The sequence below is a fragment of the Streptococcus sp. 544 genome (assembly GCF_013277385.1).
In the GTDB taxonomy this organism is placed as follows: Bacteria; Bacillota; Bacilli; order Lactobacillales; family Streptococcaceae; genus Streptococcus; species Streptococcus mitis_BA.
Map to the genome: position 1 here is coordinate 57,672 of NZ_VMMU01000001.1, position 56,523 is coordinate 114,194.

A 56,523-nucleotide genomic window follows, 5' to 3' on the forward strand; every position below is an offset into this window, starting at 1 on the left:
TTCTTTGGCCTCCAATAGTGCTTCTTTTTTAAGAGACTTGCTTTCACGTTTGGCTTCATTAACAAGTAAATCTGCTTCACGCTCAGCTTGTCCACGTAAATTAGTTGCTTCTTGTTCAGCATTTAAAAGCATCAACTCCGCAGCTTCCTGAGATGATTTCATCTTGGCTGAGATGCTGACATATCCAATGACTAAACCAATGATGACGGCAAAAACAGCAATCGCAAGCGACATGATTTCCATGTTTTTACCTCATTTTATTGTTATTCCGAATGACATACATTCTTTTACATTCTACCATAAAAAAGTGATTTTCACAAACCTAAAATAGAATATGTTTTGGGGAATTTGGAATGGAATTTGGAATGCATTTACAAAAATAAAATTGTTGTTTAGAAATAGTTGTTTAGTAGAGATTTGAGAAAAAGCCTACTTTTCAGTAGACTTAGTAATGATCTTTAAAGGACAAGAAAGCCACGCTATCTCCATCCATCATATAAATCAAGCGATTTTCTGCATCAATACGCCGTGACCAGGCTCCTTGGTACTCATATTTGAGCGGCTCTGGTTTTCCTATTCCTGTAAATGGATCACGTTGAATATCCTTGATTAGTTTATTGATTCTTTTTAGTGTTTTCTTATCCTGAGTTTGCCAGTAGCAATAATCTGCCCACGCATCTTCTGTAAACTTGAGCAGCATTCCTCACTCCTCAATAACATGGACTTGAGTGCTTCCAGCACGAACTTGAGCCATTCCTCGCAAAACCTTATCAGAAAGTTCCTTATTTTGAGCGATTCTCAGTGTTTCCTGAATACTGTCCCATTCGCTCTTTGAAAGAACTACAATGTCCTCATCTGGATTTTTATTAACCACCGTCAAAGGCTCAAATTCATCGTTTACCTTCTTCATGTAGTCTTTTAAATGATTTCGGAACGTTGAGTAAAGAACTGCTTCCATAATCATACCTCGTTTTACCTCTTTTCCACTATTATACACAAAAAGAAAGAAATTGTCAGGAACTTGTACAAGATTTTCTTTTTCTATCTATTTATTCGTAAAAAATCTCAAAAAGTCCACCTTTCAGTAGACTTAGTTTGTTTCTATTCTAATCGGCACTCTTCCAAAATTCTGCTCTGATATACTTGGATTTCCCAGTTGGTAAATCTGGTCTGCCTTTTGGGTCATAGTATCCCAAGGCTCTTTGCCAATTCGACTGACTAGATTGACCTGACCTTTCAAAGACTTGAGATGTTTCCTGCCTTTTTCAGTAAATCCAAGGACATGAATGGATTCTGGTAAGTCACTTTCTTTAGCCTGCACCAAGATATAGGTCAAGAGCCGTCTGACACGCGCCTTGGTGTAACGTTTGGTGGCAACCGCCTCGACCAATTCGTCAACAGACTGAGCTTTTTTGATAGCTTCCTTGATGCGCACAGCCATTTCTTGATTGACCTGATAGATGGTGGTTAGGTCTGGATTTGACAAGATTTGATAGCGGAGCAGAGGAAAATAGTCTTCCCAGCTCACCTTACTAGCCTGCTCAAATAGGACAATAGAAGGCATAAAGCGTTCTAAAAAATCTTGGTCCTTCTGGTGCTGACGCAGGGCTGTCGCCGAGGCAAAGTCCACATATTTATCCACAGAATGGTAACCAGCCCCCTGACGCTGAATCGGATGCATCTTGATATTTCGTCCTGCAACTGCCTTGGCATAAGCAAGAGCAAGAACATGATTGGGCGTATTGCCAGAAAAATCAAGACCAGCAAATTCCTTCCACATGGCTTGGGTTTTCTGGGGATAAGAGAGAGAATCAGACAGATTTTCCACAAATTTCTCCATCTCAGCACCTTTCTCTGTGTATAAGTCAGCGATTTTCTGGTAATCTAGAACTTCCTCCGTCCCAAAGGCTAAGTTATCAATCCCTAACTGAGCTAAGATATCCACAGCTCCTTGACCAAAGAAATCTGCTGCCTGAACACTGACTAAAAAGGGCAATTCCACTACCAGATCCGCTCCATTTTCCAGTGCCATCTGGGCCCGTGTCCACTTGTCAACGATAGCAGGCTCTCCACGTTGCATGAAATTTCCAGACATGGCTACGATTTTCAGTCCCTCAGCCTGATCCAGCAGGTATTTATGCCCATTATGAAAAGGATTAAACTCCGCGATAATACCTGTGATGGTCATAGTGATCTCCTACTTCTGCGCGACAAAAAACCAACGGGTACTTGTCTCTGTCGGCTCCTTGTCCTCAAAGTCTGCATAGAGTTTGAAAGACTTAAATCCAGCCTGTTCCAGCAAAATATCATAGGTCAAGACTTCATAGGTCCGCTCCTCATGCACCTCATCGTGACGACTAAAGGAGCCGTCAGCCTCCTTGACAAAGAAAGTCAGCTCATGCACGATGGAGTGAGGCGCCGCGTCCTCATAGGTGTCCCAAAGCATAGCGAAATCTTCCGCATTTTCATGGTAGGAATAGCCTGGAAAAACCTCATCCGTCTGGTAAGTCGAATGCACATCAAAGATGAAAACTCCGTCTTCGTTGAGGGCATTATACACTTCCTTAAAGACGTCCCCTACTTCCACCTCATCCTGCATGTAGCAGATTGAGTCTGAGTAACACGTGACAAAGTCGTATTGACCTGCCTTAGACAAATCCAGCATATTGCCTTCCATAAAATCAATCTTTTGTTTGGCTGAAGAAGCTCTCTTCTCAGCAATCTTCAACATATCCGCACTCAAATCAAGCCCAGTCACATCAAAACCAGCTTGAGAAAAGCGAACAGACTGGATACCTGTTCCACAAGCCAATTCCAAGAGTTTCTTTCTCTCCTTAGTTTTTGGCAAATGACGCAGCGAAAAATCAGTCCATTTGTCGTATAAACTGTCATCCATGACCGCATCATAGACCGCCGCAAAAGTTTCATAAGTTGCCATAATCATGATACCAAGAGCCTACATGGCAAACACCACTCGCCCTCACCTTTCTATCCAATTTTCTAAAATAAGCAAAGAAACCCAGTTGACTACAACTAAGTTCATCTTCTAAGCAAGAGCTTCTGAAATATCTACTGAATTTGCCTCATGCCATAGTTTTTCTAGGTTATAGTGGGCACGCATTTCTTCTGAGAAGATATGCACAACGACAGCACCGAGGTCTAGCAAGACCCATCCCCCAGCTGCATCGCCTTCGATATGGCTGCCTTTAAAACCAGCTTCCGCTACTTTTTCACGGATATTGTCAGCGATAGCATCCAACTGACGGCTATTCATTGAACTAGTAATAACAAAGTAATCCGTCACGCTAGTCAAATCTTGTACATCAAGTGCGAGGATATCCTCCGCACGTTTCTCATCAGCCGCTTTCACGACTAGTTCTAGTAATTCTTTTTCGTTCATTTAGTCCTCTTTCAAATAGTACACAAAGGCGTTATAGGTTTCAAGAGTTTGGGGATAGATGGGGAATCCCTGATGAGCTAGATGCTCTACGGTACGAGATGTTTCATAGGCCACTGCCTTATCAAGCGATAGACTTGCAATCTCACGCGCCACATTTACTCCAGGAAAGGCTCGATTGTGCTCGATATAGTCTGCGACGTAGATGACCTTATCAAGATCTGTCATCTGACCAGCCCCAACTGTATGGATTTCAATGGCTCGCAGGATTTCAGAATCATGCAAATCCAAGTCTTCTTGAATCTTGTAAATTCCGACCATACCATGCCAGACATTATTGCCCCAGTTTTTGAGGTCAGGGTCTAGCTGATAACGGTCAATCAAATCCAGAAATTCCTGATCTGACAACTTCTTAGCATAGTCATGAAGAAGGCCTGCTAGACCTGCTTTCTCGGTATCGACTCCAAATCGCTGAGCTAATTCCATAGCGGCACGCTCCACACCTAGACAATGGGTTAGACGTTTCTCAGGTAGAAGCTCTGCCATTTTTTCCAACAAAGCCTCACGAGAGCAGTTGATATGGTCTTGATAGGCCATCAGTAAAGCCCCTCCTTCTCGATATAGTCTAGCACTGGCTGAGGTAGGAGAAAGTTGGGTTTCCGTCCTTGGGCAAGGAAGTCACGCACCATGCTGGATGAGATATCCATGAGAGGTACATCCACCCAGATAACTGGATAGGAAGTCCCTGCCTTGTAGCGTGGGCGCTGAACTCCCACAAACTGAACCATATCTACCAGTTCATCAATTCGGTACCACTTGGGCAGATAGTCCACCATGTCGGCACCGATGATAAAATAATAATCTGTATCTGGATTCTTCTCAGTTAGAAGCTTCATGGTGTCGTAGGTGTAAGAAATGCCCTTGCGCTCCAACTCAATGGTTTCAATGGCTAGTCCTTCAATCCCCTCAATCGCCAACTCAAGCATCTTGAGACGATGGTGTTCAGGGATGGTTTCCTTTTTATCTACATGAGGAGGTTGGTATTCAGGCATGAGCAGAACCTGGTCCAATCCCAACTGCTGGCGTACTTGATCCGCAACAATAAGATGGGCATTGTGAACAGGGTTAAAATTCCCCCCTAAAATCCCAACTTGTTTGCGTTTTTTCTCCTTGATTTCTGGCTCCAACTCTATCTTAGTAAAGGGAGTCAATAATTCGATTGCCATAGGCTAGTCTCCTTTATTTCTCTGTAAAAAACAGTTGTTTGGAGTATGGGGGTCAAATTTCTTTGACTTTTTTAGAAATCTTGCGATTCTCTTTCTTGCTGGATTGTTTAAACAAAATCAAGATGCGTCCGATTTTTTGGACTGTATCCACACCGATTTCTTCTTCCAAAATTTCAGCTACTTCGTGGATATTTTCATCGGTGTTTTGCAAAAGAGTAACCTTGATCAATTCACGGGCATCAAGAGCCTGACGGACGCTGGTTTTGATTTGGTCGTTGAGTCCATTTTTCCCGATTTGGATGATGGGTTTGAGGGTGTGTGCCTGACTGTTGAGGAAGGCACGTTGTTTTGATGTTAATGACATAATTTTCTTCCTTGTTTTTTGATAGTTATTTTAGGTGGTGAGGGACGGTCGGAACTAATTTTCCAAAGATCTCATCTTTGAAAAATGGATTTCCTGACCTCACAATTGAGCCTTGGTCTCAATTATGCCCCTTGCCAATCTACAGATTGGCAAAACACCACGGCAATAACTATCTTTTTATGAGCTCACTTTGTTCGCTCAGTGATTTTGTTTTAAATTATTGCTTTTCGTGTGACGACGGCAACGCCTTCTGGTGCCCAGACGGCGACTTTGGCGGTGCCTGTTACGCGGATCCAGCCTAGGCCTGAGATGACTAGGTCTGTCTTTTCCTTGATATTAAAGACATGTTGGACCAATTTTGGAAAATCTTCTTTTTCCTTGCTATTTGGTGGTGTCAAAAGGCTTCCGACGTGCTTATCGTAAAAGGCACTAGCACCTTCTAACTTGGTACGATGGAGTTTTAATTCATTGTCAAAGAAGGCTGTGAAACCTTGCTTTTCTCCCGCAATGAAATCAAATCGTCCGAGACCACCTAGAAATAGGGTTTGTTCAGGATTGAGCTGATAGGTTTTAGGTTTGATTTCCTTTTTAGGGCTGACATACTTGAGGTTTTTAGCCGTCAAGTAGTGGGCCATCTGGTGACGGTGGATGATTCCCGGCGTATCGTAGATATAAGATCCGTCGTCAAGAGGAATCTCAATCTTGTCCAAGGTTGTCCCTGGGAAGCGTGAAGTCGTGATGACATTCTGGTTACCCGTGATTTCTTGGATGATGGCATTGATTAGAGTTGATTTTCCAACGTTTGTCACACCGACCACATAGACATCGCGGCCCTTACGGTAGTGTTCAATCTTGTCAATGACTTCCTTAATGGCATGTTTGTTTTGGGCTGAAGTTAGGACGACATCGACTGGACGAAGACCTTCTTCGTGGGCACGTTCCATGAGCCACTGGCTAATCTTGCCTGGTTTAACAGACTTGGGCAAGATATCTTTTTTATTTCCCACCAAGAGGACATCATTGCCCGATACAAAGCGTGGCAAGCCTGGGATGACAGAGCCATTAAAATCAAAGATATCAATGACATTGACCACTAAGGCATCGCTGTCTCCCACCTCGTGCAAGAGCTTGAGGAAATCATCGTCTGTCAACTGGACATCCGTGATTTCATTGTAATGACGGAGACGGAAACAGCGTTGGCAATAGACTTCGCCAATCTCCAAACCTTTTTCAAGTGCCGACTGGGGGGTAAAACCAAGACCAGACTTGTCTGTCGTCTGAATGGTTGCTCCACAACCAATACAGAGAATTTCTTCCATAGTTAAATTCCTTTTTTATATGTAATCGGTCCGTACTTTTCAGTGATTTTTCGCATGACACGACGCTCACGAGCTCGGTTAATCTGCGTTTTAATCGAGTCATGTTGGACCAAGGGTTTGACTAAAATCGAGCGAATGCCAGCACGGTGAGCTGCTCGTATATCTGTCATGAGCTGGTCGCCAACCATGACCACTTCACTTTTCTCATAGTGGAATTCCTTCATGGCACGGTCAATTCCAAATGTGAAGGGCTTCAGAGCCCAATAAACGTAATCAATCCCAAACTTCTCAACTGCACGTTGGACCCGTTTTTTGGTGTTATTTGATACCACAATGATGCGAATACCCACGTCCCGAAGGTCATGTAGCCATTGTTTCATCTCTGGCGTACCATCAGGATTGTTCCAAGCAATGAGAGTATTGTCCAAATCGACCAAAACAGCCTTGATTCCCTGCGCCTGCAGGCTTGGGACTGTCAGATCATAAACTGCTTCCACAGCAAAATCTGGCATGTAATTTTCAATCGCCATTCTGGCTCCTTCTCTTTTATTTTCTAGTAATTTTCTTCATCCATTGAGATAAGGCTGCCCATAAAATCAAGCTAGCCATTAAGATATAAATCCAAGCATTTGGCTCTTCTGTAAATGGTAGAGGAACATTCATTCCGAAGAAACCTGTAATAACCGCAAGTACTGCTAGTAAGACGGAGATAATAGTCAAAATTGACAAACTATCATTCAAGTTATTGTTTAGGATGTTGTTGTAAGAAGCTGAGAGTTGTTGCAAGACTTGAGAAATCAAGTCTGTCATAGACACCAACTGATGGGCTTCAATCATGGCATCATCAAACTGCTCTCGTTCGACATCATTAAATCTCCGATAAAGAGCATGGCCCTGGATATGTTCCAAGAGGAGTCGATTTTGTTTTGCTGCTGCTGTCAAGTAAACCATACCAGTCTCCAAGTCAGAGAGGGCGAAGAGATTTTTCTTTGTTGTAGTTTGACGTAGCAAGGCACTAATTTCGTCCTTACTTTTATCCATCTCTTCAATGACAGGATAATAAGCGTTACTGATAATCTCTAAACCAGAAAAGAGAAACTTGTAAATAGAAAGCGACTCATGGCTATCCAGATAAGCTGACATCTGATCAATGACATAAGCATTCTTATGGTTGCTGATGGTAATCATTCGTTGTTTTTCAACGATAAAGGTCATCGGAATCGCTTCATAATATTCTTTGTCTTTTTCTAAATCAAGAACATTATAAATAAAGGTTACCGTCTCCGTTTCACGGTTATAATCCATATGAGCTCGTTCATTTCTATCCAGAGCATACTCAATGGTTTCCTTGTCCAATCCATAGATGTCAGAAAGATCTTCCATATTTTTAATCTTATCCACATCAAGGTCTATCCAGGTACAACCATTGCCCAACTGCTTTTCTAAAACCATCTTTTCTCCTTTATTAAAATTAAACTCTTTCTATTGTACCACAAATTACTTAAAATAACAGGTCTAGTCTGTGCGTGAGAAATTGCTAACAACTGTGATATTTCGGTTAGGAACAAAGTGAAGAGCTTGCTCCTCGCTACGAAGCTGGGTCGTACGAATTCCCACGCTGACGACCTTGCCCGATACAGTAATAGGACCATTTGTCAGAACGACCTCATCTCCCACATCCAGTTGACGTTCAAAAAGGATGAAAAAGCCATTGATGACATCAGACAGAAAACCTTGGGCTCCCATCCCAATGGCCACCCCAGCAATCCCAGCTCCAGCCAACAAACTAGATACAGGTAAGCCTAAAATCGATAAAATACAGTAGAGTAAAAAGAAATATAGCGTATAATTAAACACATTTTCTAGTAAACGCGCAATAGTCTTTTGGCGCCCGACATCATGATGAGACATTTTTAGAGAAGGTTTGACAATTCTCTGCACCATAGTATGAAGCATTTTTTTAGCAATATAAAATACAATCAAAAGCAGTAAAAGAGAAATGATCTTGGTGAGAATATTCTCGATAATAGTTGTCACATCTAGCTTTTCAATATAAGCTTGAATAAATTTTTGCATATAAAACTCCTTTATTTCATTATACCATACTTTTATCGGTCTCATTCTCCATAAATATTCAAAAAATAGACAGAAAATTCTTGATTTTGCCTATCATTTATACTATAATCATAATCACTACATAAAAAGGAGATTATTATGAAAAGAATCATTCATGCTTGGAATAAGGCAAGCCTTGTCAAGCGTATCTTGATTGGTATGCTTTGTGGGGGAATCCTAGGACTGACCCTTCCTAATCTCTCAGGAATTGGGCTACTCGGGGATTTATTCGTCGGAGGTCTAAAAGCTGTTGCTCCTATCCTAGTCTTTGCCCTCGTTGCCAATGCCCTTTCCCAACATCAAAAGGGGCAAGATAGCAATATGAAAACTGTTATTTTCTTGTATATCCTAGGGACTTTCGCTGCTGCTCTTGTAGCTGTACTAGCAAGTTTCATCGTCCCTATTGAAATTACCCTAAATAGTGCCAATACTGAAATTGCACCACCAGATGGGATTGGGCAGGTCCTCAGCAACCTCTTGCTCAAACTGGTTGACAATCCAGTCAATGCCCTCATTACTGCCAACTACATCGGTATCCTATCTTGGGCAGTTGTTTTCGGAATTGCCATGAGAGAAGCCAGCAAAAATAGTAAAGAATTGCTAAAAACTATCGCTGACGTGACTTCTAAAATTGTCGAATGGATCATCAACCTGGCTCCATTTGGAATCCTTGGTCTTGTCTTCAAAACTATTTCCGATAAGGGAATCGGAAGCCTTGCCAACTACGGTATTTTATTGGTTCTATTAGTAACGACTATGCTTTTTGTTGCCCTTGTGGTCAACCCTTTGATTGCCTTCTTCTTTATGAGACGCAATCCTTACCCTCTAGTTTGGAACTGCCTCCGTGTCAGCGGTGTGACAGCCTTCTTCACTCGTAGTTCTGCGGCTAACATTCCTGTCAACATGAAACTCTGCCATGACCTCGGGCTAAACCCAGATACCTATTCTGTTTCTATCCCACTTGGTTCTACTATCAACATGGCAGGGGCAGCGATTACCATTAACGTTTTGACCCTTGCTGCAGTAAATACTCTGGGAATCCCTGTTGACTTTGCCACAGCCTTTGTCCTCAGTGTAGTAGCAGCTATCTCAGCCTGTGGTGCTTCTGGTATTGCGGGAGGTTCCCTCCTTCTTATCCCAGTTGCTTGTAGCCTTTTCGGTATTTCTAACGATATTGCCATGCAAGTTGTTGGGGTTGGATTTGTGATTGGGGTCATCCAAGACTCATGTGAAACAGCCCTTAACTCTTCTACAGATGTTCTCTTTACCGCCGTTGCCGAATACGCAGCAGCCCGTAAAAAATAACTCATAAAGGCAAGCCTGCTCAGGTTTTGTCTTTTGCTCTTTTATTCTAACTTATACTCTTCGAAAATCAAATTCAAACCACGTCAGCTTCGCCTTGCCGTACTCAAGTACTGCCTACGGCTAGCTTCCTAGTTTGCTCTTTGATTTTCATTGAGTATTATCAGGAAATTCTTATGTCTATTAGCCAACGTACGACCAAGCTCATCTTAGCTACCTGCCTTGCCTGCCTGCTTGCTTATTTTCTCAATCTTTCCTCAGCAGTTTCGGCCGGAATTATCGCTCTCTTGAGCCTATCTGATACGCGTAGAAGTACTTTAAAACTGGCTCGCAATCGACTCTTTTCCATGCTCCTAGCTCTGGCTATCGGTGTTCTAGCTTTTCACCTGAGCGGATTTCATATCTGGAGCCTCGGCCTCTATCTAGCCCTCTATGTTCCCCTGACCTATAAGATGGGCTGGGAAATTGGCATCACACCAAGTAGCGTGTTGGTTAGCCATCTCTTGGTGCAAAAATCAACCTCTCCAGACCTTCTAGTCAATGAATTCCTTCTCTTTGCTATCGGTACAGGATTTGCCTTACTGGTCAATCTCTACATGCCTTCACGAGAAGAGGAAATCCAGCACTACCACACGCTGGTGGAAGAAAAGTTAAAAGATATCCTCCAGCGTTTCAAATATTATTTATCCAGAGGGGATGGACGCAACCGAGCACAGTTGGTAGAGGAATTAGACACACTTTTAGAAGAAGCCCTCAGACTGGTCTATTTGGATCACTCTGACCACCTCTTTCACCAAACCGACTACCATATCCACTACTTTGAGATGAGACAGCGACAAAGTCGTATCCTGCGAAATATGGCCCACCAAATCAACACCTGTCACCTAGCTGCCAGTGAAAGCCTGATTTTGGCCCAACTCTTTTCAAAAATTGCTAGTCAACTAAGCCAGACCAATCCTGCTTCTGATTTGCTAGATGAAATTGAACGCTATCTGGAAGTCTTCCGGAACCGCAGTCTGCCCAAGACAAGAGACGAATTTGAAACCCGTGCCACCCTTCTTCAACTCCTACGTGAAGCCAAAACCTTCATCCAAGTAAAAGTTGATTTTTACCAAAAATATGGACAGTAAAAAAGAAAACCACTAAAAAACAGAACTTGCTAGCTCTTTTGAAAAGTAGTATAATTATTGCATGCACAATCATCTTGTGATGCAGAGACTGTCCGTAAATGGACTTTCTTCTATTTACAACTCTAAAAAGAAAGGAGATACTATGACCTATTTGGAAAAATGGTTTGACTTCAATCGGCGTCAGAAAGAAATTGAAAGTCTCTTGGAAGAGACCATTGCCCAGAAGAGCGAGCAAAGTCTGACCTTGAAAGAGTTTTACCTGCTCTACTATCTGGACTTGGCTGAAGAAAAATCTCTACGCCAGATTGACCTGCCAGATAAGCTTCATCTGAGCCCGAGCGCTGTTTCTCGGATGGTGGCTCGTTTGGAAGCTAAAAATTGCGGTCTGCTCAGTCGCATGTGTTGCCATCAAGATAGACGCTCTAGTTTTATCTGCCTGACAAGTGATGGGCAAAAGACACTGACCTCGCTACAAAAGGCTGTCGAAGCAAGCTTGGAAACTGGTTTGGATTTCTTGATTTGAGATGATTTTAGAAAAAAGTTGCGTGCGCAATCATTTTTCTTGACATTCTCTTCTACAAGGAGTAAAATAAAGTCATCATTAAACAAAGGAGTTTTAAACATGATTGAAATCACCTATTTAGATGCCAGCAAGAACGAAAGAACTGTGACTTTCGAGTCTTATGAAGACTTTGATCGTTCGCAGCAAGCTTGCCTTATCGGCGTCGCAGACTACTACCCTGTCCAAAAATTGACTTATAAGGGTCATGATTTGGACTACCATGGGACTTATGGAGACATCTTCTTCTATCTCAAGAAACAAGATTTAAGCCAATATAACTAAAAAAGGAGAAATACAATGGCAAAAGCAATTACAGATGCAACATTCGAACAAGAAACAAAAGACGGTTTGGTCTTGGTAGACTTCTGGGCAACTTGGTGTGGTCCATGTCGTATGCAAGGTCCAATCTTGGATAAATTGTCTGAAGAACTTTCAGAAGATGTCTTGAAAATCGTTAAAATGGACGTTGATGAAAATCCAAACACAGCTCGTGCTTTTGGAATCATGTCTATCCCAACTCTTCTCTTCAAAAAAGACGGCCAAGTTGTCAAACAAGTTGCTGGTGTTCACACAGCAGAACAAATCAAGGCCATCGTTGCTGAATTGAGCTAATCAAACTAGAGACCAAGTACTTTCTTTGGTCTCTTTTTTCTTGCTCTTTGCCATTTTTCAAAAAATATGCTAGACTGTAAGTAGAATATTACGATGTTTGGGACATGCCATCGCTAAAAAAAACCTTGACTTGGTATTTTTTAGCTCCCTCAAGGGAGCTTTTTGCGTGCTCTGAACATTTCCCATTTTGGAAGGAGTACTATGAAACGTCAATCTGCCTTGGTCGTCTTTAGTGGCGGTCAAGATTCTACAACCTGCCTCTTTTGGGCTAAAGAACACTATGAAACAGTCGAAGCTGTCACCTTTGCCTATGGCCAACGCCACCATCTTGAAATTCAAGTTGCCCAAGAAATCGCTAAGGAACAGGGGATTCGCCATCACATCCTAGATATGTCTCTGCTGGGACAAATCACTGAAAATGCCCTGACCTCTGATATGGAGATTGAGCAAAAAGAAGGAGAGATTCCCAATACCTTCGTTGATGGTCGCAACCACCTCTTTCTATCCTTTGCGGCTGTTCTTGCTAAGCAACGGGGCATTAAAGACATCGTGACAGGTGTCTGCGAGACAGACTTCTCAGGCTACCCCGATTGTCGAGATGTCTTTGTCAAATCCCTTAATGTTACCCTCAACCTTGCTATGGATTACGACTTTGTTATCCAAACACCTCTCATGTGGCTGGACAAGACTGAAACTTGGGAATTGGCTGACCAACTCGGTGCCTTTGACTATGTTCGTGAAAAGACCTTAACCTGCTACAACGGAATTATAGGGAGTGGCTGTGGAGATTGCCCAGCCTGCCACCTACGTCAACATGGTCTAGATGTTTATCTCTCACAGAAAGGAAAGGACTAATGTTTTTTGCACCCAAAGAAATCAAACAGGAAACTGGGGAGTCTCTGGTCTACAATCCTCACAGAACCTTGGTATCAAAAGAGTTTACCTTCGATGCTGCCCACCACCTCTTTCACTATGAGGGAAAATGTAAGTCCCTGCACGGCCACACCTATCATTTGCAGATTGCTGTCAGTGGATTTTTAGATGAACGTGGCATGACCTACGATTTCGGAGACATCAAAGCGATCTACAAGAACTACTTAGAGCCCCACCTGGACCATCGCTATCTCAATGAAACTCTTCCCTATATGAACACGACTGCTGAAAATATGGTTTACTGGATTTTCCAAACCATGAGTCAAGAGTTGCCAGACGAGCGCGGTCTCCGTTTGGAATACGTTCGCCTCTATGAGACTCCGACTGCCTTTGCAGAGTTTAGACGGGAGTGGTTAGATGACTAGGGAACGTGTCCTCAAACTACCAGTTCTGGAAATTTTTGGCCCAACCTTTCAAGGTGAAGGCCGTGCTATCGGGCAGAAAACCATGTTTGTCCGCACTGCTGGTTGCGACTACCACTGCGACTGGTGCGATTCTGCCTTTACTTGGGATGGCTCTGAAAAGCCAACTCGTATGACAGCTGACGAGGTCATTGCTGAGTTGGATAAATTGGGGAGCTACGACTATGTCACCCTGTCTGGGGGAAATCCTGCTATCCTAGCAGCCAATATGGCCGAATTGGTCACTAAGCTCAAGGAACGCGGTGTCACCCTTGCTGTCGAGACTCAAGGTTCCCGCTGGCAAAATTGGTTGAAAGACATCGACCAGGTCACCCTCAGTCCCAAACCTCCTTCATCCAAGATGGAAGTCAACTTTGAGACCTTGGACTTTATCGTTTCCCAACTGGATCCAGACAAGGTCACCTTTAAAATCCCTGTCTTTGATGATGCAGATTTAGCCTTTGCTAAAGGAATACAAGAACGCTACCAACCAGATGTCCTCTTCTTATCGGCTGGAAATCCTGAGCCCAAGGCCACAGGCAATATTATCCAAGATCAACTGAACCGTCTCAAAGAACTCTGGGAACGCGTCGCTACTGACGATAGCTGGGGCAATGTCCGCGTCCTTCCTCAACTCCATACCCTCCTCTACGATAACCAACGTGGTGTTTAAGATTAGAAAGAAAAAATCATGTCACAACAAGAAGAAATGAAAAACCTAAGCCTCCTCGGCAACAAAGAAACCAACTATATCTTTGACTATCAACCAGATGTCCTCGAATCTTTTGACAATCGTCATGTGGAAAATGACTATTTTATCAAATTTAACTGTCCTGAATTTACCTCGCTTTGCCCTATTACCGCTCAGCCAGACTTTGCGACTATCTATATTTCCTACATCCCTGACAAGCTCTGTGTTGAGTCAAAATCCCTCAAACTCTACCTCTTTAGTTACCGAAACCACGGAGATTTCCACGAAAACTGTATCAACACCATCGGGAAAGACTTGGTCAACTTGCTAGACCCTCGCTATTTAGAAGTCTGGGGAAAATTCACTCCGCGCGGTGGCATTTCAATCGACCCCTACTACAACTACGGTAAACCTGGAACTAAGTTTGAAGGCTTGGCAGAACAACGCCTCTTCCAACACGACCTTTATCCAGAGAAAATTGACAACCGCTAAACTCATACGAAAAAGCCCTGTTCCTCAAGATGAGGAGCAAGGCTTTTTGAGTTTCAATTATTCTTCTGTTCCAAGGAAGTTTTTCGCAACAAGGGCTGCAAGAACTCCACCAGCGATTGGTGCAAGGATGAAAATCCAAACTTGTTGAAGGGCTGCGCCGCCTACCAAGACAGCTGGTGCCAAGCTACGAGCTGGGTTTACTGAAAGTCCAGTAATCTTCAATCCGACAAGAATCATCGCCATCAATGACAAACCGATTACCAAACCAGCAATCGCGCCATTGCCCTTACTTTCTGAAGTCACAGTCATGATAACCAAGACAAACAAGAAAGTTGCGATGATTTCAAACAAGAAACCACCAAAGACAGTGACACCGTTTGCCAAGGCATTTTCACCAAGGCTAGCAGTTGACATACCTGAATTACCCAAGAGGAAGAAGACTGCGCCAGAAGCGATGAAAGCTCCAACAACCTGACCAAGGATGTAGTTTACAAGTTCTGAAGATGACAAACGTTTGTTAACAAACATAGCAATCGAAACAGCCGGGTTCAAGTGAGCACCTGAAACAGTTCCGATTGAGTAGGCTGCCACCACGATTGCCAAACCAAAGGCAAAGGCGATTCCAAGGTGACCAAGGCCATCAAGACCATTTCCAAAAACAACAGCCCCTGTCCCAACGAACACAAGCATGAACGTACCGATTAACTCAGCGACAAATTTTTTCATTCTCTTTCTCCTTTTTTCAAAAACTAGATACTAGTCTATCAAAAGAGGGAAAAGGTTTCAAGAAAATTGATTGGAAATTTTCAGGATAGAATTCTATAAAAACGGTAGCATTTATTTGAAACATTTTTTCTAAAGTTATATAATGTCAATATAGTTCTAATTAGTTATTCAGTCCCTAATTTGAACTAATTTTTACAACTTTGCTGTTCTTTTATGAACGTTTAAATGGTATCGTGGATACCAAGGAGGAATCATATGTCTAAAGTTGCTATTGTCACAGGTGCAGGTCAAGGAATCGGTTTTGCAATCGCAAAACGATTGGTTCAAGATGGCTTTAAGGTAGGAGTCTTAGACTACAATCCCGAAACAGCTGAAAAAGCTGTTGCCGAATTATCAGCTGAAAATGCCTTTGCTGTCGTGGCCGATGTTTCGAAACAGGCAGAAGTTGCACAAGCATTTCAAAAGGTTGTTGACCATTTTGGTGATTTGAATGTTGTCGTAAATAACGCTGGTGTTGCTCCCACTACTCCTCTTGATACAATTACTGAGGAACAATTTACACGCACTTTCGGTATCAACGTTGGTGGTGTCATTTGGGGTTCACAAGCTGCACAAGCACAATTTAAAGCACTTGGCCACGGAGGTAAAATTATCAACGCAACCTCTCAAGCTGGTGTAGTCGGTAATCCAAATCTAACTGTTTATGGTGGAACCAAATTTGCTGTTCGCGGAATTACGCAAACATTAGCACGTGATTTAGCAGACTCAGGCATCACTGTTAACGCCTACGCACCAGGTATTGTGAAAACACCAATGATGTACGACATCGCTCATGAAGTTGGTAAAAATGCAGGAAAAGATGACGAATGGGGTATGCAGACATTTGCAAAAGATATTACTCTAAAACGTCTATCTGAACCAGAAGATGTGGCTGCTGCCGTCAGCTTCCTTGCAGGACCAGATTCAAACTACATTACAGGACAAACCATTATCGTTGATGGTGGTATGCAATTCCATTAAGATACACAAAAAGAGGTTGGAAAATGATTCAACCTCTTTTGTTAGTTTTCATTATTAGTTAGGAGGATACAATAGAAACTCTTTCAATAAGTACTATTAGCTTATCTCTAGTATTGAAAAGACTGGATAGCTTCTTTCAAGTCATCTTGTAAACTATTTCTCTGGTCAAGTTGGACATAGACTTCCAACAGACAGGATCTGAAGTTGGAAAATTTATAAAAATCTTTCCTTTCTTCTATCGGAAAATCAACAGTTTTTATCCAAGAAGTCACTTGCTCTTGCTCCAACTTCCCTTGTAAAATCGGTTCATAAAGCACTCTGGCTAAACGCCAATCTTCATCATCTGTAAAACGAATGGTAATTCTTTTAAATAAATGATCAAGTATGTCAAATACTTCATGAATTCTGTTTTTAGGAAAGTCTGGATGACAAACCACCTCTGTCAGTAAATCGGCTCCATGTGCAAAAGCATGAACCCAACCATATTGACTTGAAAAACCCCTTGTATCCTTTTCTTTTGAAAGATAACACAAACCTTGATTTAAAAGGACATTACGAATTCCTGCATTTAATTCCTGATAAAAAATCGATTGCTGGTTGGCATCCGCAGACAAGAGATTTACATAAATAAGCGCCCTAAAAGAACGTTCAAGGGTTGACAAGCCTACCTTATCAATCTCTTTATCTAACCCTCCATCAGATGAAATCCCTTCAGCAATGAAATAAAATTGTTCCTGTGTAAATAGCTCTTCCTGAATCCCCCTAGCAAAGCTTGTAAAAACAAGGTCATCGCGAATTTCTGGAGAAGAATCTCCCAAATGGTCAAGCAACCATTGGATTTCTTCCTCATGATAACTTGGTTTTTCTTCTGCTATTTTTCTGAGTAACTCTTGATACATGGTCAATACCTCTACATTTCTAGCAACTTGATATAATCTAGACCCCATTTCTCGACAGCATCTAAAACAACTCTGAATTCCTGCCCCATTTCGGTTAAGCTGTACTCAACTCGTGGTGGAACTTCGGCATAGACCTTTCGTTGAACAATCTTATCCTTTTCTAATTGACGGAGATGACGGGTCAAAATAGTTTGAGTAATCCCAGGCAATAATCTCTGCAATTCTTTAAATCGTTTGGTACCCGTACTCAACTGATAAATGATTACCAGTGCCCATTTCCCCGTTAAAACCCTCTGCGTTGTCGCAAATGGACAAATACCATACTCACTCACTTTATTTGTCATAAAATATCTTCTTTCTATTTTTTTAAAAAAATTTATCTTTTAGTATCAATAATAGTACTACTTTTGATACTAGCTATCGAAAAAGTGTCTACTTGTATTTTTGTTTGTAACTGTTACAATTATATCATAAAAAAGAAATGGAGAATAGATATGTCAACAAACTTAGAAATTTTCAATGCTTATAACCAAGCTTTAATTGCTGGTGACTTTCCTGGTGTCTTTGAAACGATGGCAGACGATATTATCTGGCATCAACCTGGTAACCATAGTGTATCTGGTTCAGTTGTTGGCAAGGACAAACTAGGAACTCACCTGGCTACATTTGCTGAGAAAACCAATGGAACCTTTAAGGTGATAACAAATTGGGTTTCTGACAATAAGGATTTAATCGCAGCTAATGTTACTTTTCTTGGAACACGTGCTGATGGTACTGAACTCAATATGAACGGGATTGAACTCTTCCGCATTGAAGACGGAAAAATCAAAGAAGTTTGGCTCTTCTCTTCAGATCAAGCTGAAGAAGATAGCTTTTGGGGATAATTTAAGAGGCCAGGACAAAAAATTTTGATTTTAGGAATTCTTTATTCTAAATTTTTAAATCGATAGATTAGAAAAAAAGCGAACAAGACAGAATTCTGAGTTTCAGATAACTCGTTTTGTTCGCTTTTTATATTTAAGGTTAGACTTTTGTCCCAGACTCTTTTAATTTACTCTCCCAACTGGGCACTGTAAGCGATGATCTGGTCAACTGTGTCTGACAAGAATTGAATTGTATCACGGAGTGGTTTATCTGTTGAAATATCAGCACCGATAATCATAGCTGACTCAAGTGGTGTCTTGCTACCACCTGATTTGAGAAGTTTGAGCCAGTCTTCAGCTCCAGTTTCTGAATGTTTCAAATGGAGGTAACCAGCAGTCGAGATGACTAGTCCTGCTGAGTAAGTGTAACTATACAAGCCCATGTAGTAGTGAGCTTGGCGCATCCAAGTCAAAGCTGCATCATCGTCAATTTCAATGGCATCTCCCCAGAAATCCGTCAAGACTTCCTTCATAATACTGTTGAGTTTACTTGCTCCAAAGGTTTCTCCTTCTTCAATCAATGTATACACCTTACGCTGGAAGGCTGCTTCCAAAAGGTGAGTGATAAAGTTATGGAAGTAGGTGTCTGTCAAGCGGTGAGCAAGAGCAAAGCGTTTTTGACGAGGGTCGTCAGACTGGTGCTCCAAGTAGTCACTGAGAAGCAATTCATTGAAGGTTGACGGCGCTTCAACATAGTAGGTCGACATATGGGCGTTGAAGTAGCTTTGGTGATTATCTGAAAAGATGAATTGACCAGAATGCCCAATTTCATGAATCAAGGTATAGACATCGCTCAAACGGCCTGTCCAGCTCATGAGGACATAAGGATGCACGCGATATGGGTCTGCCGCATAGCCACCAGAATCCTTACCACTATTGGCAGCAAAGTCCACCCAGCGCTCTTCTTGATAGCGAGCAACTTCCTGACAATATTCTTGTCCCAAAGGTTCTACCGACTTCATGACCAAATCATAGGCGTCGTCAATGGTCACTTGAGGATTGAGGGCACTATCCAAATCCAATTTCCAGTCTGCAAAGGTCATCTTTTCAAGACCATTTACCTTGGCAACATGCTTGAGGTATCTCTGAGCAACGGGCGCAAAATCCTTCATGATGAGGTCAATCTGACGATCAAACATAGCACGGTTCACTTCTTGCTCAACCAGGAGATAATCAAAGACTGAGTCGTAACCCTTCATATCTGCTAGTAGTTTTTCAGACTTGACTTGGGCTAGATAGGCTGCAGCGGCCGTATTTTGGTGCTTACGAAGTCCCTCTGAGAAGGAACGGAAGGATTTCTCACGAACCTCAGCATCCTCATGGTTTTGGTAGAAGTTTTCATAGGTAACAAAGCTGTTTTTGTAGGTCTTGCCATGGGCTTCAAAGTCAGCCATTTCAAAATCCCCAGCTCGCATCTTAGTGTAAATGTCCTGCGGACTGTAGAAAACTTCTCCTAAATTGGTCAATGCCTTCTCCACATCAGCCCCTAAGTAGTGGGCTTTTTTGATTTTTGCCTGACGAATGGCCGCCGTCAAATGAGGTAATTCACCCAAACGATCCAAGACTTCCTCATCAGCTTCCACCAAGGCATCGTCAAAGAAGGTCAAGGCTACACTGGCATCTGTTTCAAATTCCATCCCAGCTTGGGCGATATTGGCAAATTCTTCATTGCTATAGTCTGTCGTCTGAGGCATAAAACCATAGTTTCCAATATGGCTCATCTGAATGTAGATTTGTTCCAATTCCGCAAAGGCCTTTTCAAAATCCTCAAAAGTATGAAGATTGCCCTTGTAATCACGACTAAATTGGTTGATGTCTTCACGAGCCTTCTCGATCGCACGTAAGAAATCCTCACGATCTTGGTATAGGGCTGTTAAATCCCAAAGTTCCTTCTCTGGAAATTCTGAACGGTGTTTTTGTTCCATTTTCTTCCTCTTATTTCTCTAATTCTAATAAAACACTAAGGGCTGATAAAGCGTAAAGTGGTGCTGTTTCTGCTCGCAAAATACGAGGTCCAAGTCCTGCTAAGACTGATCCCTTAGCTTCGAAACTCTCAATTTCTGCAGGTGACAGGCCACCTTCTGGACCAAAGATAAAGAGCAGTTTGGCTCCTTTTTCAAGACCAGAGACCGCTTGTAAGAGCGCAGCGGCTTCACCTTCTTTTGCCGACTCTTCATAAGCCACTACGATGCGGTCAAATTGGTCTAGTTGGGCTAGAAAATCTGATTTTTTCTCGAAAAGTGTGACACTCGGTACTAGATTACGCTTGCTTTGTTCTGCTGCTCCAAGAGCAATTTTTTCTAGTTTTTCAACCTTTTTACCCAATTTTTTGCCATCCCATTTGGCGACCGACCAGTCAGCAGGAAAGGCCCAGATTTGACTGGCACCTAGTTCGGTTACTTTCTGAGTAATAAATTCCAGCTTGTCTCCCTTGGGAAAACCAGAGGCGATGGTCACTTGGATTGGCAGTTCCACATTGTCATCTAACTCTTCAACCAACTCAAACTGACGGGCTTCCACATCCAGCACACGCGCCAAGCGCTTAATTCCATCATCAAAGACCAAAGTCACCTCATCATCTTCTTTCAAGCGCATAACCTGAAACATATGTTTGCTGGTTTCCTTGTCCTCGATGGTGACAGGAGAGATAGCACTGCCTTTGACAAAATACTGTTGCATGCTAGCCTCCAATCACACCGGAAATATCCTTGGTTTTCTTAAAGACACAGGCATTCCATTCCCCTTGAACCATGTGAGTTTCAAGGAAAAATCCAGCTGACTCAGCCGACTCGCGCACCATGTCCCACTTGTCCTTGATAATCCCACTCATGATGAGGTAGCCTTCATCCTTGATCAAACGATAAGCATCATCCGTCAGATGAATGAGGATATCCGCCAAGATATTAGCTACAATCACATCTGCCTCAATCTCAACTCCCTTAAGCAAATCTCCTGCTGCTACATGGATATTTTCCATGCCAGAGTTTAGCTCAATATTTTCCTGAGCAACCCGAACTGCCACATCATCTAGGTCGTAGGCAAAAATTTCTTTGGCACCCAGAAGCGAGCTAGCAATAGAAAGAACTCCTGAACCAGTCCCCACATCTAGCACCGTTTCGCCACCACGAAGAACCTGCTCCAAGGCAAAGAGACTCATCTTAGTAGTTGGATGCGTCCCAGTTCCAAAAGCCATGCCAGGATCCAGCTTGATAATCTTTTCCCCAGCAGTCGCCTCGTAGTCCGTCCACGACGGCACGATGGTCAAGTCATGAGTAATTCGAGCTGGTTCATAGTATTTCTTCCAGTTGTCTGCCCAGTCTTCCTCAGCCAAGGCAGTCGTTCCCATCTTGACCTCACCCAAATCCATAAAATCTGTCAATTCTGCTAAGCGAGCCTGTAAGTCCGCCTCAACCACTGCCACATCAACCGTATCAGGATAGTAGGCGGTCACCACAATTTCTTCTTGCTGCTCGACCTCTGGGAAAATCTCGCCGAAGCGGTCAACATTTCCCACATAGTCCATGCTGTCTTCAATCGCAACGCCTTGCGCTCCCAGCTCGATCAAGATATTTGAAACCAATTCCTCTCCCTCACGCTTGACTGTAACTTTTAACTCTTGCCATGTTTCCATATTTAAGATACCAAGCCCGTAGAACACAAAGCCAAAATAGGAAATTCTCTGAAGACGCTTGTGTCTAAGAGAAGTTTATCTTTTTAGCACAGTGTTTAGGGCGGGTTCAGTTTAGAAATGTAACTGAACTATCCTTTCTATTTCTCTATGCATTTTTTCATGTAAACCATATCCATACCTTCTTTTTCAGGTTCAATATGGGTTTGATGGTAGCCGTTCTTCTCATAGAAAGCAACCATACCTTCATCCTGTAATACCGTACACAAATCCCACTGTTTAATCATTGGAAATTCCTTTTCCAGCAATTTCAATCCTTCAGAACCATAACCTTTTCCTTGATACTGGGGCAAAATCGCTGCCGTTCCCAGCCAAGCCTCCGTCAACTCTTCATTGGTCTGAACTCGTAAAAATCCGATATTTTCTCCCTTTTCTTTCAAAAAGTAGTAATAGCTATTGGGACGCTCAACCAATTTCCACTTGATTCGTTCACTGTCCTCCAGATAAGGATCATACTCATCTTGATATTTTTCATAGACAGCCTTAAAGCTAGCTCTTTGAATCGCAATGATGGTCTCCAAATCCTCTGCTCCTGCTCGTTCAAGTCTTATCATAAACTTTCCTCCAAATAATCCCTCAATCTACCCTGCAACTGAGGTACAACTTGACTGGAAGTAAGAAATTCCTCGACATTCATTAACTGATAGCCCTGTCCTTCATCTCCAAATACAATCTGGTCAAACTGTTCTTGCGTTAACTTGCCGACTAGAAATACAGATTGTTTATCCGCAAAAAGCATACTTGGATAAACCCTACTCCAAAGCAGACAATCCTCAGTCAGATAAACACCAAGTTCTTCATAAACTTCACGCGCCACGCACTCAAAAGGACTTTCATCCTCCTCTCGTCCCCCACCGGGCAGTTCCCACATATTGGGCCAGGGAATGCTTGCCTTATCATCGCGTAAGATAGTCAGAAGCTTATCCCCACAAAACAAAGCAATCTTACAGCCTGTGAAATCAGAAATTTCTATTTCCATATTAGACTCCTTCGGTTAATTCCTTTTCCAGATCGGCTAACCAGTTTTGATAATAGATTTTCTCATCCCGTAACATCCGGCTGCTATTCATTTTCTGTCCAGCAATCTTCATAGCCTTGTGAGTTTGAACCACATCTTTCTTTACCTTAAATTGATACCAAGCTTGAATGACCTGCATATCTGCTGTTTTTAGAGATAAAAAGGATTTGACCCCTCGAATACTTGCATATTCTTCCGCTTTCTTATTATCTCCTTCCATCAGAGCAACTTGAAGAAGGTATAATTGAGAAATAGTTTTAGACATTGGATTATCTGTTTTCTCTAGCACAGACTGAAACTGTTGCTTTGCAAGCTCTATATTATCATCCAATATGAATACCAATCCCTGAAGAGTCCGAACACTTTCTGCAAAACTCCCTCTCACATCCTCATCAACAGACATGATAAAGTCTTTTAAATCATATTCTTGAGGAGCTAGCAAGGTCTGGGCAGAATGCCTCAACATCAGGTAGGCGTATTTCGTATTTTCAGGGTGTTGTAGTAATTCCCAAATTTTTGCGCCATCGGTGATGCCGACTGGCAAAATGTTATTTAGGAAGAAAGACAAATTAAGAAAAATCCAAGTCCCTGCAAAATACCAGCTTCTTGTCAAAAATCCAAACACTATCGCCAATAATATCAAGCTGATATGAACCATCAAGCCTCCTGAAAGCATCAGGATGATTCTTTGATCACTTTCATCCTCTTTTAAACCAATGTATTGAGCACCAACATTTTTCAGAATGGCTGTTCTACTAAGATGAAACCTGCCTGACTTTTTGGTCAAAATAAAATGTCCTAATCCAAAAGCCACCAGCCGATAGCCTGTCAAGTAACCACAAAAAGCATGACCCAGCTCATGAAGAATAAAGATTAAATACATGCTTAGAAGAGCGAAGGCATAACCAAAAGTAAAGGCTAAAACTGCGGAATACCCCAACTCTGCAAATGCGATTGTTCCACAAGCACAAGCCAGCATAATAAAGACAACAGCTAGCACATAAACCAAATAAATCCCAATTTTCTTCATAAAATCTCCAACCAACTCCTAGTATCTCGGATAAGGATAAAACTCTCCCTCTTCCAATCCAACTTTTCCTTCTTCAAAGACTTCTTGATTCCATTCCATGACGAATTCTTCTGCTTCTGGGTCTTCCAAAAAGTCCATGAGGGCATCTAGTCCAACCTCGGCAGTATCTTTAAGGAATAGCGCAAAATAAGCTAAAAATTCGCGAGAAAATCCTTTTTTAGGTAGGTAAGGGATGACAGTCAAATAGTCTTCCTCATTGACTGTTGATTTGGCAGGATTGTAAAAAAGCACTGCTTCTTCAAAGAGAATGTCATCTGATGAAACCTCTCCATCTTCATCCACCATCTCCACACCTGCAGCATTTTGCGCTTCCAATAGAAAACTCACTTCAACCGCGTGGTTACGCTTGTCCCAACTAATCTCAAAGTCAAAAGGAAAGTTCTTCTCCAACTCTTCCTCTAAAACATCTAAAAATCCGTATGTTGCCATTTTGTCCTCTTTCTATGCGACTCTTAAATCGCCCCGATTGCTCGGAAATATGCTAAAATAGATACTACCATATTACCACAAAATTATTTTATGTCCTAATTATACCATATTACCTCATTTAAACCCTTGGTATCAGTGATTTTCTTAAACGGTTGATTTCCTTATTTTTTCTAAAAACTCAACACAAAAAAGCCCTCGAAAGGGCTAAGAAATCTATAAAATCAATGGACAAGTAACTAGCACAATTAGATGTGCTTTTTTATTGACCATTCCCACGATACCACACTTAATCTTATGCTTGTATTTTCTTATCTGCAATAGCGTCTGTCAAAGTCTGAGAAAAGTTAAGTCCCATTTCTCGTCCCAACTTATCTGCCCATCTTGGTATGGTCAAGGTCTTTTTAATTGGTTCCTGACTTCCTAGGTATTCTGATACATCAACAGACACCATAGAAATAAAAGATTTATCAAGGTTATAGGTTGACACGAAATCTTCATCATCTTTAAATGGATCGTTATCAATTAAAGACAAGCTATTGATATCTGACGGCTGGGGCAAATCTCCATCACTCTCTATCAAATCTGCAACAGTTATGCCTAACCACTCCGAACCCATAGCCAAAGCCTCAGAAATCCCCTCTCCTTGTGTAGCTGAGTATTCAAAATCCGGGAAATGGACAAAATAAGTCGCTTTTGCTCCGTCTGTATCGTCATAATAAAATAAAGCTGGATACGTAACTAACATCTCACTACCTCCATATCAAAAAGCAGGGGCTGAATTTTACAACCCAGCTTGCTTTCTTATCCCTCTTTCAGTGTACTTATTTAGCTCACCATGAGGGATTGTGATAGGTCTTTCCCCTTGCTTCTCCATTTTAATATGGGAGCCTTTACCACCTTTGGTTTTTATCCAACCATGGGCCGTAAGGAGTTTGACCATCTCTTTTTGTGTCATAGGCATAGCGCTTTTACCTCCTGACAACACTATTATAGCACGTGCTACACGTATTGTAAAGAAGGGATACGTATTATTCTCTTATACATAAAAGCCCCTAGATGTGGTTCTAAGGGAAGCCAATTTATTCATACCTATTTTTCTAATGAGTAGTAAATACTGCTTCTTTATCAAGCAATTCATCATCTGTATAGTCAATTGTTAAAGTATCTCGATTTAAGACAGACTGAGGCGGAGTTGAATGAATCATAGGAACACTGCGTACCCTATACTTTTTATCTCCAATTTTTACAAACTGATTAACTCTCAAGTCTTTCAAATCAGGATTTTCAACAATTATTACAAGGAGACGATTTACTACTTTAAAAACATCAATTATTCTATTTTTCATATTTTTTCGACCCATTATGATTAAAATGAACTTCTTGGTAAGCAAAATCAAGTTTAGGTTTAATGTTTTCGTACAAATCTAAAATCTCTTTTGGAGTATCTTCACGGAAGAAAAATTGTCTTTTTCCTGAGATAACTTGATCACTAAGAATCCAATGACGAATTTGTTTTGTAAAAATCAAAATTTCCTGACTTGGTAATTCCATTCTTTCCATTGCTTATCACCTCTCTTTTCATTATAGTTCATGCAATAACATTTAGCAATATTATTTCTCAAGTCAGCAATTCCACTTCTTTAGACTCAACTATCATATTTTGAGTTTTAAGGAAAATCAAATCTCTCATGCTGATACCTCTCCTCATTAAATTAAATAGTCAAAAAGATTCTATCTCACATCCTGAATATTACAAAAACATTGAAATATCACAACTAATAGGCTAGAATGGACATAGTAAGATACATTTGGTGAGTTATACTGCTCAAAAAATATGACACTAAAATCCACGTTAGAAAGGACTGCTATGCCAGACAATCTCGCGCTTCGCATGCGCCCTAAAACCATCGACCAGGTCATCGGTCAGGAACATCTGGTCGGACAAGGAAAAATCATCCGCCGCATGGTGGAAGCCAACCGCCTGTCCTCCATGATTCTATATGGACCTCCGGGAATCGGCAAGACCAGTATTGCCTCAGCCATCGCTGGGACTACTAAGTATGCCTTTCGAACTTTCAATGCGACAGTTGATAGTAAAAAGCGACTGCAAGAAATTGCGGAAGAGGCTAAATTCTCTGGTGGTCTCGTCCTATTACTAGACGAGATTCATCGACTGGATAAGACCAAACAAGACTTCCTCCTGCCACTCTTGGAAAGTGGACTAGTCATCATGATTGGCGCTACGACTGAAAATCCTTTCTTTTCTGTCACTCCTGCCATTCGTAGTCGTGTTCAAATTTTTGAGTTGGAACCTCTGTCTAACCAAGACGTCAAAGAGGCCCTACAGATAGCTCTAAATAACCCTGAACGTGGTTTTGATTTTCCAGTAGAACTAGATGAGGATGCGCTGGACTTCATTGCCACCTCTACAAACGGAGACCTGCGCTCTGCCTTTAACTCACTGGATTTGGCAGTTCTCTCTACCCCTGAGAATGACAAGGGCATCCGCCATATCACTCTAGACATCATGGAAAATAGCCTGCAACGGAGCTATATTACCATGGACAAGGATGGAGATGGTCACTATGACGTTCTATCTGCCCTGCAAAAGTCTATCCGTGGCTCAGATGTTGATGCCAGTCTTCACTATGCTGCCCGCTTGATTGAGGCTGGTGATTTGCCAAGTCTCGCTCGTCGCTTGACCGTTATCGCCTATGAAGATATCGGTTTGGCCAACCCTGAAGCCCAGATTCATACCGTGACTGCTCTGGATGCTGCACAAAGGATTGGTTTCCCAGAAGCCCGCATTCTCATTGCCAATGTCGTCATTGATTTGGCCCTTTCTCCAAAATCCAACTCAGCCTATCTAGCTATGGATAAGGCACTTGCCGACCTCAAAACATCAGGTCATTTGCCCATTCCGCGACACCTGCGTGATGGGCACTACAGTGGAAGCAAGGAACTGGGGAATGCCCAAGACTATCTCTATCCACACAACTATCCTGGAAATTGGGTCAAGCAAGACTATCTGCCAGAAAAAATTCGCAATCATCACTATTTCCAAGCAGAAGATACTGGTAAATATGAACGGGCTTTGGCTCAAAGAAAGGAAGCTATCGACCGTTTGCGAAAAATCTGAAATCCTTTTCAAAAAATTGCACTTTCCTCTTGATTTTTTTTGAAAAAGTGGTATCATATAAACATAGAAACGCTGTGGTGTACGACTTCACACTTAAGTGTTGACCGACTATTTTTTGTATTATTAGGGAAACAAAAGTCTTCTAACAGCATGTAGGCCGTCTCACACGGAAACAGCTTCAGTTAGAGCGAGTTGCCCACCTGCTTAATTGCGCGGGTTCAATACAAACCGTGAAGTTTCGGCACCAATACAGCTTTTTTATTTGCCTCCTTAGCTCAGCTGGCAGAGCAGCGGACTCTTAATCCGTGGGTCACAGGTTCGATCCCTGTAGGGGGCATCTAAATACAACAGGAAAAGTCTTATAATATAGGGCTTTTTTTGCTTTCCTTTTAAAAATTGTCGTGCAATTTGCCGTGTTTTTACAATAAACTTTTCACAGCCATAAATTCCTCACTAATTTTTTCCTCCAATGTGTGACCATAAACTTCAACCAGCATAGAGATATCTTTGTGTCCTAAAATTTTCGCAATAACTCCCAAATCAATATTATTATGCCATAAATAACTACCATAAGTGTGTCTAGCTCCTTTGGTAGTAATCAATGGAGAAATTTGCAATTCCTTCAACATTACTTTTATAGCTTTATTGACTGTTGCAATATCTGGAACATCGTAAGCATAGCCAAAATGCTGAAAAATCAAATTATTTTTATTGTCAATATTTAATTCTTTGTTTGTTTTTAGTTGTAATATTTTCAATGTTTTCAATAAAGAAAGCATATCTGAAGTAATGGGAACTAATCTTATTGAAGTATTGTTTTTAGGTGGAGTAAACTTATGAATAGCGGTATTATAACGACGATAAGTTTTTAATTGCTCTCCAACCTCGTCAACCTCATTCCAAGTCAGAGCAATCAATTCAGAGAAACGCATGCCAGTTTTAAAAAGGAAATAAATTACATACGGTACAATAGATTTCTGATAATCAAACTTATTTTTTAAATACACTAATACTTTTTGATAATCCGATTCTGTATGTAAATATTTCTCGTCAATCTTTTGTCCACTCTTAGATGAAAATAAATCTACATAAGCAGTAAAATCTTCTATTACCACTTTATCAGCAATAGCCATCTGTATACTCGCACGAATTCCAGAATTCAATCTACCCAGAAAATTTCTACTAACTGTTTGCCCATACTTATTCATAATTCTTTGGTATTCACTAGGCTTAATTTGTGATACAGGTTTATTTCCAAATAGCCTTTTAATAACATTCTTTCTCATAAGATATTTCTTTTTTGTGACTTCACTTCTATTGCTAGGAAAAATTTTTAAATCAAGCCATTCTTGGTACAGTTCTGGTAAGGTCATATCAAAGCGCAAGACACTTCCTGTGTTTATCTTATGAAGCACCTTCTCAGCTTCTATTTTAGCTTCTCGTTTTGTTTTAAATCCGCTTTTATGGAGTAGGCTCTTGCTCCTCTCACGTATAGAGAACGACCAAAGCCTTTTCTTCCCGCGCTGTTTATACTCGATATAAGCCATTTACAATTCCATTCCCAACAACTCTCTCACAACACTTTTTGGAACAACCATCAAACGTTTGCGATTATAAAATGTATAGCCTCGTGATACAAGTAATTCTCTCGCCTGATGGATAATAGCATTTGCTGTTGATGGTCTATAGCCCATGGAAATCAAATCCTTATTAGAAATCGTATCTTTCATACTGTTCCCCTCTTATTATTCTTGGTTTATTGTTAACTTTGGAATATCGCCTTGTAACATAGAATTCATAAACTCAAAAAAATTTATCAGACAAGGCTCTTGATTAAAGATTTCAACAAAATCTAAAGCATTTTGAAAAAAGACATTCAAATTAACTTCAGAGATACTTTCGGCAAGTTTTTTATACTTAGCTACCGTTCGTTTATCAGATTCTGCAAATAATTCAGGTTTATTACGAAGAGCGAAAAGATAAATCTTCTCATTAACTCCTAAATTATTAAATTCTAAGCCTTTGAAATTTTCAATATACACTGGAATTTTAGCTAAGAATGGTAATCCATTTTTTAATTCTTTTTTTATGTTGCCTTCATTGTAGAATTTATACTCAATCCTCCATAGATTATCATATTGCTGATAAATTTCTATTTCTGCCATATCTCCACTATCCATACGTTCTTTAAGTTTATTATAAGCAGTTAGATGATAATTACCTTTAGGAGCACCAAAATCCATAGTCTCAAGTTTCATCCCCTTATAAATAGGACGATACATTACTTTTGGCCAATTTACACGTAAAGCAGATAAATCTCGCTCAAAATCATAGGCTAAATGAAAAGTAGAGATTGCGATGTTAAACATGTACGGAAACATTCTATGAAAGACAATTAAAAAATTCTTTTTTGAAACTTTTGAAGGAGTAAATTCAATCTTTAAAGGTCTTTTGTTCATCTTAATCGACGCAACGGGGGTATACTCGATATACCAATTCTCTTTTTCATCATTAAAGAATTGCCCTTTATAACTAGCTAGTTCACCATTTCTATTTAAATTCGGCTCAACTACACCGAAATAATCATATAAGGTAAAGTTCCCACTAAGAATCTCAGAATGAAATTCCTCACTAACTTCAGCGGTCAAACTTAGCTTATCCAATTTCAGACCGATAAACCCATACTTCAGAGATACTTCCTCTTGAAATTTAGAGTAACTCTTATTAGACATTTGATGTATCGTTATCGGGCTGTTAGAAGGGGCCCGATTTAAAACTTCTTTATTCATGAAATTTCTCCTTCAAAAAACAAAACATTCTATATACTTAAATTTTAGGGCAAGACTGCCGTTCCACTGACCACGCTCCACTTGCCAGCAAAGCTGGCAGGTCCAGCCTTACCCTAAATATAAATTATTTAATTTTTGCCATTTCAATCAATTCTGCAAAGGTCCCAAGCTTTCGGCACTGAATCGCCTCATATTGGGCATTCTGTCCAAATGAAGAATTATTAATCACTTCAACCTCATAAAGTCCTGGAGCAGAGAAAACAGCTCCAAATTTGGATTTATCGAAATGCATACCTAGGTCACTCCAACAATTATTGGCTGTGGAGACTCTGATCCAGCCTCGGTCTTTCTTCGTAGAAATGGCCAGAACAACAACAATTTCTTTCATAGTTAAAAAATCCTTCCTTATTTAAAGTAATATACAGCTTTTAACGTCAATCAGTATTGGACATAAATACATTTATTCGGACGTTACGTCCGAGCGGCCTTGTCATCCGCCGCCTGCATGATGGCATTTCGAAGACGAATAAAAGAATTTTATTCATCTTCAAAACGCTTAAAATTCTCATACATCTTCATCCTTCATATAATTTTTAGCAGTACATTCCCAAACTGAAAAAATTGTCTCAAATACATCTCTATCAAACATCGGGGAATGGAATTCCTTAGGAGGCTCTCTATCTGTAGAATAAAGCCCAACTCCTTTATCCTTCTTAACTTTGGGTACATCTGTTGTGCCAAACATCATCTGGCTAGATTCGCGAGTTGGGGCTCCAAGAAATATAGCATTGACAAGCTGTTCTCTAATATTGGTAGAAAGACTATCGGAACGGGGTTGTTGCATAACAATGCAGACCCCCATAGATAAAGACCTTGCTTTTTGAGCAACGATAGCAACCATATTTTCAAAATCTTTTTTAGCTTTACTATCCATCGAAGCCACTAACGATGAATACTCCTCCATTACCAAAAGTAAAGGAGGGAAACCTAAGTCTATGCCAATACCATCGAACAAATCACTTTGATTATAGATTAGCATACGTCTATCTAGCTCCTTGATATAGTGACGCAGAATTCTAAAGGCATCCTCATTACTCGTTCCATAATGGGCTATCGGCATCTTAGAACGCTGACAAAGCTTATAAAGGTCAGACAGCTTTGGGTCAATCACATATATTTTTGCATGTTTCCCATTTACGGTCTGAGATATGAAACGAGTCAAGTAATAATATGTAAAAAAAGATTTACCACTACCGGAGGCACCCGATATAAGCATGGAAAAGTTTTTTCTCAAATCGATAACAAAATCATCATAGATTTTAATTTTCAGGCTATCATCTTCAAGAGGGAGGGAGGTAACATGTAAACGTTCAGGCTGTCTATATACAAAAACATATTCAACATGAGTCGCATAAATTTCTTTTGACGATAGGCTTATTCCTAGAGCACTACTTAGGAGAACGTCTAAATTGTCCATCTCTTTCGTGAATTCATCCCCAGACTTAAATGCATAGATTACAATTGAAACATCATTCAATTGGTAATTAAATTTAGCTGAACGAAGAATAGCGCCATCTTTTGTTGCTGTAAAAAGAAAGGAATTTCTGCGAAGCATAAATAGAAGGTTTTCTCTGACAATTAACAGCGGTTCAATCTGCTGAGCCCATCCCTTGATTTTTCTTTCAATGTACGAAGTTATAATCAATCCAACAGATAATGTAATCATTTGGAGAAACCATCCCTTAAAAAGAATACTACTAGAAAGGGACAATATGCTCAAAAATCCTATAGTAAACCAGCGAATACTTCTCAATTTAGATGTATTTAAAAAGTAGTGCTCAGACAAAGAAGCCGTTTGTTTAATTTTAAACATCTTATACCTATCTAAATTTTTTTATGAAATCCTTGATAATAATAAGTAAAATTCTTAATTTTATTTTAAAAAAATAGAAAACAAAAATAAATAAAAACGGGGTAGCAAAAATTGAGCAAAGTAGGGACATGCCTTCTCCAACAGGAGTAAACACAAAAACAGAGCATGCCATCAATATTATAGTGATACAAAAGGCTAATCTCATTTTTACGATGTCATTCATGAGTTTCACCTTTCTTGGTTTTTAAAGCTTCTAATAATTTAGCAAACATTATTGGAAGTTGCAATAAAATTAAAGTAACTCCTAATAACAAGGCTATCTTCATAGATTGATAAGGAGAGAAGGATTTTAGGTCAACCTGAGCTGAAAATCCTCCTAGCAGAGACACTATGAAATATAAACTAATAAAGGCATTTTGACAAAAATTCTTAAGCATATTTTTCTCCTTTTTTTAAATATCTAATAAGGAAGAGGGATTAACCTTCCTTATTAGATATAGCTTTTAGGGCGACGATGTATTTTACCAGATGAGATGTCATCCATGATAGTCGTTCCATCTTTATAATGAGTACGATTAGAAGCATATGCTATTTTCTTCATCACATCCAGTCTCGCAATTTTTAATCCGAGATTAGAATTGGAAAGCATAGCATTTTTAATATCTTCCAAATCTTGAGAGTTAATAGAAAGTAATGTCACATTTCCTTCTAATCCATTTATTTTCCTGATGAAAAGGCTAATTTTCTCAGCTGTCTCTGTTTTCAGAAACTCTAGTACATTTCTATTCATTTCTTACCTCTTATTTTTTCTAATTATTGATTTTTTCTAGAAACAAAATCAATTCAACGGTGAAGCTCTAGCTTTCATCTTCATTCGTACCTCCTTTTGTGTATATCTAGCTTTACATAAACCTATGATTTAGAGTATAGTTTCTCAATTATTCTCAGAAACTATGGAGATGATTTAATTATCATACAAATCAAAGACCTCTCCTTGCTCATCTTCACCGTAACTCTCGAGTTCCTCATAAAAGTATTCCAAAGCAGTTTGTTCTTCTGGTGTCATAAAGAAACTCCTTTCTAAACAATATTAGTAAAAAATACGTTCTTATTTCCATTCTAAATAAAGTAGTGTTTTTATCCCCTAGTAGGTTTTATTTTAGCGGAGCATTACACTCCGCATTAATATTGATAGTATTAAGAATCATTATTACTTAATAAAAATTGTGCCCTCAAACATAGACGTATACAAAATGCTCTATGTATGCGTTTCGCTTGGAAGACATCTAAGAAAAAATTTTGTAGTTCAGACAGTAAGATTAATACATCTTCCTCTAACATAAGTGATGTCTGGTACTCCCAATTATTGCTCTGTTTTAACGATGAAAACGGTATAGCTGTCTCTTTTAATTTTATCCAATCTATACGTTCTTTTTTAGGAACGTATTCTCTAACAGCCTGACTAACAATACTGGAATAGCTTACTTCATAGCCTAATTTATTGTAAACATCATCTTTAAGCTTATCTAATATCTGCCTGGATTCAGACGCTAAACGCATTCTAACATTCTCTTTTCCCATATTATCACCCCTTTCTGACGGGATTATATTATCCCGTAAATTAAGTATATAACAATTTAGAAAAAAAATCAAGAATTAAGTTGAAAAAAATTCCACAATCTAAAAATTTATCATTTTATGACAAACATACTATCGTTAAATGCTGATTTAATCGAAATTTTGAGTTATAAACTCCTCAGTTTCGAACTCAAAATCAGCCGTGCCCTTGCCGTGCAGGATACCCTTCATAAACTTATATAACTACTTTAATACCTTAAAAAGCTAATAAAATAAGGAATATCTAAGCAATATACATTCTAAAATACCTGTAGGGGGCATAATTTAGTGCCTAAAAGCCTTATTCTAAAGGCTTTTTTTCGTATCTGTTCTACTTTTGTTCTACCAACGGATACTCACTTAAAAGGTTTCGAATAATCTGATGTTCTTTTTCTTTCTTCTCTTTTAAAAGATGACCATATGTTTCTGTTACCTGTTTTATATTTTTATGACCCATTACATGAGCAACCACCCAGATATCAATTCCCTTTGCAAGCAACATGCTAGCATAAGTATGCCTTATACCCGTAGCAGTTAAATTATATGGAAAAATTTCTAGTTTTTTTAGTATCGTTTGTAAACTTTGATTTACAGCATTGTTACTAGGAACTCCATACACAGTATCATAGAAGAGGAAATTTTCTTTTTCCTTAATCCCTTGATTTTTATAGACAATCTTTTGTTCTTTCTTTAATAATTTCAAAACCTCAGATGTTTCTTCATCTATAGGTACATCTCGAACAGATGTATCCGTTTTGGGTGGTCTCCATTTATAATTATAGTAGCGCCTATAAGTGTGAATTACTTGATTTTCAAAATCAACGCAATCCCAAGTTAAACCTAAAATCTCTCCGAAACGCATCCCTGTTTTAAAGGAAACAAACAAAAGATAAGGAATCACAGATTTACTGTAATTAAGATGACTTTTTAAATGAACTAAAATCTTATAATAGTCTTCAATATTATCAATATATTTTTCGTCTGTTGTCTTGCTTTTCTTCATCCCTGAAATAATCGCACCATCAGTAAAATCAACTATATCTAATTGGTCACGTTGAGCAAACTGAATGACTTTTCGGATTTCTGAGTTTAGTCGTGCTACAGTATCTTTTGTAACCCTCTCAGCATACGAATTTAAAGCTCGTTGATATTGACTAAAACGAATAGAAGTTGCCGATCTATCTTGAAAAAGTTCCTTTATCAAGTCCCCTCTCTTCATATGCTTAAAAAGCGTTGATTCACTTTTTCCAAGTGGTCTTACAACAACATCAAACCACTCTTCCCATAACTCATATAAACTAGCTTGCGAATTAATTTTTGCACCTGACATCAACTTCAATTCGATAGCTAAAGCTTCTTTTTCTGCTTCCTTCTTCGTTCGGAAACCACCTTTTGATGCAACAAGTTTTTTGTCACTATCTACAATTCTATAATCCCATGTACCACCTTTTGTACGTTGTCTAAAAGTTGCCAATAGTTACCTCTTTCATTAGATAACCAAGGTTTTTGCCAAGGCTATTATATCATAATTTCTCTAAAGTTTTCTTCAAACCATTGTTTTGTTTTACTCGCCAAAAAGAAATAGCGTCCACCTTGGTTCTCAGGATATTTAACAAACCCATTTGGATTTAATTCAACATCAATTTCTCTACGGATTTTTGGGTTATACAATACATTATCAAGTAACCACGGTCTTGAAACTGATAAAAGTTGTAGAACATCAGATAAGGTCATATACCTACCTTGAGAAGAGTTATGTTGTAAATTATCATATTCTTTTCTATCAACGATAATTTTATCTTCTGGCAATTGTATCTCTATATTGATTAAATCAACAGTAATTTTATTTATCTCAGTCATAGAAAATTCTCCTTTTTTATGAGACAATAGTATAGAGATGGTGAAAATCATCCCTATACTATTTTTCACGCAATATTACTCTTTATTTTTAGGTCGTTTCGGAGTAATATTGTTTTTTTGATAGAATAAATTAAAACTATCTTCAAAATACTCTTTATAATTTAATTGAGAGAGCTCTGAACCAAATTTGTTAATCCATAGCTCAACATCTTGGTTTGGTAGGTAGTTCCACTCATACTCTTGAATTAGCCTAATGATAAAGTGATTACGGGCTTGCGTACCCCAAATTTCCTCAATTTTCTTTAGAAGTGGATAAAATCCGCTACCTTTTAACAAATAAGAAATGGTTGCTAATAAATCATTATTTCGAGAGTTTAAGGATTCAAGCTCTGGGAAGCTACCAAATCCTTTAAGTAAATCACTAGTGAATGGCAACAGTTGACCAGTCTTGGTGTCATGAAAACAATACTTGTCAATCATTTTATTAACAATGAGCTTGCTCAAATCTTGAGGGCTATCAATATCAAGAAGTAAGGCTAGTATTTGATTGCTATAAGTTCCTTTGTAAGAAGCTTCCATACGGACCCAAGAATTGCAATACTTAGTTAAGTGCATATAGCGACCTTGATTGTCTAATTGTTCCTGATACTTGTTATAGATCCGCAACAGAGCATTTACATTCTTTTTCTTGCTACCAATATATATCGTTTGCGCCTGACCATTTACTTCTTGAGCGCTAATGTTAGAAACATTTTTACGTCCCTTGTGATTGGTAATGATATATCGCTTACCTTTCATACTTTGGTAAAGCTCACTGACAGACATTGGATAATTAAAGTAATCAACAGCAAGGTCAATACGAGAGAGGCGCAAGTCATAATAGTCAGCGTACAGCAGTTGTGCTATATTGTGAACGTCAATTGCTTCACTATAATAGTCTTGATAGGAGGCTTTATAGTGAGACAAAGCCGATGCAGAAAATTTCAGGATAATTCCCATAGTAAAATTAGTTTGATGCCAAGCAATCGCAAAGTAATAAGGGAGATTCTGAAAGGTAAAGCCGTCAGTATAGCCTGCTGGTGAGGTTTTCAGTGGAATATAATCTCCAAATAGAACTGGGAGGGATAGCTTTTCTGCTACTGTTTCAGATAGAGATAAAGCAATTTGATGCCAATTATCTGGATATTCTCCTACAGTATCTTCTGTCGGTTTGATGACAAACGTAGCTTCATCGATACTAGTCATGATGACTGGCTTGCGGTTATTGTTTTTTTGAAGATACTCTTCAATTTCATTTTTATAAGACATAATCTCCTTCTTTCAGTTCGCCTAATAAGTGAAAATTAACAAGGCGGTGGATTATTTTTGTTAACTATTACTTGAGTAGCGAAATTTCTATATTTTAATTATTCCACTATTTCAAGGAATAAGCACCCTAAGTTTTATCAAGTACGAAAAGACTTGATTTGAGAGCTTTTTAAAGTAGAGAGAAGTTCTTTCCCTAAAGTGGGATTTCTAAAGCAAAGAATTTAGGTGACAATGGAACGGGGGTTATTACATATCCCCCTACTGCTCGGCAGAGCCGAGCGAGGCAGTAAGACATTCTGCTTCGCCACGGGCTACTCAGAGTCAACTGCCTCACTACTCTTATACATACCCTCTAAAATCTTGCTCTGAACTTTAGCTACATTATAAATCGGAACAACTATTTCTTTAGTTGCTTCTCCAGAACTAATGAGATATCCCCTACCTCTAGAATGTTTACGATTTACTACATCTTTCTCATCGCTTATTAACATATTTAATACTTCTTTACTGAATGACCCAAGAAGTAGAATATTATGTATATTTTCTCTCGACTTACCAAAATATTCCGCATCTGGTCTTTGCTGACTAATCCAAACATGAATATTAAAAGATCTACCAAGCATCAAAATCCTTGAAAGTTGTCTAATCCTAGTATCACGTTCCTTCTTTTCTAGCATCGTAAAATACGCACTCATCTCATCAATAAAACATATGATTAGACTTCTACTTTCATCTTGTCCAGATTGCCTGTTTTTCAGCAAAGTATCAGATACAAAATCAAAGAACAATCCTACTCTTTCAAATCTATAAAAATTCTCCTGATTCTCAAGAAATGAAAACTCTAAATCTCCTTTGAAGTCTGCGACAACTAATTTTGCAGAGCTCAAAACTGCTTTTGCAAGTAGTAACTGACTTGCATATGTCTTACCGCTTCCACTCGAACCAAAAATTGCTAAATGTGGTTTTTTTACATCTATTGGGAGAGGAAAGTGAATTCCTCTCTTCAATAACTCAGCATCTAGTACAGCATTAATTACTGAAATCACTATCCTCTACCTGCACTATTTTTTCTTGTTTAGCTTTATATACATCTAATTCTTTCTTGAAAGAACTAGCTTCATTCCCATTAACAGCAAGCAAAAAGCGTATAAATAGATAGTTCACGTTATTATACTCGGCTACTGCTACTGATTGACACGAAAAGCTTTCAGCGTTTGTTGATGTCATAGCATGATTTTCAAGAAACTCTGACAAATAAATATTTATTTGAGCTTCAACTTCATTAGAGTTGAAGTCTTTTACATTTGAATCTGTCACACACACTACTTCAATAATTTTTGCAGTTTTTTTCTTGCTCGCTCGAACTGCTTGCCATTTTTGAAAAAGATAACGATTTTTAGAGTCTGAATCCAATCTACTTACAATTTGTTTGAAACACAGAGAGAGTTTGCTATTATCATAGTAAACTTCTTCTCGTTTTGTATTCAAACCAACCCACACAGCAAACGGTAACGCTATAAGCAGTAAAACAACCATTTTTAATAAAAGATCCAAAATAGCTGGTAAAGCATAAATAAAGCTAATCAATAAAGCTAACGACACAAGAATTAGTAAAAACTTCTCTAACTCTGTACGTTTTTTGAAATAATCTATTGCTACTCTATACTTGTTTTTAAACATATTAAGTACCTCAGCTGGCTTGAGAGACTTTTACAGAGTCTGCTTTAATTGATAAAGAAGCACTATTCCCTGAAATATACGAGCTAATTGTAGTATTTGAAAGTGTTAATGTAACTACACTATCTAAATACTTTATAAAGTCGCTAGCATTTACATTCATAACTTTAATTGAATGTGTTGTAAACCTTCCATTTGCTGTCCGGCTCCCAATCTGGAAAGTCGCACCAACTACAACAGCTGTCTCAAAATCTTTACTATCTGAGACACCAAGTAGTAAACCTGCTGTCTGTAATGTTAAACAATTCATGATTGTTCTCTTTTCTATCTCTATTCATTAACATTTCTACTAATATATGTAGAGAATCACATAGTAGTGAAAATAGCGAAATTACATACCTCTTCTACTTCATATTAATCACATCCTTTCTATAAATCTTGAAAACACTAAATGTATTTTACAAGTTCATTTTAACCCAAAACAAAAACGTAATTCAGTAAAATAAAAATTTATTTATATAAAAATACTTCTCTTATTTTACATTGCATTCAATTCAGCTTATGTTATAATCAAAACATTCTATTATATAGAAGCACGTATTAGTGAAATTATATAGTTCTTCTACTTCATATTAACCACATCCTCTTTACTATAGATTGTGTAAAACGCTAAATGTATTTTAAAAGTTTATTTTAACCCAAAACAAGAACGCGATTCAGTAAAATAAAAATTTATTTATATAAAAATACTTCTCTTATTTTACATTGCATTCAATTCAGATTATGTTATGATAATCAAAATAATAAACAAGGAGTATCGGTCATGATTTCCCAAGAAAATAATTTTAATGAATTTTTACTATATAGAAGTGATGAAAGTAATAGAATTTTGCTTAATCACTTCGTCAATAAGATGAAAAAAAAAAGTAACTACCGTAATTTAGAAAACAACGAATTATTTTCTAAATTTATTAGCAACATCAATATTTTCTATACTATAGTCAGAATACTGAGAGAAGACAATAAAGATCTGACGGATAAAGCATTTCTTGATGAATATTTTAAAGGAGATGCTCCGAATTCTGAAAAAACGTTATATAACTGGATTCAACGTTCTAAAAATTTCCAAAATAAAGTTAGAACGAGAACAACAAAGGAAGTTTACATAAAACATATACGTAACATACCAACGTCTTTCAAACTGTTCGATGAATTTCGTATCTATGAAGGATTAACCGATTTGCAAAAAAGTCTCAGTTATCCTATAAATAGAAGTGATAAACTAGATTTACTGCAATCATTTTTTAAAGAATTAGAACCAAGGAATTTGGAAATAATATCTAATTCTATTATTCAATATTCTTCTGAATTATCTGGAAAAAATCTAACACTACATTTATTTCTTGATACCAATCAAACAATAGTAGACTTAGATATAAAATCATGGGCTAAGCTAATTGATGGATTAATTGAAAACTTTAAAAATGTTGAGTCTAGTAAAGATTTTAATAGTGCATCTTTTAATAAAGAAAAATCACTAAATACAATCTATAATTTTTTAAATATACTCCCTACACAGTCTCTCCTTATCCTAGTGGAAATACTTGAACTAGTTTTTAATCTTAAAAAATACCTAAAAATTGAACTAGAACCAAAACTACAAAATAAATTACCTAAAGAGATAAGAAATAAGAAATTTTTAACCTCTAATGTAATTAATCAGATTAATGATACACTTCAAACAGAAATTAAATCACCTTCACCCCATAAATTACTTATCAAGTTTAAAACTTATTTACTTGCTATTATAGATGAAGAGGCAGAGTTTGAAGTATATATGAGAAAGATGGGTTTTACAAGCATAACTGAATATACAGAACATATGATGAGTATGGAAGATTTTGAAGTATATATGAGAGAGATGGGTTTTACAAGCATAATTGAATATATAGAACATATGATGAGTATGGAAGATTTTGAAGTATATATGAGAGAGATGGGTTTGATAAGCATAATTAAAGATGGAGAAAACAATAAATAATTATTAAAATATTTATTTTTATAATCATATCACTTAACGTAATTTACTACTAAATTCAAAAAAGAGAGCAATCGCTCTCTCTTTTTATTATTACAATTTTGTCTTTATACCCACTCACCATTGGCATTGACCGTATAGCCATCTGGTGTAGTAGTATTCACTGCCAAAGCTCCTGAGCTATAGGCATAGTACCATTTACCAGAAACTGTAAACCAGCCTGTTTTCATAGTTCCAGCGCTATCAAGGTAATACCATGTATCATTATCTTTTACCCAACCAGTAGCCATTTTACCGCTATCTTTAAGATAGTACCATGTGCCATTGTCTTTGACCCAGCCTGTAGCCAGTGAACCTGTTTCATTCAAGTAATACCATGAGCCACCAGTTTTGACCCAGCCAGTTTGCATCCAGCCTGTATTGTCAAAGTAATACCATGTACCCTTGATTAGTTCCCAACCATTAGTAGTGTATGAACCATCTTCATGCTGATACCACCAGCGACCAGCTGTCTCAATCCAGTTACCAGTCTGAGAATCTTTTGCAGTCTTAGTTTCCGTTTTTTGTTTGGCAACTACATCTACTTTGGCTTTATCTTGGCCAAACACCCCACCATTGTTATTTACAACAGGAACTTCAACACGTGGAGTTGTTGGAAGAACAGGAGCTACAGGAGCTACAGGAACGCTAGGAACAGATGGAGTTGTTGGAAGTACGTACTCTGGAAGAGCTGGACGGACTTCAGGGATACCCTTTTCTGTTACAGGATGTTTCTTCAACTCTTCTGCTTGAAGACGAGCTTGCTCTGCTTCATAACTTGCTTTTGCTACTGCATAAGCCTTATGCGCTTCTTTGGCTACTTTTTCTTTTGCTTCAAGTGCTTCTTGTGCAGTTGTTTGGTTTGCTTTTGCTTCTTTGAGCGCTTCTTCTGCATCTTTCAACTCTGCCTTGCGAGTTTCAAGCTCTTTGACAGCAACTTTCAAATCTTGAACCAACTCTTTTGAAGAAACAACTTGTGCTTTTGCTTGGTTAAGTGCTTCTTTGGCAACAGATACCGCTTGAGTAGCTTCTTCTGCTTTTGCTTGAAGAGAAGAAAGAGTTGCTTTCTCTGCTTTGGTTTCTTCTTTTGCTTGGTTAAATTCTTTCTCTGCTTGTTTTGCAGTTGCTTTCAACTCTGCCAACTTCGCTTCTTTATCTGCCTTTGTAGCAGACAAGGTAGCAACCAAGGCATTGGCATTTGAAAGAGCGACTACGGCTTGATTATGAGTGGTTGTAGCAGATTGAAGAGCTTGTTTCAAGGCTACTGTATCTACCAACTTAGCTTCTTGTGCTTTCAAGTTTGAGTTTGCAGTTTGCAATGCAGTCTCTGCTTCAGCTACAGTTTGGTTAGCAGTTTTAAGAGTTTGTTCTGCTTGTGCTTTTTCTGCTTTTTTAGTAGCTACCAAAGCCTCAGCTTTTTTAACACTATCTGTGTCTCTAGCTTTAGTATATGGATTTTCCACTTCTGTACGACTAAAAGTTGAGTTAGCCATGAATGTTTCTGGGATACCCGGTACTGTGTGCAAAGTATACATACCTGCTACTTGACTAGCACCAAAACCTCCGTAATAAAGAGTAGTGTCACCTTTTTCAAAACCAAGTGTACCACGAGTATGTCCATAATCATTTTCTGTAGATACAAACATAACCAAAGACTCATAGAGTTTAGTACGAATTTCTGACTTAGTTAAGTATTCTAATTCAGACTTCTTCTTAGGATTAGTTTCAATAAAGTTTACTGAATTCTCATAACTTTGAAGCCCTCGACCTTCTCCCTCTTTACGGTCAGTTTCAGACATGCCATCATTCAAACCATACTCTTTAGCAACTTTATTGATACCGATAGCATAGTGTCCATGACCATTTTTCTTAGCACGGTAGCTATCTAGCAACTCAGGGGTAACACCATCTTTTTCGTATTCACGTGCAATTTTATCTGCAAAATGGAATGAATCCTCAGTCACTTTCACATCAGACAAACCAAGTTGACGACGCATTTGATTTGTTAGGTCTGCTGCATAGAGAGTCAAATCACGTTTAAAATCTTCTGGTAGATTATTCAAATCATATTTCTTAGTATCTTTAGAATCAGATTCTACAGGTACAAAATGATTGATTTGAGCATTTTCCAATTGAGTTTTCAGAATTTCTGCACGAGTTTCTTTAAACTTAACAGGAACTTCATCTAAACGATCGTTGTATTCTCCATTTTCAACTGCTTTCAAGAGAGCTACACGAGCTTTTACAGCTTCAATAAACTTAGGAGCTAAAGTAATTGTACCTTGTTTTGTATTTTGAATAGCTTTCAAAGCAGATACCGCTTGGTTATACTCAGCAGTTAGGCCTGTTACTGCTTTGTCTGCCTTTTCTTGTTCTGCTTTGGCATCCGATACCGCTTGAGTTTTTGTAGCAATCTCTGCCTTTGTTTCTTCAATTTGCGCTTTTGTAGCTTGATTTGCTGTTTCTGCTTCTTTAAGAGCAGTTTCTGCATCTGTTTGCGCTTGTTTGCTTGTTTTTTCGGCTTCTACGGCTTCTTTTTGGGCTTCCTTGGCATTTTCCAAACCTTTGCCATTAACAGCGTCTGTGGCGATTTGAACCGCTTCTGTGGCACTTGTAAGTGCTTTTTCTTTTGTAGCTTGAGTAGCTTCTTTTTCTGCTACAACTGCTTCTTGTGCAGATACCGCTTGGTTTGCTTCTGTAGCTTTTGTTTCTGCATTTTTAACCGCTTCTGCTTTCGCAGGAACTTCTGCTTCTGCCTTAGTAACTGCTTTCTCAGCTTCTGTAATAACTGCTGGGCTTGCCTTTTTCGCAAAATCCTCTGCTTTTTTCACAGCTTCTGTTTTCTCATTGACAAGAGAATCTGCTTCATTTGTAGCACGCTTGGCGTCTTTTATCGCCTGTGTGGCTTCCGCTACAGCTTGATCCGCTTTTTTAGCTTCTGCTTCTTTTGTAGCAACTTCTTCTTTTGTCGCTACCGCAGAAGCAGTTGTTTCCACAACTTCCGCCTTTGGTGCTTCCACATTCACTGGTTTTGGAGCGACTTCTTCTGCGCCTACTGTGTTAAATAGAGAAACTGTAGCAGCTGCGGCTGCTGTCATTGCGATTGTTGATTTTTTCATATTGTTTCCTCTTTTTTCTTTATAAACTTATTATACCACAAAGCAACCTTTAAAGGTTATTTATGTGTAAAATAACTTTAAAAAGTCTAAAATTTGTACCATTTTGACTGTATCATGTAAGTAGCGAGGTACTACATGACAAATAACAAAACCAATCTTCAAGATTACATCTCTAAAAGAATCCGTCTATTGCGCTTAGAAAGAGGATATACTCAAGAACAACTAGAAGAGATGGCTGATTTGGGTACTAATTATATCTACAAATTAGAAAATCTTTCAACTAACTTAAAGATTCAAACGCTAGAGAAAGTAATGGAAGCCTTAGAAGTAGATTTAGATACATTCTTTGATATACAATTAAAAGAAGAAGACCCCAAAATTTCTCTACTTGTTGATGAATTAAAAACTCTTCCAACTGAACAACGCTCCCGAGTTTTAGATGCCTTGATACTTATCCTTAAAGAAATAAGATAAAAAATGTTCTACTTTTGTTCTACCTTTTATTTTTACAGGCAATTTAGAGAGTGGCAAAACCTTGATTTATCAATATTTTTGTTACTCATTTTTACTTATTTGAACTCTAAATCGACTGTAGGGGGCATCTAAATACAACAGGAAAAGCCTTAACATCAAGGCTTTTTTTCTTGTCTCAAACGGCTTCCTCCTCAAGTATATAAGCATCTTTTCGCCTTTTCTACTATCTAATCAAACAAAAAAATCTCTTTCAACATTTATAGAAAGAGATTTTTCTTTAGGAGAAGTTACTTAATTTTTAATCGATTCGTGATAGCTCAGCTGGCACTGTTAGGTAATAAGTTGCAGTCAAGCTTGCTTCACCTTGATTGACAAAAATCTCTATGGAATTTTTATCTAGAACAACTTCCAATTCTTTAGCTTCAATATCTACATACCGTCGACTAGTATCCTGTTCTTCTTCACCTAGAATTTTTTGAACAAGATGGTTACGATCAATGTAAACTTGCTGCGCATTACTGTCATAACCAAATTCAAGATAATCTGTATCATTTCCTAAATGGTATTGACAATCTTTATCTATTTGGATTTGATATTGGCCTTTTTTAACAGGGAATTGTCTTAGTTTGCCATCTTCCAATCTTAGAATTCTAGGAACAGTCATGACACCAGCCCATTTGTGTTCTTGGTCATGGGTTGGAAGGGTACGCCCCCATGTCTGCATCCAAGCAATCAGGATACGACGATTTTGATCGTCCAACAATGTTTGTGGAGCATAGAAGTCTTGACCATGATCAATTTCTTGAACTGATTCTGGGATAAAACGTTTTTCTCCCCAATCTACCTTACCCGTGAACAAAACCGATGAGTTGATGTTATGATATGAGTCTCCCTCACGCTGATAACGCATGGGTGACATAATAAGGCAATCCTTCCCATCTAACTCAAAGTAATCTGGGCATTCCCACATAAAACCTTGATGTTCCACACCTTTTAAAAAGATAGATTCGAACTGCCATTCTACTAGGTTATCGGACCCTAGTAGAACGATACAGCCCACATTATCCTTGTGTTTGGCAGCTACTACGGAGTAATAGCGTCCATCTTTTTCAAAGAGTTTTGGATCACGGAAATCAGCAGCAATCAACTCATCTGGCAAGTCTGCTCCAGTTGCAACTGGATTTTGTTCAATCTTTTCAAAGTGAATCCCGTCGTCTGAAAATGCCATATTTTGCACTTGGCGGACACCAGTTTCTTCTTCGATATGCCCAGTATACATGAGCCAGAGGCGATCATCCTTGACAATGGCAGAGCCTGAGAAACAACCATTTCGGTCATAATCTTGGTCAGGAGCAAGTGCCACCGGCAAGTGCTCCCAAGTCACCAAGTCCTTACTTTTAGCATGACCCCAGTGCATAGGTCCCCAAACACTATCATAAGGATAGAATTGATAAAAGAGATGGTATTCTCCACAAAAATAGACAAATCCATTTGGATCATTGATCCAACCAATCTCAGCTGAAAAATGTTCTTCAGGCTTATATTGAGTATTAACGAGATGTTTATTTTCTGCTATAAAACGATTGGCTTTTTCTACTGTAAATGTTTTATTTATCATAAGTATATCCTATTTTATTCCAGTTCCGGAACCACCCAGACCTTGAACAATATATTTCTGAGCGACTACATAGACCAAAATCAACGGAATCGTTGAAATAGTTAATACAGCCATTACCTGATTGATATAAACTGGTTGAGTTGTATTAATAGTTGTAATTGCAACCTGCATTGAAAATTTAGAAGAATCTGTCAAAACCATCAATGGCCAGATATAATCATTCCAGCTTGAAATAAATGATAAAACACCAACTGTAGCAACTGCAGGTTTAGACATTGGAAGCATAATTCTAAAGAAAATTCTAACGATACTTGCTCCGTCCATCTTTGCAGACTCAAGAATCTCTTCTGGAATTGCAATAAAGAAATTCCTAAATAAGTAAATATTAAATACACTCGCCAATCCTGGAATAATAACTGCAAGACGATTATTGACCAAACCTAAGGAATTGATAATGGTAAATTGTGGAATTAACACAGTTTCTACTGGAATAATAAGTAAAGCAAGTAAGAAACCAAATAAAATTTTCTTACCTGAAAAATTGACTTTTGCAAAAGCGAAACCGGCCAGTGCATTGACAATAATAGAACCAATAGCAAACGTTCCAGCATAAAAAATGCTGTTCCCTAGATAGGTAAAAATACTAAATCGCTCAAATACTTCCTGATAAGGTTTAAACCAATCAGCGGGATTTAAACTTGGTAAGAAGGCTTGCCAACTAGTTAAATTTTTATAAACATCCGCTTCTGGCTTCATGGCTGAAACTACCATCCAAACCATAGGAAAAAGGAAGAGTCCTGCCAATAGGGTTAACAGAATATATTCTAAGATTGTTGTTGGTTTAAATCGTTTCATCTTAGTCATCCTCCTTCAGAACGCGACGTTGCACTAAGCTAATCATACCAATTAACGTTGTAAATACTAAAGCGATTGAGCTAGAATATCCTACAAGACGATCAGTAAAACCTTGTTGATAAATATAGTACACCATAGTAATTGTTGAGTTTAATGGCCCACCTTGCGTCATAACCATTGGTTGTACAATTAGCTTAAAAGCAGAAATTAAAGTTGTTAACAATACAAACAGGGCTGTTGGTTTTAGTAGGGGCATCGTGATATAACGAAACTGAGCCCATTTTGAGAATCCATCTAATTCAGCAGCTTCATAGACATCTTGTGGAATATTCTGCATTCCTCCTAAAAATAAAAGCATCTGATAACCTGCACCCTGCCAAGCAGAAACAAAAACAATTGCATACATAGCTTGTTTAGGACTAGTCAAGAAAGGTTGAGAAGCAATACCTACCTTATTTAAAATAGCATTTAATAAGCCACTATTTGGATTTAAAAGATAAAGCCAAAGAATAGAAATAACTACCAAGGACATGACAACTGGAGCAAAAAAAGCCACTTTAAAAAACATATTCCCTTTGCGCTTTTTATTAACAATCAAAGCCATTCCTAAGGCCGCTCCCAATTGAACTGGAATAATCCAAACAACAAATTTCAAAGTATTCAAGAAGCTCTTTAAGAAAATCGGATCTTTTGTTAATCGAATAAAATTTTCAAGTCCAACAAATTTTCTTTCATCTGGTGTCAACAAATAATAATCTGTAAAAGCGTAATAAATGACCATTCCAACTGGAATTACTAAAAAGATACCTAATAAAATTAAAGCTGGAGCTAAAAAACTATAACCTAGTATGTTATCCTTTATTTTTTCACGTCTTTTTGTATCCACAACAGTTTCTTTACTCATATCCATCTCCTTTAATCATATATATCAAACTAGGCTATTAACAAGAAAGGGGAAGGTAGTTCCAAACATTTTCCTTCCACCTTCTTTTTTACAGATTATTTGAGTGACTGATCAATAGCAGTTTGCATTTCTTTTGTACGAGTATCCAAGACTTTTTGCACATTTGGATTTTCTTCATAATAGCTGATATCTTGCATCGCTTGTTGAAAAGCTCTAGAAACCTGAGGATATGCTACGACAACTGGGCGAGCATGAGCTGTTTTTGAATTTTGTTCCATCAAGAAACGCATTGGTTCGGACACTTTATCTTTGATATTTTCAATTGTAGATTTACGAATCGGAAGGACCGAATTCCCCAAGCTAATAATTTCACTTGATTCTGTATTTGTAGCAAATTTAACAAATTCAGATGCTGCCTCTTTTTTATCAGATTTTGTCGTAACAGCTAATTGCCAACTACCTGAAGGGGATACTAATTTTTTCGTCTTACTAGATACTGGGTAAGGAAGGATACCAAAATCAATATCTTTGTAGTTTGTATTCATGTCAGCAATCGTCCAAGAACCACTCAAAAGCATTGGATACTCTCCTGTTTCAAAACCTTTTTCGACTGGACTAACAGTTGTATAACCTTCTTTTACAAGATTTTGAATGAATTGAACTGCTTCTACACTCTCTTTTGAGTTGAAGTATCCTTCTGCCTTTGTTCCATCTTCGTTTACAACAGAACCATTATTTGACCAAATCAACGGCATATAAGCATATGGTAACATTTCATCGTTTGAATTAATACGAAAATCAATTGCCGGTTTGTTATAATGATCTTTCAATTTTTTAGCAATCGTATTAAATTCATCCCATGTCCATGGCTTTTCTAGCGTTGGAAGCTCTGATTCCGCAATTCCGGCCTCTTTGAACATTTTTTTGTTGTAATAAACACCAACATTCGATTCAGAAAATCCAAATGCATAGAATTTGCCATCATAAGTTCCTTGTTGTTTAATACTGTCCAAAACATCATCCATATTATTATCTTTTAGATAATCATCTAGCGGAGTAATCACTTTAGATTTTGCATAAGCTGCCGTATTTGGTCCATCAAGGGTAATAACATCTGGAAGACTATTAGTCGTGATAGCAGCATTAACCTTGTCTTCATATCCTCCACCACTACCACTACGAGGAATATACTCAGTTACAACTTTGTACTTACTTTTTCCTGATTGATTAAAGTTGTCAACAACTTTTTGCCAAGCTTTTCCTTCATTGGTTTCGTCAGAGAATTGTACCCAGACTTTAATATCATTTGAAGAACTAGCTTGTTTTGAGTTAGTTCCTCCACTACAACCTGCAAGTATAGCTAACGATAGCCCCGCAACAACAGATAACATTGTACCTTTACGCATTATTTTCCTCCTTTTTGAAACGTTTCATTTGTTGATTATATTATAACAGCGCTTTCATTAATTGTCAAGCGCTTTTTAAATTTTTTTTGTTGTTTTATCTCCCCAAAAATATGTGGGAATTACGATTCGTTTTTCTAGAATCTCTTCTCGCTTAATCATTTTCAGTATCATTGCAACAGATTCTTTTGCCATCATACCAATATCTTGAACTATTGTAGACACTAGATAAGATTGATCGACAGAAGTTTTTAAACCATCAAACCCAATTATCTGGTAATCATCAGGTGCTATTTTCCCCAGTTCTTTCATAACACTAATAACTCTCAGAGCCATCATATCATTTATTGTAAATATACCATCAATTTCTTTATGAGATTGCAAAAAAACTCTTATCTGATTTTCAGGATTTATTAAAGGTTCTTTCATTTCAAAATTATAGACATCTACTCCTAATTCCTTAGCTTTTTCTCTGAATCCTTTACTTCTGAGTATAGTCTCATTCTCATACATATTAATTGAACCAATAAAAGCAAGGTGCTTATTATCCCTTCTAACCAGTTCCTCTGCTGCAGTTTGTCCTCCTTTGTAATTTGCTGAAGTAACATAGCATACATTTTCCGAAAAATGTCTATCTATACTTACAAACGGTAAATCGGATAAAATATATTTGTCAATATCAGAATATGTAATACCAATAATTCCATCCACTTTATTTTGTTTCAACATTTCGATATATTCGATTTCATTTTGTGAATCGCTATCAGCGTTACAAATAAATAATTTATAATTATATTTTAATAACTCTTTCTCAACATGATAGGCAAACTCCGAGAAAAATGGATGCCATATGCTCGGAATAATCAAAGCGATAGTTTCTGTTCTATTCTTTTTCATACCTCGAGCATAATTATCAGGGATATAGTCCAATGTTTTTATAGCCCTTTGAACTTTCCTTAAAGTTACTTCTTTAATGCCTTTTTCTTTATTAATCACACGTGAAACTGTTCCAACACTAACTCCTGCTTCTAAAGCAACATCTTTCATGGTAATTGATTTTCTTTGTTCTACCATATTATCACCTCCTTTCAATATATAGTATCATGCAAACGCTTTTTAAGCAACTATTTCTCAATCATTTTTGACCAGATCCTTTTTCCTATCATGAATAAAATCACTCCAATCAGCTTTCTAAAATTCTTTCAATTTTCATGTGTGAACATCTACATAAAACAGGAAAAGCCTTTATTTGTTTCCTATCTCCCCTTTTTCATGATGTATTTTCGTACAGGTGCTTCAATAGTTTCTATAGTAAAATGAACCAAAAATAGTACACGTTGCGGTATAATGTTCTTATGGCATATTCATTAGATTTTCGTAAAAAGTTCTCTCCTATTTGTAAGCGAACAGGTATAGTCAATTGATTGTCAGTTTGAAGACCAAGAGTCGTAAGGCAAAATATGTGGCAGAATCCATCCAAGGGTGGCTAGCACAATTTCTAGTGAACCTCTTTAAATCTATTACATTTGACTGGGGAAAAGAGTTTTCAAAATGGAAAGATATTTCCAATCAGCACGATAGTGAGAGCTTTTTTGCGAATCTAGGATGTCCAAGACAGCGGTGTCTCAACGAACATTCAAATAGACTTTTAAGGTGTCATGACTTGCCAAAGTAGACAGATTTCAACAAAGTCAGTCAAGAATTTTAGGCTGGGCAAAAACTCAATTTCAGGAAAATGAAATAAATATTCCCACAATAAAACGCATAATATCAAAGTTTCAACACCTGATATTATACGTTTTTTAATTTTAAAGACTTTTTTCCCAGCCTCAAGAAATCACATCCCACCTAAATCCCTTGGATACCAAACACCTCATCAGGTATTTTCTGAGTTGGTAAGACTGTCTAGCTTAATTTGACAAATAGAGGGCGTTAAATCCAGTTTTTACAGGAAGTCTATTTAAATATTTTCACACTGACCTTACAAAATATGAAATAAATTATATAAAGTTATTCCCATGACAAAGAATAACATCCCTTTAAAACAGTATCTTACCCAATTTTCAGGTAAGACTTTTGATACAACCGTCCCCAATACCCCTCCGCATATAGAAGCAAGAAAAATAACTGGAACAGGTGCTAAATGATACTGATTTAAACCTGTAACCACAACAATTGTAGCCAAATGAGACAACTGGGAAAAGAAAATAATTGCAAGAGAATACATCGTTGCTTCTTTTATCGAAATAGAAAAAAACACCATCAATAAAGATACATTGAGCGGACCACCACCAATCCCTAAAAAACTAGAAATCAAGCCCAATAGAAGACCACAAATCATATAGAATCCTATCTTATCAAATTGATAAGTTTTTTTAAAATCTGCTAAAACAAATGATACAAGTAGCATCACAAATAGTAAAATCATTTGAACAATGAATACTAGCCGTACTGATAATTGAGATAACAGAACTTGAAAAATAAGATGACCTAGAAATCCTCCTAAAACAGAAGAAGAGGATACCGTAAAAATCAATCTCCATTTTATCTCTTTACTTTGTGAAAATCTTTTGATTGTTGAAATAATCGCCATTATAAAAACAGAGAAACTAGAATAAAAAGCAATATCACTGACCGAATGGTATCCAAAACTATCCATAAGTGGCTTAATTATAATTCCACCACCCATGCCTGATATAGAACCCAATCCACTAGCTATTATAATGATTAGAAAATAAATAATCTCAACCACTTTTTAAGTCCATCCTATTCTTTCAAACATCTAAAACCTAGATGGCTACTAGTTGAAGTAGAAATACATCCATTTCTAGCAGCTACTCGGTATCGATTACAATAAGAACAATGACATAAAAAGGAACCTCCTCTGATAGCATACTCCTCCTCTTGTATCCCATATTTTGGCAACTCATAGTCATCTTCATTAAAACTAGCTAATAAGGTATATCTCGGATTGCGACACCATTCCCAAACATTCCCAATCATTTGATATAGACCAAAATCATTAGGTAAAAATTCATAGACAGGAGCCGTTCCTATAAATCCATCTAAAGCAGTATTTTCATAAGGAAATCTTCCTTGCCAAGTATTGGCATGATAATATCCACCTTCTAAAAGAGTATCTCCCCAAGGATATTCAGATTGTCTTCCTCCTCTAGCAGCATATTCCCACTGTGCTTCAGTCGGTAAAGACATTCCGCTCCAATTACAGAAAGCCAATGCATCTTCTAAAGCAACATGAACTACTGGATGGTCTTCTAAACCCACTAGATTACTGTTCTCACCGTAGGGATGTTTCCAGCAAGCGTTCGGAACTTGTAACCACCACGGAGCCCCAGCAGGATGAGGATATCCCTCCCTTTCTGCCTCTGGAACGAACAATATAAAAACAAAAGACCACTCTTGTCGCTCAGCTAGTGTTTTATAGCCTGTTTCTTTCACAAATTGAGCAAATTCTTGATTCGTAACTGGAGTATCCGCAATGGAGAAATCCTTTACACTAACAGCGACTTGAGGACCTTCAAAATCATCTAAAAAGCCCTCTTCAGAATTTGTTCCCATCATAAATGTCCCACCCTTGATTTTTTTCATCTTCATGATTAAGTATCCCCCGTTTTCGTTAGAGTGGGTGTTATTTTAGATAGTTCAACAGGAACTAACTCTTCATCCACAACAAAACCTTCTTCTCTATATCTAAGAAAGTCTACTAATTTTTTCTTCATTTGACGAACCATAGGTTGGTATTTTTCACTTGGATACAAATCATTCATTTCATGCGGATCTTTTTTCATATCAAATAACTGATAATGATTTAAAACAGGAAACCAGATAAATTTCCACTGGTCTGTCAAGATATATTGACTAGAATCTTTTCCTAAAGCATGTTCACCATGAAATTCTGTTCGCCACCCCTCGTACTGTCCAAATAATAAATTCTTAACACTCCGTCCATCTAGTTCATCTGTAGTAGTTCCTCCTGCCAAATCCACGAGTGAAGGAAAAATATCTTGGATTTTCACTAATTGCTTGATTGTTCCCCTATTACCAGCTATCAATCCAGCCGGATCGTAAATGAACGAAGGAATGTGGATACTTCCTTGATAAGGATATCCCTTTCTAAACAGATAATGTTCACCAAGCTGATCCCCATGATCCGAAACGAACCAGATAATCGTATCTTTATCATGACGAAATTCTTTTAGGGCAGTCAAAAAGCGACTAATTTGATGGTCTATATGAGTAATCAATCCAAAATAAGCAGCAACCATTCTTCTTTGATCATCTTCCTTTAATTTCCCTCTTAAAGCATAAATAGACGGAATTTGCTTTTCTAATACTTCCCAATTCCCAATATGCAAATCGAGAAATTGAGGCAAGCGTTCCATATACATATCAAAATAGTATTTTGGGGGATTTAATGGAGCATGTGGTTTTTCAAAAGACATTTTGAGAAAAAAAGGAACCGTTGGATCTCTTCTTTGTAAAAATGAAATGGACTCACTCACAACCCAGTTTGTTGGATGTAACTTCTCATCTTTATCCCAAGGTCTAGCTTCCCAAGAATTACAATCCATTCCGTCATCAATCAAATCAACATCATAACCAACTTTACCCTTTAAAAAGGCTAGATAGTCACTAGCATAATCAAATTGACTTCCATAAGCCTTGTCATACTTTCTATCAACATGTAGATACCCATCGTGAAGCAAGACATGATCAAACCCAAGTCTCTGTCTGGAAGGAAAAACATGCATCTTACCAATACACTCTGTTTGATAACCCATATCTTTAAAGACTTTTGGAAGAGTATTAGTAAAATTCCAAGGCACCTCATCTTGATAACCAACACGTCCACTTTTATCTTGGTCTAAGCCAGTCAATAAAGCTGCCCTAGCAGGAACGCAAGAAGGAACTGGAGAATAGGCATTTTCAAAATTATAACCTACACTAGCCATCATATCTAATGTTGGAGTGCTAACTAGCTTATCCTTACTATTCAAGGATAAGGCGTCTGCTCTCATTTGATCTACAACAATCAAAATAATATTTGGCTGTTTTGTCTGAACCATAAAATCTCCTTTCTAATATGGCAAAAGAGGCACAAGAAGATATCTACCTTTACTGCACCCCTTTCTATATCAATCTTTCTATATAAAGCGATAACATTCTTGTTATGTTTTATAGAAAAATGAACTAAAATATGACTAAATCGATTAGAAAATTCAAATCATTTTCTAGCACTGTTTTAGAAGTTACAGTGTACTATTCTAACTTCAACAGACTATAAACCTTTGTCTAATAACAATTTTAGTGGAGATAAGAAATCCTACACCTAACTCATCTTACACGTAATCTATTTCTATTTTATCACAAAAAACGCAAGTAAGACCCTTAACTCAATTCAGTTTTATCTGCCATTTTCACAAATGGGAAATAAGTCAAGACACTAATAATCAAACAAACAACTGATAAGATGATGGCACGCCAATCAAATGCTGTAGAGAAGAAACCATATAAAATTGGTGGCATTACCCAAGTAACATTTTGCGTAACAGGTGAAACAAGACCCCAGCTTGTTGCCCAGTAAGCTACCGTTGCCATGAAAACTGGGCTAAGTACAAATGGTATAAATAGCAAAGGATTCAAGACAACTGGTAAACCATAATTGACCGGCTCACCAATATTAAACAGAACTGGTGCTAGACCAAGTTTGGCAACTTTTCGATAATGACTGTTTCTTGAAAAAATTAAAATAGCAAGTACTAATCCTAATCCTCCAAACCAGACAAACGCCCCAAAAGATCCACTTGTCCATATATAAGGAATCGGTTCACCTTTTTGGAAAGCATCCAAGTTCGCTAACATAGCAACTCCAAATAGCCCTTCCATGATGGGAGCCAATACATTTCCTCCATGGAGACCAAAAAACCAGAATAACTTATTCAAAAAGATCATCAGAATAACTGCAAAGAAACTTTGAGACAAACCTAGTAATGGCGTTTGTAACACCTTGTAAACCCAATCAATCAATAAGTCATTGCTAAGTAAATGGAAAACATAAGTCAAGATGGCTACTATATACATCGCCATAAATCCTGGAATGATAGAAGTGAACGGCTTAGCAATCGCAGGGGGAACTGAATCTGGTAACTTGATTACCCAGTTCTTTTTCATTACTTTACAGAAAATAATAGAGGCTAAAAATCCAATCATCATGGCTGTAAAGTAGCCTCTAGCATTGATATGGTTTCCTGGAATCACATTCCCAATAGTTACCATCAGATTTTTACCATCAAATGCTAGATTATCAATTCCTTGTAGGATTTGATCTAATTTCACATCTCCTACATTTGCCAAAGGGAAACTCTTTGTAACTGTACTTCCAATCGAAATGACAAACGAGGCAAGTGATACCAAACCAGCAGAAACTGTATCAACCTTGTAAATCTTAGCGATATTCACTCCCAAGCAATAGATGAACAACAATGAAACAATTGGTATACTTCCCTTGAATACCAAATTATTGATGTCAACAAGCCACTGAAAGGTTTTCGTAATACTTTCTAAGTGAAATTGTTGTGGTAAATCCACTAGAAAAGCATTTAATAACAAAGCAATGGAACCTGTCATAATAACAGGCATAGTCCCCACAAATGAATCACGTAAAGCAACTAAAAACTTCTGATTCCCAACTTTCATTGCAATTGGAGAAAGTTTTTCTTGCATTTTATCCAACATTGTATTCATACCAAACTCCTAATTTTTTTCAAATCGTTTGTACACTTCTACCACTTCTTTTGCTAAGTCAACAAAGGTCAGACTCGTCATTAAATGATCTTGCGCGTGTACCATCAAGAGGCTAATTGAAGTTTCTTCCCCCTGTGCCTCTCTTGTCAACATTTCTGTTTGAGCTTTATGCGCCTGTAATAAGGCAGCATTCGCATCAGCTAATCTTTGATTGGCTTTTGAGAAATCAGCTTTTTTTGCTGCCTGAATAGCCTCCATAGCATTACTTTTGGCTTCCCCACCATACATAATTAGCCCCATTACAGATTCTAAATTACTTTCATTCATAGCATTCTCCTCAATCTTAGTCTAATAAACTTTCAGCTAAATCTAAGACTTTAGAACCATTCATCATTCCGTAATCTGTCATCGGAATAACCGCCACAGGAATCTGTCTATCTTTTAGTTTTTCTTGAAAGTCCCCTAGTAAATAGCGAACTTGAGGGCCTAAAAGCAACACATTTACTTCCTTTGTTGCTACAATTTCTTCTGCTTCAGGAGCTGGAACTGCAAAAATTTCTGCATCCAACCCCTTATCTTCTGCTGCCTTTTGCATCTTTGTCACTAGCAGACTTGTACTCATACCTGCTGCACATGCTAACATAATTGTTACTTTAGCCATAGCTTACTCCTTTATCACCTATTTACTGACCTAGCCAAGCGAGATAC

68 protein-coding genes and 1 tRNA gene (2 of these 69 running past the window's edge) are annotated in these 56,523 nt (G+C 38.2%); 15 read left to right on the forward strand and 54 right to left on the reverse strand.

From position 1 onward, the window contains the following. From HT728_RS00255 to HT728_RS00315, 13 genes are all read right to left on the reverse strand, one after another. Positions 1 to 243 carry the start of a ribonuclease Y gene (locus HT728_RS00255; protein ID WP_000404934.1) on the reverse strand. The gene continues 1,371 nt to the left of window position 1, outside the view, so the window shows 243 of its 1,614 coding nt (coding positions 1–243); the start codon lies at positions 241 to 243; its stop codon lies beyond the left edge, outside the window. Positions 244 to 445: 202 nt separating this feature from the next. Then, the gene (locus HT728_RS00260) at positions 446 to 700 is read right to left on the reverse strand and encodes a Txe/YoeB family addiction module toxin (protein ID WP_173233170.1); all 255 of its coding nucleotides are present in this window, start codon (positions 698 to 700) and stop codon (positions 446 to 448) included. 3 nt (positions 701 to 703) lie between these two features. Next, positions 704 to 958 (reverse strand): type II toxin-antitoxin system Phd/YefM family antitoxin, encoded by a 255-nt coding sequence (locus HT728_RS00265; protein WP_000388572.1) that lies wholly within the window; start codon positions 956 to 958, stop codon positions 704 to 706. Positions 959 to 1,090: 132 nt separating this feature from the next. Next, positions 1,091 to 2,188, reverse strand: coding sequence for a nucleotidyltransferase (locus HT728_RS00270; RefSeq protein WP_173233172.1), 1,098 nt, complete (start codon positions 2,186 to 2,188; stop codon positions 1,091 to 1,093). 9 nt (positions 2,189 to 2,197) lie between these two features. Then, positions 2,198 to 2,938: a class I SAM-dependent methyltransferase gene (locus tag HT728_RS00275; protein WP_306416186.1), complete on the reverse strand. Its 741-nt coding sequence runs from the start codon at positions 2,936 to 2,938 to the stop codon at positions 2,198 to 2,200. A gap of 108 nt (positions 2,939 to 3,046) precedes the next feature. Next, complete coding sequence (rsfS, locus tag HT728_RS00280) at positions 3,047 to 3,400, reverse strand: ribosome silencing factor (protein WP_112443861.1); 354 nt, start codon at positions 3,398 to 3,400, stop codon at positions 3,047 to 3,049. Continuing rightward, entirely contained in the window at positions 3,401 to 3,994 is a 594-nt protein-coding gene (gene yqeK, locus HT728_RS00285; protein WP_173233174.1) for a bis(5'-nucleosyl)-tetraphosphatase (symmetrical) YqeK, read from the reverse strand. Continuing rightward, a complete protein-coding gene (locus HT728_RS00290) occupies positions 3,994 to 4,623 on the reverse strand; it encodes a nicotinate-nucleotide adenylyltransferase (RefSeq protein WP_112443859.1) in 630 nt (209 codons plus the stop codon). Before HT728_RS00290 ends, yqeK begins: the two co-directional genes overlap by 1 nt. Before the next feature lie 52 nt (positions 4,624 to 4,675). Further along, positions 4,676 to 4,987 carry a ribosome assembly RNA-binding protein YhbY gene (gene yhbY / locus HT728_RS00295; RefSeq protein ID WP_000060169.1) on the reverse strand — a complete coding sequence of 104 codons (312 nt, stop codon included), beginning with the start codon at positions 4,985 to 4,987 and terminating at the stop codon, positions 4,676 to 4,678. 212 nt (positions 4,988 to 5,199) lie between these two features. Further along, the gene (gene yqeH / locus HT728_RS00300) at positions 5,200 to 6,306 is read right to left on the reverse strand and encodes a ribosome biogenesis GTPase YqeH (protein WP_112443858.1); all 1,107 of its coding nucleotides are present in this window, start codon (positions 6,304 to 6,306) and stop codon (positions 5,200 to 5,202) included. Positions 6,307 to 6,308: 2 nt separating this feature from the next. Then, a complete protein-coding gene (locus tag HT728_RS00305; protein ID WP_112443857.1) occupies positions 6,309 to 6,836 on the reverse strand; it encodes a YqeG family HAD IIIA-type phosphatase in 528 nt (175 codons plus the stop codon). 16 nt (positions 6,837 to 6,852) lie between these two features. Then, positions 6,853 to 7,758, reverse strand: coding sequence for a magnesium transporter CorA family protein (locus HT728_RS00310; protein ID WP_112443856.1), 906 nt, complete (start codon positions 7,756 to 7,758; stop codon positions 6,853 to 6,855). A 63-nt stretch (positions 7,759 to 7,821) separates the two neighbouring features. Continuing rightward, a complete protein-coding gene (locus tag HT728_RS00315; RefSeq protein WP_001168881.1) occupies positions 7,822 to 8,382 on the reverse strand; it encodes a mechanosensitive ion channel domain-containing protein in 561 nt (186 codons plus the stop codon). 138 nt (positions 8,383 to 8,520) lie between these two features. On the opposite strand from HT728_RS00315, the gene sstT reads away from it, so the two are divergent. From sstT to queF, 9 genes are all read left to right on the forward strand, one after another. Then, a complete protein-coding gene (gene sstT, locus HT728_RS00320) occupies positions 8,521 to 9,726 on the forward strand; it encodes a serine/threonine transporter SstT (protein WP_119943197.1) in 1,206 nt (401 codons plus the stop codon). Between the two features lie 173 nt (positions 9,727 to 9,899). After that, positions 9,900 to 10,853, forward strand: coding sequence for an aromatic acid exporter family protein (locus tag HT728_RS00325; protein WP_173233176.1), 954 nt, complete (start codon positions 9,900 to 9,902; stop codon positions 10,851 to 10,853). A gap of 142 nt (positions 10,854 to 10,995) precedes the next feature. Then, on the forward strand, positions 10,996 to 11,376 hold the full coding sequence (locus tag HT728_RS00330; RefSeq protein WP_112443854.1) for a MarR family transcriptional regulator: 381 nt from the start codon (positions 10,996 to 10,998) through the stop codon (positions 11,374 to 11,376). 99 nt (positions 11,377 to 11,475) lie between these two features. Beyond that, positions 11,476 to 11,697, forward strand: a complete 222-nt coding sequence (locus HT728_RS00335; RefSeq protein ID WP_000570253.1) for a DUF4649 family protein — start codon at positions 11,476 to 11,478, stop codon at positions 11,695 to 11,697. 15 nt (positions 11,698 to 11,712) lie between these two features. Further along, complete coding sequence (gene trxA / locus HT728_RS00340) at positions 11,713 to 12,027, forward strand: thioredoxin (RefSeq protein ID WP_001029581.1); 315 nt, start codon at positions 11,713 to 11,715, stop codon at positions 12,025 to 12,027. Between the two features lie 201 nt (positions 12,028 to 12,228). Next, the gene (gene queC / locus HT728_RS00345; protein WP_164226099.1) at positions 12,229 to 12,882 is read left to right on the forward strand and encodes a 7-cyano-7-deazaguanine synthase QueC; all 654 of its coding nucleotides are present in this window, start codon (positions 12,229 to 12,231) and stop codon (positions 12,880 to 12,882) included. After that, a complete protein-coding gene (gene queD / locus HT728_RS00350) occupies positions 12,882 to 13,325 on the forward strand; it encodes a 6-carboxytetrahydropterin synthase QueD (RefSeq protein ID WP_000464575.1) in 444 nt (147 codons plus the stop codon). Before queC ends, queD begins: the two co-directional genes overlap by 1 nt. Continuing rightward, positions 13,318 to 14,034: a 7-carboxy-7-deazaguanine synthase QueE gene (gene queE, locus HT728_RS00355; protein ID WP_023943814.1), complete on the forward strand. Its 717-nt coding sequence runs from the start codon at positions 13,318 to 13,320 to the stop codon at positions 14,032 to 14,034. Before queD ends, queE begins: the two co-directional genes overlap by 8 nt. Positions 14,035 to 14,052: 18 nt before the next feature. Beyond that, on the forward strand, positions 14,053 to 14,544 hold the full coding sequence (queF, locus tag HT728_RS00360; protein WP_173233178.1) for a preQ(1) synthase: 492 nt from the start codon (positions 14,053 to 14,055) through the stop codon (positions 14,542 to 14,544). A 57-nt stretch (positions 14,545 to 14,601) separates the two neighbouring features. On the opposite strand, the gene HT728_RS00365 is transcribed toward queF, so the two are convergent. Beyond that, positions 14,602 to 15,270, reverse strand: a complete 669-nt coding sequence (locus tag HT728_RS00365) for an MIP/aquaporin family protein (RefSeq protein ID WP_173233180.1) — start codon at positions 15,268 to 15,270, stop codon at positions 14,602 to 14,604. Positions 15,271 to 15,525: 255 nt separating this feature from the next. Here HT728_RS00365 and HT728_RS00370 point away from each other — a divergent pair, with 255 nt between their 5' ends. Beyond that, positions 15,526 to 16,290, forward strand: a complete 765-nt coding sequence (locus HT728_RS00370; protein ID WP_000048147.1) for a (S)-acetoin forming diacetyl reductase — start codon at positions 15,526 to 15,528, stop codon at positions 16,288 to 16,290. Positions 16,291 to 16,397: 107 nt separating this feature from the next. Here HT728_RS00370 and HT728_RS00375 read toward each other — a convergent pair whose 3' ends face one another. After that, positions 16,398 to 17,189 (reverse strand): DUF2785 domain-containing protein, encoded by a 792-nt coding sequence (locus HT728_RS00375; protein WP_173233289.1) that lies wholly within the window; start codon positions 17,187 to 17,189, stop codon positions 16,398 to 16,400. A gap of 11 nt (positions 17,190 to 17,200) precedes the next feature. Next, positions 17,201 to 17,533 (reverse strand): helix-turn-helix domain-containing protein, encoded by a 333-nt coding sequence (locus HT728_RS00380; protein WP_000182730.1) that lies wholly within the window; start codon positions 17,531 to 17,533, stop codon positions 17,201 to 17,203. A 150-nt stretch (positions 17,534 to 17,683) separates the two neighbouring features. On the opposite strand from HT728_RS00380, the gene HT728_RS00385 reads away from it, so the two are divergent. Beyond that, a complete protein-coding gene (locus HT728_RS00385; RefSeq protein WP_173233182.1) occupies positions 17,684 to 18,073 on the forward strand; it encodes a nuclear transport factor 2 family protein in 390 nt (129 codons plus the stop codon). 167 nt (positions 18,074 to 18,240) lie between these two features. On the opposite strand, the gene pepF is transcribed toward HT728_RS00385, so the two are convergent. From pepF to HT728_RS00440, 11 genes are all read right to left on the reverse strand, one after another. Further along, complete coding sequence (gene pepF, locus HT728_RS00390) at positions 18,241 to 20,037, reverse strand: oligoendopeptidase F (protein WP_173233184.1); 1,797 nt, start codon at positions 20,035 to 20,037, stop codon at positions 18,241 to 18,243. A gap of 10 nt (positions 20,038 to 20,047) precedes the next feature. After that, entirely contained in the window at positions 20,048 to 20,791 is a 744-nt protein-coding gene (locus HT728_RS00395; protein WP_164226094.1) for a 16S rRNA (uracil(1498)-N(3))-methyltransferase, read from the reverse strand. Between the two features lies 1 nt (position 20,792). Further along, on the reverse strand, positions 20,793 to 21,743 hold the full coding sequence (gene prmA / locus HT728_RS00400) for a 50S ribosomal protein L11 methyltransferase (protein WP_173233186.1): 951 nt from the start codon (positions 21,741 to 21,743) through the stop codon (positions 20,793 to 20,795). A gap of 137 nt (positions 21,744 to 21,880) precedes the next feature. Continuing rightward, on the reverse strand, positions 21,881 to 22,354 hold the full coding sequence (locus HT728_RS00405) for a GNAT family N-acetyltransferase (RefSeq protein WP_173233188.1): 474 nt from the start codon (positions 22,352 to 22,354) through the stop codon (positions 21,881 to 21,883). Further along, positions 22,351 to 22,779: an NUDIX hydrolase gene (locus HT728_RS00410; protein WP_173233190.1), complete on the reverse strand. Its 429-nt coding sequence runs from the start codon at positions 22,777 to 22,779 to the stop codon at positions 22,351 to 22,353. Before HT728_RS00410 ends, HT728_RS00405 begins: the two co-directional genes overlap by 4 nt. Position 22,780: 1 nt before the next feature. Beyond that, positions 22,781 to 23,848: a M50 family metallopeptidase gene (locus tag HT728_RS00415; protein WP_173233192.1), complete on the reverse strand. Its 1,068-nt coding sequence runs from the start codon at positions 23,846 to 23,848 to the stop codon at positions 22,781 to 22,783. Positions 23,849 to 23,866: 18 nt separating this feature from the next. Then, a complete protein-coding gene (locus HT728_RS00420; RefSeq protein WP_000257122.1) occupies positions 23,867 to 24,337 on the reverse strand; it encodes a DUF3013 family protein in 471 nt (156 codons plus the stop codon). Between the two features lie 292 nt (positions 24,338 to 24,629). Continuing rightward, entirely contained in the window at positions 24,630 to 25,082 is a 453-nt protein-coding gene (locus tag HT728_RS00425) for a type II toxin-antitoxin system HicB family antitoxin (RefSeq protein ID WP_173219580.1), read from the reverse strand. A gap of 36 nt (positions 25,083 to 25,118) precedes the next feature. Further along, positions 25,119 to 25,298: a type II toxin-antitoxin system HicA family toxin gene (locus HT728_RS00430; RefSeq protein ID WP_001132279.1), complete on the reverse strand. Its 180-nt coding sequence runs from the start codon at positions 25,296 to 25,298 to the stop codon at positions 25,119 to 25,121. 136 nt (positions 25,299 to 25,434) lie between these two features. Further along, entirely contained in the window at positions 25,435 to 25,683 is a 249-nt protein-coding gene (locus HT728_RS00435; protein WP_173219539.1) for a hypothetical protein, read from the reverse strand. Then, positions 25,673 to 25,897, reverse strand: a complete 225-nt coding sequence (locus HT728_RS00440; protein ID WP_225904797.1) for a hypothetical protein — start codon at positions 25,895 to 25,897, stop codon at positions 25,673 to 25,675. Before HT728_RS00440 ends, HT728_RS00435 begins: the two co-directional genes overlap by 11 nt. 307 nt (positions 25,898 to 26,204) lie before the next feature. On the opposite strand from HT728_RS00440, the gene HT728_RS00445 reads away from it, so the two are divergent. Together HT728_RS00445 and HT728_RS00450 are read left to right on the forward strand one after the other, a co-directional pair. Then, positions 26,205 to 27,476 (forward strand): replication-associated recombination protein A, encoded by a 1,272-nt coding sequence (locus tag HT728_RS00445; protein WP_164226089.1) that lies wholly within the window; start codon positions 26,205 to 26,207, stop codon positions 27,474 to 27,476. 264 nt (positions 27,477 to 27,740) lie between these two features. Further along, a tRNA-Lys gene (locus HT728_RS00450) sits at positions 27,741 to 27,813 on the forward strand. 82 nt (positions 27,814 to 27,895) lie between these two features. Here the strand turns inward: HT728_RS00450 and HT728_RS00455 are convergent. The 14 genes from HT728_RS00455 to HT728_RS00520 form a co-directional block, all read right to left on the reverse strand. Beyond that, a complete protein-coding gene (locus tag HT728_RS00455) occupies positions 27,896 to 29,023 on the reverse strand; it encodes a tyrosine-type recombinase/integrase (RefSeq protein WP_000323398.1) in 1,128 nt (375 codons plus the stop codon). Next, a complete protein-coding gene (locus HT728_RS00460) occupies positions 29,024 to 29,206 on the reverse strand; it encodes a DUF3173 domain-containing protein (protein WP_000655517.1) in 183 nt (60 codons plus the stop codon). A 15-nt stretch (positions 29,207 to 29,221) separates the two neighbouring features. Continuing rightward, positions 29,222 to 30,265 (reverse strand): hypothetical protein, encoded by a 1,044-nt coding sequence (locus HT728_RS00465; RefSeq protein WP_001031659.1) that lies wholly within the window; start codon positions 30,263 to 30,265, stop codon positions 29,222 to 29,224. Positions 30,266 to 30,389: 124 nt separating this feature from the next. Continuing rightward, complete coding sequence (locus tag HT728_RS00470) at positions 30,390 to 30,653, reverse strand: hypothetical protein (RefSeq protein WP_000659471.1); 264 nt, start codon at positions 30,651 to 30,653, stop codon at positions 30,390 to 30,392. A 177-nt stretch (positions 30,654 to 30,830) separates the two neighbouring features. After that, positions 30,831 to 32,138: an FtsK/SpoIIIE domain-containing protein gene (locus HT728_RS00475; protein WP_000472768.1), complete on the reverse strand. Its 1,308-nt coding sequence runs from the start codon at positions 32,136 to 32,138 to the stop codon at positions 30,831 to 30,833. A 215-nt stretch (positions 32,139 to 32,353) separates the two neighbouring features. Beyond that, positions 32,354 to 32,575, reverse strand: coding sequence for a hypothetical protein (locus HT728_RS00480; RefSeq protein WP_000916559.1), 222 nt, complete (start codon positions 32,573 to 32,575; stop codon positions 32,354 to 32,356). A gap of 53 nt (positions 32,576 to 32,628) precedes the next feature. Next, positions 32,629 to 32,928, reverse strand: coding sequence for a hypothetical protein (locus HT728_RS00485; protein ID WP_001081472.1), 300 nt, complete (start codon positions 32,926 to 32,928; stop codon positions 32,629 to 32,631). Between the two features lie 407 nt (positions 32,929 to 33,335). Further along, positions 33,336 to 33,719 (reverse strand): hypothetical protein, encoded by a 384-nt coding sequence (locus tag HT728_RS00490; protein WP_226958615.1) that lies wholly within the window; start codon positions 33,717 to 33,719, stop codon positions 33,336 to 33,338. 367 nt (positions 33,720 to 34,086) lie between these two features. Further along, positions 34,087 to 35,229, reverse strand: coding sequence for a site-specific integrase (locus HT728_RS00495; RefSeq protein WP_060628689.1), 1,143 nt, complete (start codon positions 35,227 to 35,229; stop codon positions 34,087 to 34,089). A 44-nt stretch (positions 35,230 to 35,273) separates the two neighbouring features. Beyond that, the gene (locus HT728_RS00500; protein WP_060628690.1) at positions 35,274 to 35,615 is read right to left on the reverse strand and encodes a DUF771 domain-containing protein; all 342 of its coding nucleotides are present in this window, start codon (positions 35,613 to 35,615) and stop codon (positions 35,274 to 35,276) included. 75 nt (positions 35,616 to 35,690) lie between these two features. Next, entirely contained in the window at positions 35,691 to 36,923 is a 1,233-nt protein-coding gene (locus tag HT728_RS00505) for a replication initiation factor domain-containing protein (protein WP_060628691.1), read from the reverse strand. 311 nt (positions 36,924 to 37,234) lie between these two features. Further along, positions 37,235 to 37,969 carry a DUF87 domain-containing protein gene (locus HT728_RS00510; RefSeq protein ID WP_173233194.1) on the reverse strand — a complete coding sequence of 245 codons (735 nt, stop codon included), beginning with the start codon at positions 37,967 to 37,969 and terminating at the stop codon, positions 37,235 to 37,237. Continuing rightward, a complete protein-coding gene (locus tag HT728_RS00515; RefSeq protein WP_060628693.1) occupies positions 37,953 to 38,603 on the reverse strand; it encodes a hypothetical protein in 651 nt (216 codons plus the stop codon). The genes HT728_RS00510 and HT728_RS00515 overlap by 17 nt, the downstream gene beginning before the upstream one ends. A 10-nt stretch (positions 38,604 to 38,613) precedes the next feature. Further along, the gene (locus tag HT728_RS00520; RefSeq protein WP_060628694.1) at positions 38,614 to 38,910 is read right to left on the reverse strand and encodes a hypothetical protein; all 297 of its coding nucleotides are present in this window, start codon (positions 38,908 to 38,910) and stop codon (positions 38,614 to 38,616) included. A 513-nt stretch (positions 38,911 to 39,423) separates the two neighbouring features. On the opposite strand from HT728_RS00520, the gene HT728_RS00525 reads away from it, so the two are divergent. Further along, positions 39,424 to 40,641 (forward strand): hypothetical protein, encoded by a 1,218-nt coding sequence (locus HT728_RS00525; protein WP_173233196.1) that lies wholly within the window; start codon positions 39,424 to 39,426, stop codon positions 40,639 to 40,641. 104 nt (positions 40,642 to 40,745) lie between these two features. On the opposite strand, the gene HT728_RS10715 is transcribed toward HT728_RS00525, so the two are convergent. Further along, positions 40,746 to 43,796 carry an SEC10/PgrA surface exclusion domain-containing protein gene (locus tag HT728_RS10715; RefSeq protein ID WP_173233198.1) on the reverse strand — a complete coding sequence of 1,017 codons (3,051 nt, stop codon included), beginning with the start codon at positions 43,794 to 43,796 and terminating at the stop codon, positions 40,746 to 40,748. Between the two features lie 135 nt (positions 43,797 to 43,931). Here HT728_RS10715 and HT728_RS00535 point away from each other — a divergent pair, with 135 nt between their 5' ends. Next, positions 43,932 to 44,270 (forward strand): helix-turn-helix transcriptional regulator, encoded by a 339-nt coding sequence (locus tag HT728_RS00535; protein ID WP_173233200.1) that lies wholly within the window; start codon positions 43,932 to 43,934, stop codon positions 44,268 to 44,270. A 298-nt stretch (positions 44,271 to 44,568) separates the two neighbouring features. Here HT728_RS00535 and HT728_RS00540 read toward each other — a convergent pair whose 3' ends face one another. From HT728_RS00540 to HT728_RS00595, 12 genes are all read right to left on the reverse strand, one after another. Next, positions 44,569 to 45,888 (reverse strand): glycoside hydrolase family 32 protein, encoded by a 1,320-nt coding sequence (locus HT728_RS00540; protein WP_173233202.1) that lies wholly within the window; start codon positions 45,886 to 45,888, stop codon positions 44,569 to 44,571. A 9-nt stretch (positions 45,889 to 45,897) separates the two neighbouring features. Further along, complete coding sequence (locus tag HT728_RS00545; protein ID WP_000819520.1) at positions 45,898 to 46,743, reverse strand: carbohydrate ABC transporter permease; 846 nt, start codon at positions 46,741 to 46,743, stop codon at positions 45,898 to 45,900. 1 nt (position 46,744) lies between these two features. Beyond that, a complete protein-coding gene (locus HT728_RS00550) occupies positions 46,745 to 47,647 on the reverse strand; it encodes a sugar ABC transporter permease (protein ID WP_000032532.1) in 903 nt (300 codons plus the stop codon). Between the two features lie 95 nt (positions 47,648 to 47,742). After that, on the reverse strand, positions 47,743 to 49,053 hold the full coding sequence (locus HT728_RS00555) for a sugar ABC transporter substrate-binding protein (RefSeq protein ID WP_060628702.1): 1,311 nt from the start codon (positions 49,051 to 49,053) through the stop codon (positions 47,743 to 47,745). Between the two features lie 75 nt (positions 49,054 to 49,128). Beyond that, on the reverse strand, positions 49,129 to 50,124 hold the full coding sequence (locus HT728_RS00560) for a LacI family DNA-binding transcriptional regulator (protein WP_173233204.1): 996 nt from the start codon (positions 50,122 to 50,124) through the stop codon (positions 49,129 to 49,131). A 907-nt stretch (positions 50,125 to 51,031) separates the two neighbouring features. Beyond that, entirely contained in the window at positions 51,032 to 51,802 is a 771-nt protein-coding gene (locus HT728_RS00565) for a TSUP family transporter (RefSeq protein WP_173233206.1), read from the reverse strand. A 14-nt stretch (positions 51,803 to 51,816) separates the two neighbouring features. Further along, entirely contained in the window at positions 51,817 to 52,665 is an 849-nt protein-coding gene (locus HT728_RS00570; protein ID WP_088788311.1) for a formylglycine-generating enzyme family protein, read from the reverse strand. 2 nt (positions 52,666 to 52,667) lie between these two features. Further along, on the reverse strand, positions 52,668 to 54,137 hold the full coding sequence (locus HT728_RS00575) for an arylsulfatase (RefSeq protein WP_173233208.1): 1,470 nt from the start codon (positions 54,135 to 54,137) through the stop codon (positions 52,668 to 52,670). Positions 54,138 to 54,459: 322 nt separating this feature from the next. Then, entirely contained in the window at positions 54,460 to 55,815 is a 1,356-nt protein-coding gene (locus tag HT728_RS00580; protein WP_001094994.1) for a PTS sugar transporter subunit IIC, read from the reverse strand. 9 nt (positions 55,816 to 55,824) lie between these two features. Further along, the gene (locus HT728_RS00585) at positions 55,825 to 56,142 is read right to left on the reverse strand and encodes a PTS lactose/cellobiose transporter subunit IIA (RefSeq protein WP_173233210.1); all 318 of its coding nucleotides are present in this window, start codon (positions 56,140 to 56,142) and stop codon (positions 55,825 to 55,827) included. 16 nt (positions 56,143 to 56,158) lie between these two features. After that, positions 56,159 to 56,476, reverse strand: a complete 318-nt coding sequence (locus tag HT728_RS00590) for a PTS sugar transporter subunit IIB (protein ID WP_001151646.1) — start codon at positions 56,474 to 56,476, stop codon at positions 56,159 to 56,161. Between the two features lie 14 nt (positions 56,477 to 56,490). Then, on the reverse strand, positions 56,491 to 56,523 hold the final stretch of the coding sequence (locus tag HT728_RS00595; protein ID WP_173233213.1) for a haloacid dehalogenase-like hydrolase. It continues 864 nt past the right edge of the window; 33 of the gene's 897 nt are visible here — the last part of the coding sequence; its start codon lies off the right edge, out of view; the stop codon is at positions 56,491 to 56,493.

Bases quoted from the DNA above. Each gene is read 5' to 3' on its own strand.
- HT728_RS00410 (WP_173233190.1), bottom strand. From the start codon at position 22,779: ATGGAAATAGAAATTTCTGATTTCACAGGCTGTAAGATTGCTTTGTTT.
- HT728_RS00420 (WP_000257122.1), bottom strand. From the start codon at position 24,337: ATGGCAACATACGGATTTTTAGATGTTTTAGAGGAAGAGTTGGAGAAG.
- HT728_RS00545 (WP_000819520.1), bottom strand. From the start codon at position 46,743: ATGAAACGATTTAAACCAACAACAATCTTAGAATATATTCTGTTAACC.
- HT728_RS00365 (WP_173233180.1), bottom strand. From the start codon at position 15,270: ATGAAAAAATTTGTCGCTGAGTTAATCGGTACGTTCATGCTTGTGTTC.
- HT728_RS00465 (WP_001031659.1), bottom strand. From the start codon at position 30,265: ATGAATAAAGAAGTTTTAAATCGGGCCCCTTCTAACAGCCCGATAACG.
- HT728_RS00315 (WP_001168881.1), bottom strand. From the start codon at position 8,382: ATGCAAAAATTTATTCAAGCTTATATTGAAAAGCTAGATGTGACAACT.
- HT728_RS00310 (WP_112443856.1), bottom strand. From the start codon at position 7,758: ATGGTTTTAGAAAAGCAGTTGGGCAATGGTTGTACCTGGATAGACCTT.
- rsfS (WP_112443861.1), bottom strand. From the start codon at position 3,400: ATGAACGAAAAAGAATTACTAGAACTAGTCGTGAAAGCGGCTGATGAG.
- prmA (WP_173233186.1), bottom strand. From the start codon at position 21,743: ATGGAAACATGGCAAGAGTTAAAAGTTACAGTCAAGCGTGAGGGAGAG.
- HT728_RS00460 (WP_000655517.1), bottom strand. From the start codon at position 29,206: ATGAAAGATACGATTTCTAATAAGGATTTGATTTCCATGGGCTATAGA.
- yqeH (WP_112443858.1), bottom strand. From the start codon at position 6,306: ATGGAAGAAATTCTCTGTATTGGTTGTGGAGCAACCATTCAGACGACA.
- HT728_RS00395 (WP_164226094.1), bottom strand. From the start codon at position 20,791: ATGCAACAGTATTTTGTCAAAGGCAGTGCTATCTCTCCTGTCACCATC.
- HT728_RS00445 (WP_164226089.1), top strand. From the start codon at position 26,205: ATGCCAGACAATCTCGCGCTTCGCATGCGCCCTAAAACCATCGACCAG.
- queF (WP_173233178.1), top strand. From the start codon at position 14,053: ATGTCACAACAAGAAGAAATGAAAAACCTAAGCCTCCTCGGCAACAAA.
- HT728_RS00580 (WP_001094994.1), bottom strand. From the start codon at position 55,815: ATGAATACAATGTTGGATAAAATGCAAGAAAAACTTTCTCCAATTGCA.
- HT728_RS00520 (WP_060628694.1), bottom strand. From the start codon at position 38,910: ATGAATTGTTTAACATTACAGACAGCAGGTTTACTACTTGGTGTCTCA.
- queE (WP_023943814.1), top strand. From the start codon at position 13,318: ATGACTAGGGAACGTGTCCTCAAACTACCAGTTCTGGAAATTTTTGGC.
- HT728_RS00555 (WP_060628702.1), bottom strand. From the start codon at position 49,053: ATGCGTAAAGGTACAATGTTATCTGTTGTTGCGGGGCTATCGTTAGCT.
- HT728_RS00525 (WP_173233196.1), top strand. From the start codon at position 39,424: ATGATTTCCCAAGAAAATAATTTTAATGAATTTTTACTATATAGAAGT.
- HT728_RS00575 (WP_173233208.1), bottom strand. From the start codon at position 54,137: ATGGTTCAGACAAAACAGCCAAATATTATTTTGATTGTTGTAGATCAA.
- HT728_RS00405 (WP_173233188.1), bottom strand. From the start codon at position 22,354: ATGATAAGACTTGAACGAGCAGGAGCAGAGGATTTGGAGACCATCATT.
- HT728_RS00425 (WP_173219580.1), bottom strand. From the start codon at position 25,082: ATGTTAGTTACGTATCCAGCTTTATTTTATTATGACGATACAGACGGA.
- HT728_RS00275 (WP_306416186.1), bottom strand. From the start codon at position 2,938: ATGGCAACTTATGAAACTTTTGCGGCGGTCTATGATGCGGTCATGGAT.
- HT728_RS00335 (WP_000570253.1), top strand. From the start codon at position 11,476: ATGATTGAAATCACCTATTTAGATGCCAGCAAGAACGAAAGAACTGTG.
- HT728_RS10715 (WP_173233198.1), bottom strand. From the start codon at position 43,796: ATGAAAAAATCAACAATCGCAATGACAGCAGCCGCAGCTGCTACAGTT.
- HT728_RS00550 (WP_000032532.1), bottom strand. From the start codon at position 47,647: ATGAGTAAAGAAACTGTTGTGGATACAAAAAGACGTGAAAAAATAAAG.
- HT728_RS00505 (WP_060628691.1), bottom strand. From the start codon at position 36,923: ATGTCTTATAAAAATGAAATTGAAGAGTATCTTCAAAAAAACAATAAC.
- HT728_RS00290 (WP_112443859.1), bottom strand. From the start codon at position 4,623: ATGGCAATCGAATTATTGACTCCCTTTACTAAGATAGAGTTGGAGCCA.
- HT728_RS00590 (WP_001151646.1), bottom strand. From the start codon at position 56,476: ATGGCTAAAGTAACAATTATGTTAGCATGTGCAGCAGGTATGAGTACA.
- HT728_RS00470 (WP_000659471.1), bottom strand. From the start codon at position 30,653: ATGAAAGAAATTGTTGTTGTTCTGGCCATTTCTACGAAGAAAGACCGA.
- HT728_RS00585 (WP_173233210.1), bottom strand. From the start codon at position 56,142: ATGAATGAAAGTAATTTAGAATCTGTAATGGGGCTAATTATGTATGGT.
- yqeK (WP_173233174.1), bottom strand. From the start codon at position 3,994: ATGGCCTATCAAGACCATATCAACTGCTCTCGTGAGGCTTTGTTGGAA.
- HT728_RS00570 (WP_088788311.1), bottom strand. From the start codon at position 52,665: ATGAAGATGAAAAAAATCAAGGGTGGGACATTTATGATGGGAACAAAT.
- HT728_RS00380 (WP_000182730.1), bottom strand. From the start codon at position 17,533: ATGACAAATAAAGTGAGTGAGTATGGTATTTGTCCATTTGCGACAACG.
- trxA (WP_001029581.1), top strand. From the start codon at position 11,713: ATGGCAAAAGCAATTACAGATGCAACATTCGAACAAGAAACAAAAGAC.
- HT728_RS00265 (WP_000388572.1), bottom strand. From the start codon at position 958: ATGGAAGCAGTTCTTTACTCAACGTTCCGAAATCATTTAAAAGACTAC.
- sstT (WP_119943197.1), top strand. From the start codon at position 8,521: ATGAAAAGAATCATTCATGCTTGGAATAAGGCAAGCCTTGTCAAGCGT.
- HT728_RS00440 (WP_225904797.1), bottom strand. From the start codon at position 25,897: ATGGAAAGAATGGAATTACCAAGTCAGGAAATTTTGATTTTTACAAAA.
- HT728_RS00485 (WP_001081472.1), bottom strand. From the start codon at position 32,928: ATGAATAGAAATGTACTAGAGTTTCTGAAAACAGAGACAGCTGAGAAA.
- HT728_RS00370 (WP_000048147.1), top strand. From the start codon at position 15,526: ATGTCTAAAGTTGCTATTGTCACAGGTGCAGGTCAAGGAATCGGTTTT.
- HT728_RS00490 (WP_226958615.1), bottom strand. From the start codon at position 33,719: ATGGGAAAAGAGAATGTTAGAATGCGTTTAGCGTCTGAATCCAGGCAG.
- HT728_RS00475 (WP_000472768.1), bottom strand. From the start codon at position 32,138: ATGTTTAAAATTAAACAAACGGCTTCTTTGTCTGAGCACTACTTTTTA.
- queC (WP_164226099.1), top strand. From the start codon at position 12,229: ATGAAACGTCAATCTGCCTTGGTCGTCTTTAGTGGCGGTCAAGATTCT.
- HT728_RS00385 (WP_173233182.1), top strand. From the start codon at position 17,684: ATGTCAACAAACTTAGAAATTTTCAATGCTTATAACCAAGCTTTAATT.
- HT728_RS00435 (WP_173219539.1), bottom strand. From the start codon at position 25,683: ATGAAAAATAGAATAATTGATGTTTTTAAAGTAGTAAATCGTCTCCTT.
- HT728_RS00260 (WP_173233170.1), bottom strand. From the start codon at position 700: ATGCTGCTCAAGTTTACAGAAGATGCGTGGGCAGATTATTGCTACTGG.
- HT728_RS00500 (WP_060628690.1), bottom strand. From the start codon at position 35,615: ATGACTGAGATAAATAAAATTACTGTTGATTTAATCAATATAGAGATA.
- HT728_RS00415 (WP_173233192.1), bottom strand. From the start codon at position 23,848: ATGAAGAAAATTGGGATTTATTTGGTTTATGTGCTAGCTGTTGTCTTT.
- HT728_RS00480 (WP_000916559.1), bottom strand. From the start codon at position 32,575: ATGCTTAAGAATTTTTGTCAAAATGCCTTTATTAGTTTATATTTCATA.
- yhbY (WP_000060169.1), bottom strand. From the start codon at position 4,987: ATGTCATTAACATCAAAACAACGTGCCTTCCTCAACAGTCAGGCACAC.
- pepF (WP_173233184.1), bottom strand. From the start codon at position 20,037: ATGGAACAAAAACACCGTTCAGAATTTCCAGAGAAGGAACTTTGGGAT.
- HT728_RS00430 (WP_001132279.1), bottom strand. From the start codon at position 25,298: ATGCCTATGACACAAAAAGAGATGGTCAAACTCCTTACGGCCCATGGT.
- HT728_RS00375 (WP_173233289.1), bottom strand. From the start codon at position 17,189: ATGTATCAAGAGTTACTCAGAAAAATAGCAGAAGAAAAACCAAGTTAT.
- HT728_RS00560 (WP_173233204.1), bottom strand. From the start codon at position 50,124: ATGGTAGAACAAAGAAAATCAATTACCATGAAAGATGTTGCTTTAGAA.
- HT728_RS00325 (WP_173233176.1), top strand. From the start codon at position 9,900: ATGTCTATTAGCCAACGTACGACCAAGCTCATCTTAGCTACCTGCCTT.
- HT728_RS00270 (WP_173233172.1), bottom strand. From the start codon at position 2,188: ATGACCATCACAGGTATTATCGCGGAGTTTAATCCTTTTCATAATGGG.
- queD (WP_000464575.1), top strand. From the start codon at position 12,882: ATGTTTTTTGCACCCAAAGAAATCAAACAGGAAACTGGGGAGTCTCTG.
- HT728_RS00515 (WP_060628693.1), bottom strand. From the start codon at position 38,603: ATGTTTAAAAACAAGTATAGAGTAGCAATAGATTATTTCAAAAAACGT.
- HT728_RS00535 (WP_173233200.1), top strand. From the start codon at position 43,932: ATGACAAATAACAAAACCAATCTTCAAGATTACATCTCTAAAAGAATC.
- HT728_RS00540 (WP_173233202.1), bottom strand. From the start codon at position 45,888: ATGATAAATAAAACATTTACAGTAGAAAAAGCCAATCGTTTTATAGCA.
- HT728_RS00330 (WP_112443854.1), top strand. From the start codon at position 10,996: ATGACCTATTTGGAAAAATGGTTTGACTTCAATCGGCGTCAGAAAGAA.
- HT728_RS00305 (WP_112443857.1), bottom strand. From the start codon at position 6,836: ATGGCGATTGAAAATTACATGCCAGATTTTGCTGTGGAAGCAGTTTAT.
- HT728_RS00455 (WP_000323398.1), bottom strand. From the start codon at position 29,023: ATGGCTTATATCGAGTATAAACAGCGCGGGAAGAAAAGGCTTTGGTCG.